42 protein-coding genes (2 of these 42 cut by a window edge) are annotated in these 57,671 nt (G+C 65.7%); 18 read left to right on the plus strand and 24 right to left on the minus strand.

The features are described from left to right. Positions 1–2,227: the 5' portion of a TonB-dependent receptor gene (locus tag IAG41_RS21890; RefSeq protein ID WP_187730820.1), read on the minus strand. The gene continues 536 nt to the left of window position 1, outside the view; the window shows 2,227 of its 2,763 coding nt (coding positions 1–2,227); it begins with the start codon at positions 2,225–2,227; its stop codon lies beyond the left edge, outside the window. Positions 2,228–2,406: 179 nt separating this feature from the next. Between IAG41_RS21890 and IAG41_RS21895 the strand changes: the two genes are divergently transcribed. After that, entirely contained in the window at positions 2,407–3,144 is a 738-nt protein-coding gene (locus IAG41_RS21895) for a FadR/GntR family transcriptional regulator (protein WP_187730821.1), read from the plus strand. A 3-nt stretch (positions 3,145–3,147) separates the two neighbouring features. On the opposite strand, the gene IAG41_RS21900 is transcribed toward IAG41_RS21895, so the two are convergent. After that, positions 3,148–4,290 carry an enolase C-terminal domain-like protein gene (locus IAG41_RS21900; protein WP_187730822.1) on the minus strand — a complete coding sequence of 381 codons (1,143 nt, stop codon included), beginning with the start codon at positions 4,288–4,290 and terminating at the stop codon, positions 3,148–3,150. An 84-nt stretch (positions 4,291–4,374) separates the two neighbouring features. On the opposite strand from IAG41_RS21900, the gene IAG41_RS21905 reads away from it, so the two are divergent. Next, complete coding sequence (locus IAG41_RS21905; RefSeq protein ID WP_262408827.1) at positions 4,375–6,015, plus strand: glycoside hydrolase family 28 protein; 1,641 nt, start codon at positions 4,375–4,377, stop codon at positions 6,013–6,015. Positions 6,016–6,031: 16 nt separating this feature from the next. Here the strand turns inward: IAG41_RS21905 and IAG41_RS21910 are convergent, their stop codons facing one another. After that, positions 6,032–6,769 carry a FadR/GntR family transcriptional regulator gene (locus tag IAG41_RS21910; protein ID WP_187730823.1) on the minus strand — a complete coding sequence of 246 codons (738 nt, stop codon included), beginning with the start codon at positions 6,767–6,769 and terminating at the stop codon, positions 6,032–6,034. A gap of 171 nt (positions 6,770–6,940) precedes the next feature. Between IAG41_RS21910 and IAG41_RS21915 the strand changes: the two genes are divergently transcribed. Genes IAG41_RS21915 through uxaC form a run of 6 tightly spaced genes read left to right on the plus strand, consistent with a single transcriptional unit; the run spans position 6,941 to position 12,663 of the window. Further along, the gene (locus IAG41_RS21915) at positions 6,941–8,281 is read left to right on the plus strand and encodes an MFS transporter (protein WP_187730824.1); all 1,341 of its coding nucleotides are present in this window, start codon (positions 6,941–6,943) and stop codon (positions 8,279–8,281) included. Further along, complete coding sequence (locus IAG41_RS21920; protein ID WP_187730825.1) at positions 8,278–8,931, plus strand: RraA family protein; 654 nt, start codon at positions 8,278–8,280, stop codon at positions 8,929–8,931. Before IAG41_RS21915 ends, IAG41_RS21920 begins: the two co-directional genes overlap by 4 nt. A gap of 9 nt (positions 8,932–8,940) precedes the next feature. Further along, positions 8,941–9,261, plus strand: coding sequence for a UxaA family hydrolase (locus IAG41_RS21925; protein ID WP_187730826.1), 321 nt, complete (start codon positions 8,941–8,943; stop codon positions 9,259–9,261). Beyond that, positions 9,254–10,474, plus strand: a complete 1,221-nt coding sequence (locus tag IAG41_RS21930) for a UxaA family hydrolase (protein WP_187730827.1) — start codon at positions 9,254–9,256, stop codon at positions 10,472–10,474. The genes IAG41_RS21925 and IAG41_RS21930 overlap by 8 nt, the downstream gene beginning before the upstream one ends. Continuing rightward, entirely contained in the window at positions 10,464–11,234 is a 771-nt protein-coding gene (locus IAG41_RS21935) for an SDR family NAD(P)-dependent oxidoreductase (RefSeq protein WP_187730828.1), read from the plus strand. The genes IAG41_RS21930 and IAG41_RS21935 overlap by 11 nt, the downstream gene beginning before the upstream one ends. A 4-nt stretch (positions 11,235–11,238) precedes the next feature. Continuing rightward, positions 11,239–12,663 carry a glucuronate isomerase gene (uxaC, locus tag IAG41_RS21940; protein ID WP_187730829.1) on the plus strand — a complete coding sequence of 475 codons (1,425 nt, stop codon included), beginning with the start codon at positions 11,239–11,241 and terminating at the stop codon, positions 12,661–12,663. Positions 12,664–12,809: 146 nt separating this feature from the next. Here the strand turns inward: uxaC and IAG41_RS21945 are convergent, their stop codons facing one another. Beyond that, on the minus strand, positions 12,810–14,186 hold the full coding sequence (locus IAG41_RS21945) for a glycoside hydrolase family 28 protein (RefSeq protein ID WP_187730830.1): 1,377 nt from the start codon (positions 14,184–14,186) through the stop codon (positions 12,810–12,812). Positions 14,187–14,325: 139 nt separating this feature from the next. Here IAG41_RS21945 and IAG41_RS21950 point away from each other — a divergent pair, with 139 nt between their 5' ends. Continuing rightward, entirely contained in the window at positions 14,326–17,247 is a 2,922-nt protein-coding gene (locus IAG41_RS21950; RefSeq protein ID WP_187730831.1) for a TonB-dependent receptor, read from the plus strand. A gap of 65 nt (positions 17,248–17,312) precedes the next feature. Here the strand turns inward: IAG41_RS21950 and IAG41_RS21955 are convergent, their stop codons facing one another. Genes IAG41_RS21955 through IAG41_RS21965 form a run of 3 tightly spaced genes read right to left on the minus strand, consistent with a single transcriptional unit; the run spans position 17,313 to position 20,025 of the window. After that, a complete protein-coding gene (locus IAG41_RS21955; protein WP_187730832.1) occupies positions 17,313–18,197 on the minus strand; it encodes a ThuA domain-containing protein in 885 nt (294 codons plus the stop codon). Further along, a complete protein-coding gene (locus tag IAG41_RS21960; protein WP_187730833.1) occupies positions 18,194–19,597 on the minus strand; it encodes a hypothetical protein in 1,404 nt (467 codons plus the stop codon). Before IAG41_RS21960 ends, IAG41_RS21955 begins: the two co-directional genes overlap by 4 nt. Beyond that, positions 19,594–20,025: an SDR family oxidoreductase gene (locus tag IAG41_RS21965; RefSeq protein ID WP_187730834.1), complete on the minus strand. Its 432-nt coding sequence runs from the start codon at positions 20,023–20,025 to the stop codon at positions 19,594–19,596. Before IAG41_RS21965 ends, IAG41_RS21960 begins: the two co-directional genes overlap by 4 nt. A 100-nt stretch (positions 20,026–20,125) precedes the next feature. Here IAG41_RS21965 and IAG41_RS21970 point away from each other — a divergent pair, with 100 nt between their 5' ends. Both IAG41_RS21970 and IAG41_RS21975 read left to right on the plus strand, forming a co-directional pair. Continuing rightward, positions 20,126–20,980, plus strand: coding sequence for a fumarylacetoacetate hydrolase family protein (locus tag IAG41_RS21970; protein WP_187730835.1), 855 nt, complete (start codon positions 20,126–20,128; stop codon positions 20,978–20,980). Between the two features lie 83 nt (positions 20,981–21,063). Continuing rightward, positions 21,064–22,467, plus strand: a complete 1,404-nt coding sequence (locus IAG41_RS21975; protein ID WP_222950828.1) for an alpha-L-fucosidase — start codon at positions 21,064–21,066, stop codon at positions 22,465–22,467. 81 nt (positions 22,468–22,548) lie between these two features. Here the strand turns inward: IAG41_RS21975 and IAG41_RS21980 are convergent, their stop codons facing one another. The 6 genes from IAG41_RS21980 to IAG41_RS22005 all read right to left on the minus strand — a co-directional run bounded on the left by IAG41_RS21980 (position 22,549) and on the right by IAG41_RS22005 (position 33,489). Next, positions 22,549–25,224, minus strand: a complete 2,676-nt coding sequence (locus IAG41_RS21980; protein ID WP_187730836.1) for a glycosyl hydrolase family 95 catalytic domain-containing protein — start codon at positions 25,222–25,224, stop codon at positions 22,549–22,551. Between the two features lie 86 nt (positions 25,225–25,310). Further along, entirely contained in the window at positions 25,311–27,653 is a 2,343-nt protein-coding gene (locus IAG41_RS21985) for a glycosyl hydrolase family 95 catalytic domain-containing protein (protein WP_187730837.1), read from the minus strand. 77 nt (positions 27,654–27,730) lie between these two features. Beyond that, positions 27,731–28,531 carry an IclR family transcriptional regulator gene (locus IAG41_RS21990; protein ID WP_187730838.1) on the minus strand — a complete coding sequence of 267 codons (801 nt, stop codon included), beginning with the start codon at positions 28,529–28,531 and terminating at the stop codon, positions 27,731–27,733. A 68-nt stretch (positions 28,532–28,599) separates the two neighbouring features. After that, positions 28,600–29,952 carry an L-fucose:H+ symporter permease gene (fucP, locus tag IAG41_RS21995; protein WP_187730839.1) on the minus strand — a complete coding sequence of 451 codons (1,353 nt, stop codon included), beginning with the start codon at positions 29,950–29,952 and terminating at the stop codon, positions 28,600–28,602. A 69-nt stretch (positions 29,953–30,021) separates the two neighbouring features. Then, a complete protein-coding gene (locus IAG41_RS22000) occupies positions 30,022–30,954 on the minus strand; it encodes a zinc-binding alcohol dehydrogenase family protein (RefSeq protein WP_316251207.1) in 933 nt (310 codons plus the stop codon). Between the two features lie 174 nt (positions 30,955–31,128). Further along, positions 31,129–33,489 carry a glycosyl hydrolase family 95 catalytic domain-containing protein gene (locus IAG41_RS22005; RefSeq protein ID WP_187730841.1) on the minus strand — a complete coding sequence of 787 codons (2,361 nt, stop codon included), beginning with the start codon at positions 33,487–33,489 and terminating at the stop codon, positions 31,129–31,131. 147 nt (positions 33,490–33,636) lie between these two features. Between IAG41_RS22005 and manD the strand changes: the two genes are divergently transcribed. The 5 genes from manD to IAG41_RS22030 all read left to right on the plus strand — a co-directional run bounded on the left by manD (position 33,637) and on the right by IAG41_RS22030 (position 45,325). After that, a complete protein-coding gene (manD, locus tag IAG41_RS22010; protein WP_187730842.1) occupies positions 33,637–34,881 on the plus strand; it encodes a D-mannonate dehydratase ManD in 1,245 nt (414 codons plus the stop codon). Next, positions 34,875–38,405, plus strand: coding sequence for a malectin domain-containing carbohydrate-binding protein (locus tag IAG41_RS22015; protein WP_187730843.1), 3,531 nt, complete (start codon positions 34,875–34,877; stop codon positions 38,403–38,405). Before manD ends, IAG41_RS22015 begins: the two co-directional genes overlap by 7 nt. 183 nt (positions 38,406–38,588) lie before the next feature. Further along, positions 38,589–41,213: a TonB-dependent receptor gene (locus IAG41_RS22020; RefSeq protein WP_187730844.1), complete on the plus strand. Its 2,625-nt coding sequence runs from the start codon at positions 38,589–38,591 to the stop codon at positions 41,211–41,213. Between the two features lie 58 nt (positions 41,214–41,271). Further along, on the plus strand, positions 41,272–42,540 hold the full coding sequence (locus IAG41_RS22025; RefSeq protein WP_187730845.1) for an acetylxylan esterase: 1,269 nt from the start codon (positions 41,272–41,274) through the stop codon (positions 42,538–42,540). 181 nt (positions 42,541–42,721) lie between these two features. After that, the gene (locus IAG41_RS22030) at positions 42,722–45,325 is read left to right on the plus strand and encodes a glycoside hydrolase family 2 TIM barrel-domain containing protein (protein ID WP_262408829.1); all 2,604 of its coding nucleotides are present in this window, start codon (positions 42,722–42,724) and stop codon (positions 45,323–45,325) included. A 99-nt stretch (positions 45,326–45,424) separates the two neighbouring features. Here the strand turns inward: IAG41_RS22030 and lldD are convergent, their stop codons facing one another. From lldD to IAG41_RS22060, 6 genes are read right to left on the minus strand one after another with little or no spacing between them, the layout of a single operon-like run. Beyond that, positions 45,425–46,555, minus strand: coding sequence for an FMN-dependent L-lactate dehydrogenase LldD (gene lldD / locus IAG41_RS22035; RefSeq protein WP_187730847.1), 1,131 nt, complete (start codon positions 46,553–46,555; stop codon positions 45,425–45,427). Continuing rightward, a complete protein-coding gene (locus tag IAG41_RS22040) occupies positions 46,552–46,929 on the minus strand; it encodes an L-rhamnose mutarotase (RefSeq protein WP_187730848.1) in 378 nt (125 codons plus the stop codon). The genes lldD and IAG41_RS22040 overlap by 4 nt, the downstream gene beginning before the upstream one ends. Further along, entirely contained in the window at positions 46,926–47,657 is a 732-nt protein-coding gene (locus IAG41_RS22045) for an SDR family oxidoreductase (protein ID WP_187730849.1), read from the minus strand. The genes IAG41_RS22040 and IAG41_RS22045 overlap by 4 nt, the downstream gene beginning before the upstream one ends. Before the next feature lie 21 nt (positions 47,658–47,678). Continuing rightward, positions 47,679–48,704, minus strand: a complete 1,026-nt coding sequence (locus IAG41_RS22050; protein ID WP_187730850.1) for an aldo/keto reductase — start codon at positions 48,702–48,704, stop codon at positions 47,679–47,681. Between the two features lie 59 nt (positions 48,705–48,763). Then, positions 48,764–49,597 (minus strand): amidohydrolase family protein, encoded by an 834-nt coding sequence (locus IAG41_RS22055; protein WP_187730851.1) that lies wholly within the window; start codon positions 49,595–49,597, stop codon positions 48,764–48,766. Continuing rightward, positions 49,597–50,208, minus strand: coding sequence for a GntR family transcriptional regulator (locus IAG41_RS22060; protein ID WP_316251209.1), 612 nt, complete (start codon positions 50,206–50,208; stop codon positions 49,597–49,599). Before IAG41_RS22060 ends, IAG41_RS22055 begins: the two co-directional genes overlap by 1 nt. A gap of 161 nt (positions 50,209–50,369) precedes the next feature. Between IAG41_RS22060 and IAG41_RS22065 the strand changes: the two genes are divergently transcribed. Both IAG41_RS22065 and IAG41_RS22070 read left to right on the plus strand, forming a co-directional pair. Beyond that, positions 50,370–51,503 carry a mandelate racemase/muconate lactonizing enzyme family protein gene (locus IAG41_RS22065; protein ID WP_187730853.1) on the plus strand — a complete coding sequence of 378 codons (1,134 nt, stop codon included), beginning with the start codon at positions 50,370–50,372 and terminating at the stop codon, positions 51,501–51,503. Between the two features lie 63 nt (positions 51,504–51,566). Then, positions 51,567–52,865 (plus strand): MFS transporter, encoded by a 1,299-nt coding sequence (locus IAG41_RS22070; protein WP_262408830.1) that lies wholly within the window; start codon positions 51,567–51,569, stop codon positions 52,863–52,865. A gap of 2 nt (positions 52,866–52,867) precedes the next feature. Here IAG41_RS22070 and IAG41_RS22075 read toward each other — a convergent pair whose 3' ends face one another. The 5 genes in view from IAG41_RS22075 to IAG41_RS22095 are tightly spaced (at most 14 nt apart) and all read right to left on the minus strand, a layout consistent with a single transcriptional unit that may run on beyond the window. Continuing rightward, the gene (locus IAG41_RS22075) at positions 52,868–53,638 is read right to left on the minus strand and encodes an enoyl-CoA hydratase/isomerase family protein (RefSeq protein ID WP_187730854.1); all 771 of its coding nucleotides are present in this window, start codon (positions 53,636–53,638) and stop codon (positions 52,868–52,870) included. Between the two features lie 9 nt (positions 53,639–53,647). Beyond that, complete coding sequence (locus IAG41_RS22080; protein ID WP_187730855.1) at positions 53,648–54,784, minus strand: extracellular solute-binding protein; 1,137 nt, start codon at positions 54,782–54,784, stop codon at positions 53,648–53,650. Then, positions 54,784–55,971 (minus strand): CaiB/BaiF CoA transferase family protein, encoded by a 1,188-nt coding sequence (locus IAG41_RS22085; protein WP_187730856.1) that lies wholly within the window; start codon positions 55,969–55,971, stop codon positions 54,784–54,786. Before IAG41_RS22085 ends, IAG41_RS22080 begins: the two co-directional genes overlap by 1 nt. Before the next feature lie 14 nt (positions 55,972–55,985). Then, positions 55,986–56,738 (minus strand): SDR family NAD(P)-dependent oxidoreductase, encoded by a 753-nt coding sequence (locus IAG41_RS22090; protein ID WP_187730857.1) that lies wholly within the window; start codon positions 56,736–56,738, stop codon positions 55,986–55,988. Continuing rightward, a protein-coding gene (locus IAG41_RS22095; protein WP_187730858.1) for an aldose 1-epimerase family protein crosses the window boundary here: on the minus strand, positions 56,735–57,671 show its 3' portion. Its footprint extends 254 nt past the window's final position; the window shows 937 of its 1,191 coding nt (coding positions 255–1,191); its start codon lies off the right edge, out of view; it ends in the stop codon at positions 56,735–56,737. Before IAG41_RS22095 ends, IAG41_RS22090 begins: the two co-directional genes overlap by 4 nt.

Raw genomic sequence — 57,671 nt, forward strand, 5'->3', positions numbered from 1 at the left:
GCGTCACGAACGAATCGATCTTCTTGTAGAACACCGCGGCATTGAGCAGCGCGCCGCGTGCGAGATACCATTCGAGGCCGGCCTCGACCTGACTGGCGCGGAACGGCTGCAGATTGGGATTGCCGCGACGGATCGTCTCGTTGCCAGGATTGGTCTGGATTGATTGCCGTGGCGACAGGTCCGACAACGTCGGACGGGTCATTACGCGCGAACCGGCGAGGCGCAGGATCAGGTCGTCGGTGAGCGACAGGCGGATGTTCAGCGACGGCAGCCAGTCGCGATAATGGCCGCGGAAGCCCACCGGGACGACCGGCGATAGCGTGATGATGTTCTGGCCCTGGCCGTTCGGGACCGCGCTCAACACGGTCTGCGACGCGCCGGTCGAGGTATAGACCGTGTCTTCCATGCGCAGGCCGCCGTTCACCGTCAGCGCCATGCCGCCGAGACGGGTGTCCCAGGTGCCCATCAGATAGCCGATCTTCACATGCTCATCGACCACCGACGAGGATGCCGCGTCGACGGGTGCCGGATCGAAGGCCTTGCCGTCCTGCGCCGCATATTGGTCGATCAGCTGGACCAGCGTCAGCGGGTTGTAGCTGATCCAGTCGCGGATGATGTTGTCGCTGCCACCGCCCGAGAAGAAATTGCGGTTGGTGGGGCTGAACAGGGATGTCGGCAGCACCCGGTCCGAGCCGCAATAGGCGCATTGCTGGCCGAACGGCATGTTGTTGCCGGTCAGCGTTTTCTTGCGATTCGCATACATGCCGCCCGCCGCGACGGTGAAATTGTCGGCGAGCTTCCACTGCGCATCGGCGCGATATTCGCCGATCTCGTCGTCGACATCGGTGCCGCCGCCCCAGATGTAATAATGCGCAGTCAGACCCTGAGCATTGGTCGCCGCATTGGCATAGTTCGGGCTGGTGAAGCCGTAATCATAGATCGGGCTGCCCGAGCGTCGGTCGAACCACAGGTCGACATTCTTGCGGCGGATGGTGGTGAACAGGCTGTCGTCCTTGCCGCGGCGGCGCGCGGCGGACTGCGAGGCATCGACGCTGATCTTGAAGCGGTCGGTCGGTTCCCAGGCGACGTTGAGGCCGTACTGGTCCGTCGTCACGTCGCGCACGTCGTACTGGATGATCTCGTCGACGAACCCGCCTTGGTAGCGCTGATACACCGCCTCGCCACCCTGGACGACCTGGTCGACGAGGATTCCGCCGGAGAAGTCATAGGCGAGGCCGGTCTGCTGCTCGGTGAACTTGGCCTTCGAATAGAGGCCGTCGAGCGTGATCGTCAGCGTATCTGTCGGCTTGGCCTGGATCGAACCGGTGAAGCCGTAGCGCTTCAGCGTGCGCTCGAAGAAGAAGGGCGACAGGTTCGAGGGCATGGAGACGTTGCTGAAGGGCGCAACGTTCGGCCCGATGCGCCCGCCGGGAACGCCGTTCAGATTGTAATAAGAGTCAGTGCTCGAGCGATGGACATGCCCGGCACCGATCGTGAACTCGTCGTCGCGCACATTCTGATCGGTATAGACCGCGGAGAGCGAGACGCCGAAAGTCCGGTCCGCGTTGCGCCAGCCGATCACCGCCGAGACCTCGGGATTGTAGCGGTCCGCGACTTCGGCCCATTGGACACTGCCAGAGCCCGCCAGTACGAACTGCTGCTTCTGGTCGAGCGGCCGCATCGTCCGCACGTCGACGGTCGCGCCGATCGACGCGCCGTTGATATTCGCCTGGGGCGATTTGTACACGTCCGCGCCGCTGATCACTTCGGAAGGCAGCACGTCGAACGAAAATTCGCGGCCGTTATTGTCGGTGGCGAGCGTGCGGCCGTTGACCGTCACGGCGTTGAACTTGGGCCCGAAGCCGCGGACGGTGACGTAGCGGCCCTCGCCGCGGTTGCGCTCGATCGTGACACCAGCGATTCGCTGGAGCGACTCGGCGACATTCTGGTCGGGCAGCTTGCCGAGATCCTGGGCGACGATCGAATCGACCACGCCGATCGCATTGCGCTTGATGTCTATCGACGCCTGCTCGCTGGCACGGATGCCGGTGACGATGATTTCCTGCGCCGAATCCGGGGATTGCGCGTCATCGCTGGCAGCTTGCGGCTCCGCCGCCTGGGCCGCTGGCTCGACATTCTGCGCAAGCGCGGCACCGCTCCACAGGAGTGCGCCGAATGCGGTGGCGGAGAGCAGCGCAGCGCGCACCTGCCGATCGGAAAAATTCATGGTGATCCTCTCCCTGCTTTTTCTAATATTGCACGAAGGCCAACTGATATGTCAATTAATCATCATACATCATATGTTATACCGGTGTAGGAGCGCGGCCATTGACTGACTGGCGCCGATCGAGTTCGATCGCGGCGCGCGATCTGCACCTGGCAACGAGAGCTTTGACGAGCCGCACCATGACTTCGTCCTTCCCCGAGCATCTGCGCATGCGCCGCCGGCCGCGGTTGGCGGAGGCCGTGGTCGAGGGTCTCGTCAATGCGATCGTGACCGAGACTTATCCCGCGGGCACCGCGCTGCCGCCCGAGGCCATGCTCGGCGAAAAATACCAGGTCAGCCGCACGGTCATCCGCGAGGCGACGATGGCCCTGACCGAGAAGGGGCTGATCGTCTCACAGCAGGGGCGCGGCACGATCGTTCGAGAATCCAGCGCGTGGGACATGCTCGATCCAATGATCCTCGCGGCGCTGTTCCTGCGCGAGGACGGGCTCAGCTATCTCGACAATTTGTCGGAGATCCGCTCGCTGCTCGAAGGCGCGATGGCGGCCAAGGCGGCCCGCCGCCGTCCTGCCGCACTGCTTGCCGACCTGACCGCGCAGATGGCCAGGCTCGAGGCGCTGATCGACATGCCGGCGGCCTATGTGCTCGAGGATGTGCGCTTCCACGACATCATCATGCGCATGTCGGGCGACCGGTTGAGCAAGGCGGTGATCGACGGCGTCCAGTCGGAGGCGCTGCGCACCCATGGCTATAGCGGCAAGCTCAACATCGGCCATATCGAGGAGACGCACGAAGGCCATAAGCGGATCTTCGACGCGATCGCCGCCGGCGATGCCGAAGCCGCCTCTGAGGCGATGCGCGCGCATATCGAAGGCTCCTGGGCGCGCCGCCGCTCCGCGCGGCACGCGCACCTGTAGGGACTAGGCCCCCGCCGTCTTCGCGGCGTCGAAGACGCGGTGCGACGTGCAATTGCCGTCGACCACGTCCCAGTCGATGTCGATGCCCAGGCCCGGTCCTTCGGGCACGTGGATGTTGCCGTCTGCATCCATCAGGTCGCGCAGGCTCTGCTTCATCGGGAGCTGGAAGGTGTCCTCGGGGACGAACAGCTCGAAATATTCCGAATTGCGCACCGCGCAGGCGACGTGGAGATTGGCGACGTCCATCGGCCCCATCGTGGTGGTGTGCAGCTCGCAATTGATGCCGTGCGCTTCTGCCAGGTGGCAGACCTTGAGCGTGCCGGTGATCCCGCCCTTCCACGAGACATCGGCGCGGACCATGTCGAGCGCATCGGCCTTGATCGCCTGGGCGACGCCCCAGGGGCCGCCGCGCGTCGTCTCCGTGCCGACGATCGGGATGTCGACCGCCGCGGCAAGCTTGGCATATTTGTCGAGCTCATAGTCGCGGAACGGCTCCTCGAACCAGTAATAGCCAAGCTGCTCTAGGTGGCGGGCGACGCGGATCGCCTCGGGCAGCGTGTATTCGGCGACCGGATCGGTCATCAGGATCATGTCTGGCCCCACCGCCTCTCGGACCGCGGCGTGGATCGCCATGTCCATGCTGCTCGGGCCGCAGGGATGCACCTTGTACGCCTTGAAGCCGCGCTCCTTGTAGTGGAGCGCCTCGCGGACATAGTCCTCGATCGCCGGCAACCACAGGCTGCTGGCATAGACGGGCAGGCTGGTGCGGTAGCTGCCGAGATACCGGTGGAGCGGAAGCCCGGCGGTGCGCGCCGCGGCGTCCCACAGCGCGACATCGATCGGGCCGGGCAGGAAGACCGGGAAGAAAGCACCGTGCCGGTCGATGTTCCAGAAATCGTGCCAGATCTTCTCGCGGTCATGGATGCTGCGGCCCAGTATCACCGGGGCGATCACGTCGGCGAGATAGGCGTCGGTCACCGCGCCCGAGCGCGCCGCCCAGAAGGTCGCGATCCCTTCGATCCCGTCCGAGGTGGTGATCCGGCCGACACCGTAGCTCCACGGCATCGGCGCCGCGCCTTCGCGCTCCTCGTCGAACAGACCGTTCGGCCGCTTGCAGATCCAGGTCTCGAACTTCTCGACGCGCATTCGGCATCCTCTCTTTAAACTTGTCTTACAGGATACGGCGGCTACACCTTCCCGACAATATCAATCAAGACGGGGAGCGGGATGATGTCGGGCGCATCGCCATTGCTGTTGGCCAATGCGGAGTTCAGCCGGCGCGCGTTCACGCTGGGCATGGGTGCGGCCTTCGCGCTGGCGGCGATGCCGTTGCGTGCCGCGGGCGGGCTGCGGACCTTCCACGACGTGCGCGACTATGGCGCCAAAGGCGACGGCAGGGCGATCGACAGCAATGCGATCAACAAGGCGATCGAGACCGCGTCCCGCACCGGCGGCGGCACGGTGGTGGTCCCGCCGGGCAAATATCTGTGCTTCTCGATTCGGCTCAAGGACGACATCACCCTGGTGCTCTCGTCGGGCTCGGTGCTGATCGCTGCCGATCCCGACACCCATGGTGCGCATTACGATCTGCCCGAGGGCGCGCAGGAAGAGCAGTTCAACGATTTCGGCGTGGTGCATCAGCGTCCGAGCCTGATCTATGGCGATGGCCTCCGCAACATCGCGATCATCGGCAAGGGGCTGATCCACGGTCTGGGGCTGGACCGCGAAGGGCCGGGGCCGCGCTGGCACGGCGTCGAGGGATGGAAGTCGCCCCGGTCGCAGGGCCTGACGCCCGAAGCGGCACGGTTGCTCGACCCGAAGGAGCAGGCGCAGCAGGGGCGGGGCCACAAGGCGATCGGGCTCAAGGGATGCCGCAACGTGCTGCTGCGCGACTTCGCGATCCTGCAGGGCGGGCATTTCGCGGTCTATGTGCTCGGCTGCAGCAACGTCACCATCGACAATCTGACGGTCGACACCGATCGCGATGGCATCGACATCGACTGCTGCCAGAATGTCCGGGTGAGCAACTGCATCGTCAATGCGCCCAAGGACGATGCGATCGTGCTCAAGAGCAGCTGGGGCATGGACCGCAGGATCATCTGCGAGGACGTGACGGTGATCGGCTGCAAGACCAGCGGCTATCTGCTCGGCACCGTGCTCGACGGCAGCTATCAGAAATCGCCCTATCTCTCGACGGACAAGATCGGTGTGCTCGGGCGGATCAAGCTGGGCACCGATTCGATCGGCGGCTTCCGCAACGCGCTGATCACCGACTGTACCTGCGAGAACAGCCGCGGACTGCAGCTCGGTGCGATCGACGGCGGAACGCTGGAGGACGTGACCTTTTCCAACATCACGATTCGCAACCCGGTCAACCATCCGCTGTTCGTCCGGCTCTCCGCGCGGCAGCGGGCGCCGGAGGGCGCCCCGGTCGGCACGGTGCGGCGGGTACGCTTCTCCGATATCAACGTGTCGGGTGCAGACGGACGCTATCCGTGCGGCATTGTCGGCATTGCGGACAAGGCTATCGACGATGTGTCGCTCCAGGGCGTCCATGTCGCGTGCAATGGTGGCGGGACCGAGGAGGATGCGGCGCGCGTGCCACCCGAGCGCCGCAACTCGAGCCTTGAGCCGAGCTTCATGGGCGCGCTGCCCGCGTTCGGCCTTTATGTCCGCCACGCCCGCAACATCGCGGCGAAGGATGTGACCTTCACTGCGGAGCGGGCTGATGCGCGGCCGGCGATCCTGCTCGACGATGTTGTCGGCGCGCGGATCGACGGGCTGCGCTCGAGCGCAGACAAGGGCAAAGCGGTGGGTTCGACGGCGAGCAGCGACGTGGTGGTGGGAGCGGTGGCGAAGCTCGTAAGCTGAGTCTCGCTCCGGGCCGTTATGCCTTCGCGCCCGCGACGATCGGCGCAAGGATCGCCGCCAGCGCGTCGTCGAAATGCTGCGCCATTGCCGCGGCCGCACCGCCCGGACTGCCGGCGACGACCTCGCGGACGATATCCTCGTGCAAGTCCTGCACCCGCTTGAGCTCGGGGGTGGCCGACCAGCGCTCGATGCCGGCGAGCATCGAGGCTTCGATGAGCTGGCGGAACGCCTCGATCAGCAGCGGGTAGAGCGGATTGGCGGTCGCGCGGGCGAGCGTCATGTGCAGCTTGAGATCCAGGCTCGAATAACGTTCGGCATTGCCGAGATGCTCGGCCATTTCGGCCACGATCACCTGCAGCTCGGCTGCGTCCGCGTCGTTGCGGCGTTCGGCGGCGAGCGCGACCATCGCGATCTCGATGCCGCGGCGCATCTCGAGGATGTCGCGGGCCTCGGCCTGGCCGATCAAGACCGCATTCTTGATCACGCGCGAGATCATCTCGCCATCGACCGACACGATCGTCGCGCGCTTGCCGACCGCCATCTCGACAAGACCCGTGCCGGCGAGCGCCCGCATTGCCTCGCGCACCACGGGCCGGCTGACCCCCAGCATCACGCTGATCGTCGTCTCGCTCGGCAGTTTGGCGCCCGGGCGAAGCTGCTCGCTTGCGACATGATCGCGCAGATAGTCGATGACACGTTCGACCAGACCGGTCTTCGCGCCGCCGGCTTCGGCCTCGTTGCTGGTCGCCTGCACAATATGTTCTCCTGGTGCGTAATCTATCGGCAGATTCCGCCGCAGGGCAAGCGGGCCCTGCCCGGCGTTTCTTAAAAAGCCGCTTGCGTCGCTTCGGTGCAAACTGGTAGCACCTGTCTTACAGGATTGCGAACAAGATCCTGAGAGCGAATCCCGTGAGGAAGCTGAGGCATGACCACGAGTATCGGCGCGGCCGCTGACGCGGCCGGCGCCACGGCGTCTGCCGGCCGGTATCGCTGGGTGATCTGCGCGCTGCTCTTCGCCTCGACGACGCTCTGCTACATGGACCGCCAGATATTCGGGCTGCTCAAGCCGACCCTCGATCTCGAGCTCGGCTGGTCCGAGACGGTCTATGGCGACGTGATCGCCACCTTCTCGTTGATGTATGCCTGCGGCTATTTGTTCGGCGGGCGGCTGATGGACCGGATCGGCGTGCGGCGGGGCCTGTCGCTCGCGGTCGCCGGCTGGAGCATCAGCGCGGCGCTGCACGGGTTGATGACGACGGCCTTGGGCTTCAAGTTCGCGCGCGGCGCGCTGGGCCTGACCGAGGGGGGTAACTTCCCGGCCTCGATCAAGGCGGTGCGCGAATGGTTCCCGCCGCGCGAGCGCGCCTTCGCTACCGGACTTTTCAACGCGGGCAGCAATATCGGCGCGATCGTGACGCCGATCAGTCTGCCGTTCGTGGTGGCGCTGGTCGGCTGGCGCGCGGCGTTCGTGTTGGCGGGTGCGCTCGGCCTGATCTGGGTGGCGCTGTGGCTGCGCTTCTACGAGACACCCGCGCGGCGGCGGAGGCTTTCGGCCGCGGAGCTGGCCTATATCCGGTCGGGCGACGGCGACGCGCCCGAGCCGGCCAAGGTGCCGTGGCTGTCGCTCTTCGCCTATCGCGGCACCTGGGCCTATGCACTCGGCATGCTGCTCACCAGCCCGGTCTGGTGGTTCTATCTCAACTGGGTCCCCGGCTTCCTCCACCAGCGCTTCGGCGTGAACATGATGGCGTCGATAGCGCCGCTGGTGACGATCTACCTGATCGCCGACATCGGCAGCGTCGCGGGCGGCTGGATCTCGTCGCGGCTGATCCGCGGCGGCATGCCGGTGCTGCGCGCACGGATGATCGCGATGCTGTGCATGGCGGTGTGCCCGATCCCGGTGGCGCTGGTCTCGGGCGTGTCGGGCATGTGGCCCGCCGTGCTGCTGATCGCGCTGGCGGCGGCGGGGCACCAGGGGCTCTCGGCCAATCTCTACACGATCGTCTCCGACACGCTGCCGGCAGGCGCGGTGAGCTCGGTGATCGGTATCGGCGGCTTCGCCGCCGGCGTCACCGGCATGTTCGTGGCGATGGCGGTCGGACGGATCCTCGACGCCACTGGCGGAAACTACATGGTCCTGTTCATAGGCGCCGCGGCGGCATATCCGCTCGCGGTGCTCGTCATGGCGCTGATCCTGCGGCGGCCCTCGCCGCCGGCGGGGACGTCCGCGGATGGACTGCGACCGGTCTTGATGGAGCAACAATGAACGACGCTGCGCTATTCGCCCTGTTCCGGGCCGAGCTCTACACGCCGGTGGTGGGCGACATTCTCGATACGCTGGGGCTGTACCACCAGTTCCTGCCCGCGCCGATCCAGCCGATGACGACCGACATGACGCTGGTCGGCCGCGCCATGCCGGTGCTGATGATCGACGTCTATGGCCCTCAGGACCAGCCCTTCGGCAAGCTCACCGAGGCGCTCGACCAGCTTCAGCCGGGCGACATCTATCTCGCCAGCGGCGGTGAGATGCGCTGCGCCTATTGGGGCGAGATCCTGACCGCTACCGCTCGGATGCGCGGCGCGACCGGCGCGGTGATCAACGGCTATCACCGCGACACGCCCAAGGTGCTCGAGCAGGACTGGCCGGTGTTCAGCCGCGGTCGCTTCGCGCAGGATTCCGGAGTGCGCACCAAGGTCATCGACTATCGCTGCCGGATCGAGGTGGGGCCGGTGACGGTGGAGCCGGGCGACCTGGTGTTCGGCGATCTCGACGGCGTGATCGTCATTCCCAGGGCGCACGAGGCCGAGGTGGTCGAGCGCGCGTTGGAGAAGGTGCGCGGCGAGAAACTGGTGCGCAAGGAGATCGAGGCCGGCATGTCGAGCACCGATGCCTTCGCCAAATACGGGATATTGTGAGCGGCAGCCATGACGACAGCATTTAGGATCCACGCGGCGGACAATGTCGCGACCTTGCTCGGCGATGCCGAGGACAGCGTCGAGCTGCGCGGTGAGGGTGGCGGCACGCTGGCGCTTAGGGAGCCGATCGCGCTCGGCCATAAGGTCGCGCTCGTCGATATCGGCAGCGGCGCGCCGGTGGTGAAGTTCGGCATCACCATCGGCACCGCGAGCGGGCCGATCCGCGCAGGCGACTGGGTCCATCTCCACAATATTGAAAGCAGCTTCGACGAGCGCTCGGGCAGCTTCGACGTGGTGACGGGCGTGGCAAAGGACACGAGCTATGATTGAGCCGTTCGATCGCAAATGGACCGGCTATCAGCGCCCCGACGGGCGCAAGGGCATCCGCAACCTCGTACTGGTGATCTACACCGTACAGTGCGCCGCGTTCGTCGCCCATGCGATTGCGGCGGGCGAGGACGATGTCCAGGTCATCGGCTTCCCGGGCTGCTACGACAATCAATATGCGATCCGGCTGGTGCTCAGCCTTGCGCGGCATCCCAATGTCGGCGCGGTGCTCTCGGTCGGGCTCGGTTGCGAATATACCCAGCCGGCGCGGATTGCCGAGGCGGTGGCGAAGAGCGGCCGGCCGGCGGAATCCTTCTTCATCCAGGATGTAGGCGGTACCCGCTCCTCGACGGAGAAAGGCAAGGACATCGTCCGGAGCCTGCGCGACCGAATCCGGCGCGAGACGCCGCGCGTGCCCATGGGCTTCGCCGACCTGACGCTCGGCGCCGAATGCGGCGGATCGGACGGGACAAGCGGACTGGTGGGCAATCCCGCGGTCGGGCGGCTGTTCGACCGGGTGGTCGATGCCGGCGGCTCGGCGATTTGCGAGGAGATCGTCGAGATGATCGGCCTGCGCGACGTGATCCTGGCGCGCGCCGCCGACGATCGCGCGCGCGCCGAGCTGGAGACTGCCTATGCCAAGGCCGAGCGCTATTGCCGCGAGGTGCGGCAATATTCGATCTCGCCGGGCAATTTCGCCGGCGGGCTCACCACGATCGAAGAGAAGAGCATGGGCGCCTTCGCCAAGAGCGGTTCGCGTGCCATCCAGGGCGTGATCAAGGTCGGCGAGGCGCCGCCCTGGCCGGGCATGTGGGTTATGGATTCGGTGCCCGACGAGCATTTCATGCAGTTCGGCTACACCAATCCCAACGACACCGAAGGCATCATGGATCTGATCTCGGGCGGCAGCCAGATCGTGCTGTTCATCACCGGGCGCGGCAGTGTGATCGGATCGCCGGTGTCGCCCCTGATCAAGGTCACCGGCAACAGCCGCACCTACAATCGTATGAACGAGGACATGGATTTCGACGCGGGACGCGTGCTGGCGGGCGAACTGACGCTCGACGAGTGCGCGGCCGAGCTCGGCGCGATGGTCGCCGACGTAGCCGAGGGCATGCCGAGCAAGCCAGAGGCGCTCGGCCACAGGGAGTATTTCGTGATGTACAAGCACCAGGACACGCCGGATCTCGAACGGGGATGCCGCAATGTCGCTTGATGCCGCGCGGGCGTTCAACCTTGAGGGCGAGGTCGCGCTGATCACCGGCGGCGGCTCGGGCCTTGGCCTGGGCATGGCGAAGGCGCTGCATGCCGCCGGCGCCAAGGTGGTGCTGGTCGGGCGCCGCGCCGAGCTTGTGCAGGCCGCCGCCGAGGAACTGGGCGAGGGCGCCTATTGGGAAGCGGCCGACGTTACCGCGTTCGATGGCGTGCCGGCGCTGGTCGAGCGGGTGATCGCGAAGACCGGCAAGATCTCGATCCTGCTCAACAATGCCGGGATCAACTTCAAGAAGCTCGCGATCGACACCGAGGTCGCCGAATTCTCGAACATGCTCGACACGCATGTGCTCGCCGCGCACGCGCTGACCCGTGCGGTGCTGCCCGGGATGCTCGCGGCGGGGCATGGCAGCATATTGTTCACCGCCTCGATGACCTCGATGCTCGGCATGCCCGGCGTGATCGCCTATTCGGCGGCCAAGTCGGCCTATGTCGGCATGGTCCGTGCGCTCTCGGTTGAAGTGGCGGGCAAGGGGGTGCGGGTCAATGCGATCGCGCCCGGCTGGATCGAATCGCCAATGCTGCGCAAGGCGCTCGACAATGATCCGGCGCGCTCGGACCGCATCCTGCAGCGCACGCCGATGGCCCGCTTCGGCGAGGCCGAGGATATCGGCTGGGCCGCGGTCTATCTCTGCTCGCCCGCCGCCAAGTTCGTTACCGGTGTTCTGCTGCCCATCGACGGCGGCGCCTCTCAAGGATTCTGATGCAATGACTAGCGAAGCGCCGCTCGCGCCGCATCCCGATCGCCTGCTTCCCGCCGATCCCGAGACCCGTGCGATCGCGCGCGAGCTCTATTTGTCGGTCAAGGACCTGCCGATCATCAGTCCGCATGGGCATACCGACCCGTCCTGGTTTGCGGAGAACCAGCCTTTCCCAGATCCGGCGACGCTCTTCATCATCCCGGACCATTACATCTTCCGGATGCTCTACAGCCAGGGCGTGCCGCTCGAGGAACTGGGCGTTCCGCGGATCGACGGCGGCTGGACCGAGACCGATACGCGCAAGATCTGGCGGCGCTTCGCCGAGAATTTCCACCTGCTGCGCGGCACGCCGAGCCGGATGTGGCTCGACTATGCGTTCCACGAGATCCTCGGCATCACCGAGCGGCTCTCGTCGACCAATGCCGACCGGATCTACGACCAGATCGACTCGCAGCTGAAGCGACCCGAATTCCTGCCGCGCGCGCTGTTCGAGCGCTTCCGCATCGAAGCGATCGCGACGACCGAGAACCCGCTCGACGACCTGCGTCATCACAAGGCCGTCAGGGCAAGCGGCTGGTCGGGCCGGGTGATGACCGCCTTCCGGCCGGACAATGTCACCGATCCCGAGCATCCGCGCTTTCGTGAGGATTTGCCCGAGCTGGGGCGGATCACCGGGCACGACGTCGGCAGCTGGGAAGGCTATCTCGCCGCGCTGCGCGACCGGCGGCGCTATTTCATCGAGCATGGCGGGGCGACCTCGACCGACCATGGCCACCCGACCGCGCATACCGAAAATCTGTCCCAAGCCGATGCGGCGGCGCTCTTCGCGCGCGTGGCCTCGGGCCAGGGCGATCCCGTCGACGCCGAGCGCTTCCGCGGGCAGATGCTAACCGAGATGGCACGGATGAGCCTTCAGGACGGGCTGGTCATGCAGCTCCATCCCGGCGCGCTGCGCAGCCAGAATCCGTACATCAACCGGACCTTCGGCGAGGCCAAGGGCGACGACTGGCCGTCGCGTACCGACTATGTCCATGCGCTGAAGCCCTTGCTCGACGCTTTCGGCAACGAGCGAGACCTGACGATCATCCTCTTCACGCTCGACGAGAGTACCTATGCCCGCGAGATTGCGCCGCTCGCCGGCCACTACCCGGCGCTGCGCATCGGCCCCGCCTGGTGGTTCCACGACAGCCCCGAGGGGATGAAGCGCTTCCGCGAGCAGGTGACCGAGACCGGCGGCTTCTACAACACGGTCGGCTTCAACGACGACACGCGCGCCTTCTTCTCGATCCCCGCGCGGCATGATCTGAGCCGGCGCGTGGACTGCGGCTTCCTGGCTCAGCTGGTCGCCGAGCACCGGCTTGAGCGCGACGAGGCGTTCGCGGTCGCCAAGGACCTGGCCTATAATCTGGTGAAGGTGGCGTACCGGCTCTAACTTTCTTCTCCCTTGATGGGAGAAGGAGGGGCCCGGCGCCCGGAGGGCGTGAGAGGGTAAGGGTGCGCTATGCTCGCGGCGATATCGATCGCGGACAGGTCACCCCCGCCAAACCCTCCCCCGTCAAAGGGGAAGGACGTAAGACATCACCCCTCCACCGCCGCGGGCGCGCCGTTCACCCGGACATTCTCCAGCTTCACCCCCGGCACGCCGCGTGCGATCAGGTGGGTGCGCTTGGGATCGGTCAGCGTCACGTCGATGTCGCGCAGCGTGAAGTTCGAGATCGCCGTGGTCGCGTTGCCCGAGATGTTGCCGAAGCCGCGCGTGGTGCCGCGGACATCCTCGATCACGATGTCGCGGATGATCCCGCCGGGAGGGGCCGCGGGAACCTTCGTGCCATGGGTCAGCCGGGCGTTGACGATCAGGCCGAGCGCGGGATCGTCGGCGCCGAACCTCTCGGGATGGCCGAGGCCGTAGAAGACCTCGCCATTGTGCCAATGGTTTGCCGGGGTCGACGCCTCTTGCAGGCGAATGCCCTTGACGTGAAGCCGCTCATAGACCTGGCCGGGCGTGTCCGGGCGGATCTTGAAGCGGATTGTCGGCATGTCGCCGACATTGGTAATTCGCTCGACCTTGATGTCGCGCATGATCGTGCCGTTGCTGCCGAAGGTGACGCAGCCCAGCCCCTCGGTGAACACGCAGTCATGGATGTGGATGCGCTCGGTGGGCGGCGCTTCGGCATAGGCGGCGGCGCCGGCGCCTTGGGTGCCCTTCAGCGCGATGCAGTCATCGTCGACCGAGAAATGGCAGCGGCGGATCGTCACGTCCTGGCAGCTGTCGAGATCGATGCCGTCGCTGCTCGGCGCGCGGATATGGTGCGGCACCTGATAGCGGCAATCCTCCACCACCGCCCGGCGACAGCGAAACATATGGAGGTTCCAAAAGGCCGAATCCTTGAAGGTGACTCCGCTCACCAACAGGTCGTCGCAATCCTGTAGGAAGGCGAGCTGGGGGAAGTGATACTGGACCGGGCGGCCCTCGACGCTTTCCTTGGGCGCGTCGAAGAACATGCGCCAGAACGGCTCGCCATTGCCGTCGAGCGTGCCGGGACCGACGATGCGCAGGCCCTTGTTGCCGGTCGCGTTCACCAGCGCCATGCGCAGCGCCTCGGGGTACACCTCGACGAAGCGTCGCAGGACCAGCGGATAGTCTTCGAGGTTGGGCGAGCCCTTGAGCACCGCGCCCTCGCGCAGCTCCAGGCCCACGCCGTCCTTGAGCACGATCGAGCCGCTCAGGAAGGTGCCGTGCGGCACTACGACCATGCCGCCGCCGGCGTGCGCGCAGGCGTCGATGGCCCCCTGGATCGCCCTGGTGTTAATCGTGCTGCCGTCGGCGACGGCGCCGTAGCGGGTGATGACGAAGCGCCGCGCGGGCGCTGTCGCCATGCTCGGAAAGGCAGGCAGCGCGCATAGCAGCCCCGCCGCGGGCAGCCCGGCGAGCATCTCGCGTCGTGTTTGGTGCATTCCCAACCCTTTCCGTCTCCGGCTCAGCCACATTCGCGAAACATTTTGTCCCGCGATGGGCTTTGATCTTGTCTTACAGGTTCATCTGTCTTACAGGTTTGTCCACCTCAAAGGCAAGAACCGACATAGAGGGAGGATAATGATGGCATATGTTACGCGGCGCTTTGCCGCGCGCGGGGGCATGGTTTCGGCACTGGCACTGGCGACGGGCATGACGCCGGCCATGGCGCAGACCACCACTACCACGACCACCCAGGACCAGCAGCAAGCCGAAGCCCAGCAGACGCAAGAGCCTGCGTCCGACGAGATCATCGTTACGGGCTTCCGCGGCTCGCTGGAGCGATCGCTCGCGACCAAGCGCAACGAGACCGGCGTAGTCGATTCGATCTCGGCGGAGGACGTGGGCAAGTTTCCCGATTCAAACCTGGCGGAATCGATGCAGCGCCTGCCGGGCGTCGCGCTCGCCCGCGGCGACGGCGGCGAAGGCAAGACCATCTCGGTTCGCGGCCTTGGCGCGCAGTTCACCCGCGTTCGCCTCAATGGCATGCAGGGCTCGAGCTCGACCAACTCGTCGGACATTCGCTCCGGCTTCAACTCCTCGCGCTCGTTCGATTTCAGTGTGTTCGCGTCGGAGCTGTTCAGCGAGCTGACCGTGCGCAAGACCTATTCGGCGGATGTCGAGGAAGGTTCGCTCGGCGCCACGGTCGATCTCCAGACGCCGCGGCCGCTGTCGTACAAGGACGATTTCACCTTCGCGGCGAGCGCGCAGGGCACCTATGACGACCTGCGCGAACGCGTCAGCCCGCGCGTCACCGGCCTGATCTCCCAGAAGTTTCTCGACGGCACCTTCGGCATCGCCGCGTCGGTCGCCTATACGAAGCGGTACACGCGCGAAGAGGCGTGGTCCGCGGTCGAGGTGTATCGCGGCACCCAGCAGGGCGGCTTCTGCTCGCCGGTCGGCTATCCGACGCAGAACCCTGGAAACAACGCGGCGGTGGGCACGGATGGGCTGAACTGCGCGACGGGCATGCCGCGTTTGCCCAATACCACTCAGAACGTCGCCAATTACGAAACTGCGCGCAACGCGTTCATCTATCGCAGCCCGCGCTGGCTGCGTTCGGACCAGGATTATTCGCGGCTCGGCGCGACGGTCACGCTGGAGGCGGAACCCGCCGAAGGGACCAAGGTCGCGATCGACGGCCTCTATTCGCGGTATGACGTGACCCGGCGCGACTATTCCTTCGCTGCGAACTCATTCGCGCGCGGCACCGCCAATCACGGCCAGCCCATGACATCGGTCGCCGATATCGCGGTCGATTCCCTCGGCAGTATCCAATACGGCAAGTTCAACGGCGTCGATATCTCGAACGATATCGCGCTGCGGAAATACACGACCACCTTCCGCCAGATCAACATGTCCGTATCGCAGGAACTGGGCAAGCTGACGATCGACGGCTATGTCGGCCTTTCGCTCTCCACGCTTGCCAACCCGGTCTCGACGCAGATCAGCTTCTTCGCCAACGACGTCAACAATTTCTCCTATGACTTCCGCGGCGGCGGCAGCGTGCCGGTGGTCGACTGGGGCTTCGATACCACCAACGCGGCCAACTATCTGTTCGCGCCCAATGTCGCGGCAGGGGGCGTCACCATCTTCCGGAACCTGCTCAACAAGGGCGACAACCGCGAGGATACCGAGAACATCACCGCCGAGTTCAACGCCAGCTACGCGCTCTTCGACGGCTTCAAGGTCCGCGCCGGCGCTCAATATCGCGAAGGCAATTACAAGCGCTATTCGCGGACTCGCGCGGGCAATGTGACCACCGGGTCGCTTCCTCCCGGAACCGCGATGAGCTCGGTGATGACGCTGATCGACGGCTTCGGACAGTCGATGCCGGGCAATGTGGGAGGATCCTGGCTGGCGCCCGACTATGACGCGATCGACAAGCTGATCGACTTCACCAACGATACGTCGGGCCCCTATGCGCTCGCGCCGATCCCGGTACGGGACCGCCTCAACGAAGCGGTCACCGGCGCCTATGGCATGGTCGAGTTCGACACCGACGCGCTGCCGGTGCGCCTGCGCGGCAATATCGGCGTGCGTTATGTCCACACGGACCAGAGCGGACAGGGCACGGTGGCGGGCGTAACGCGCGCGCTGTCGCGCTCCTATGACGATTGGCTGCCCTCGGCGACCATCACCGCGGACCTCACCGACAAGCTGATCCTGCGCCTTGCCGCGGCGAAGGTGATGGCGCGACCGGAGCTCAACCATATCCTGCCGGCCGGCGTGAGCATCGCGCTCAACACGCGCACCATCTCGGGTCCGAATTTCTATCTCGAGCCGATCCGCGCCAAGACGGTGGACGCCTCGCTCGAATATTATTTCGGAAGGCGCGGGCTAATCGCGGTGGGCGGCTTCTACAAGGACATCGACAGCTATATCCAGTCGCTGTCGGAGACCATGACGTTCGGCCAGACCGGGCTGCCGCTTTCGCTGATCGCGGGTTCGCCCTGGGACGCGAACACCGAATTCACGGTGAGCGGCCGGCAGAACACGCCGGGCGGCCCGCTCAAGGGCATCGAGGTCAACGTCCAGACCGGCTTCGACTTCCTGCCGGGCTTTCTCAAGAACTTCGGCATGCTGGCGAACTATACCTTCGTCGACTCCAAGATCACCTACTGCCTGACGTCGAACGCGCCCTGCACGGGCACCAACACGGTCGTCCGGGACCTGGTGAACCTGTCCAAGAATACGCTGAGCGGCACGCTCTATTATGAAGACAGCAAGTTCAGCATCCGCGGCACGGCGACCTATCGCGATAAGTATCTGCTGGTGGTGCCGACCTCGCGCCTGCCTAGCGACGTCCAGGGTGCGAGCTCGACGATCTTCGTCGACATGGCTGCCTCCTATCAGGTGACGCCGCAGATCCAGATTCGCCTGGAGGCGCAGAACCTCACCAACGAGGCACTCGAATTCTATTACGATTCGGTCCGCCAGGATCCCTATTACACGTCGTTCACCGGACGGAAGTTCTCCGCCGGCGTCGCGTTCAAGTTCTAAGGAAGCGCCGAGGCGCCAAAAGGGGGAAGCCCGGCCCAACCCTCCCCGGGTCGGGCTTTCCCTGTTTAGCGCTGGACCTTGATCGTCACCTTGCCGGTCGCGGCCCATTCGGTCCCGCGCAGCAGCAGCGTGCGGAACCAGGGGTTGGCGAGATCGGGCGACGGCTCGTTGCGCCAGGTATGGCCGAGCATCGTGACATAGACACGGCCCTTGCCCCAGCGGCGTATCCAATCGATCGGCTCGCGCTCCTGAACCGCCTCGCACCAGGCATAGGTCAGGTAGGTGAGCGCGCCGCTGCGCACGACCGCTTCCGGTCCGTGCTGGCCATAGGTGAGCTGCTCGGACTGGACCGTGAAGTCGGCAGGCAAGCCGCGCGTGATTGGATGGGTGCGGTCGCGCACCGTGACGTCGAAGTCCAGGCGGCGCGGATGATTGGGATTGTTGCTAGTGCCGGCGGGAATGATCACCGGCTTGCCGCGCGCATCGAAGGTCACGCCGGGTCCGAAGCTATTGGGCCGCCACAACAACCCGACCATATCCTCATAGGCATGCCAGCCCGGGAAGGCATTGTTGGCGGCGTGGTAGCTCACAAAGCCGCCGCCATGCCGCACATAGGCCTCGAAATTGGCCCGTACCGCGCTGGGCCACTGGATGACGTCGGCGCCATGGTCGCCGCCATTGAAGTTGCTGATGACGACGGCATAGCGCGCGAATTTGGGGCGCCATGCATCCCATTCGGCGGGCGCGGCGCCGCGCGGCGGGCTGGTCGAGACGTCGACGTCGAAGCGACCGCTCTGCTCCAGGATCCGCTTGAGTACCGGCGTGGTGGCGGGCCAGTCGTGATTGTTGATTCCGTCGACGATCAGCACGCTCAGCCGTGTGGGGGCGCCGTCCGCTGGAAAAGCGAAGCCGGTGAGGGCCACGAGGGACAGTGACAGGCGGACGATCATCGCGCGGGCTCCTGGAGCGTATAGAGGATGGCGGAATGCGGCGGCACGGTCACCGTCCGTCCGGGCTTGACCACGGTTTCGCGCAGGGCCGTGCCGTCCTTCGCGTCGCGCGCGGGCCCGGTCAGCAGCATCGCATCGCGCCTGGCGGGCGCGGGCAGGGTGATGGTCGCGGGCACCAGATCCTTGTTGACGATCGCGATCCGGCGGGTTCCCCGGTGCTCGAACGCATAAGCGTTGACGAAGCGGCTGGCGCCGCTGAGCGTCGCCGGAATGAAGGTCGCGCCGGTGACCAGCTGCGCGAACCGGATGCCGTAATATTCCGGGCGGCGCGTGAAGCCGGTCGAGGGGGCTCCCACGATCGGCGAATAATGGCCATTGCCGCCGCCGTGCCAGTTGACGCCGATCCAGCCGAGCTGGGCGAAGCGCAGCATGATGTCCGCGCACCATAGCGCCGAGGCTAAGGTGTCGGAGACACCCGCCTGGCCGCCGTTCCAGCAGCTATTCCCCTCGGACAGGCGATAGGGCAGGCCCGCGGTCTTCACCGCCGCTTGCACCACCGCGAAGCGATCGGCGTGCATCGTCGTGGTGCTGGGATCAGGTTCCATCAACTGGGCGATTGTCGCTTCCGGATTCCCGGCTGGGCCCATCGCGTAATAATGGCCGGTCAGCATGACAACGTCGCGATGCTTCGGCGCTTCCGCGGCGAAGGCGGTGAGGTAATCGAGCTTGTTCGAGATGTCCGGCCCGGCGAACTTTGCGCCCGGCGCCGCGGCGGCGACCGCATCGTGAAAGTCGTTCCATTCGCGGATGAAGTCGGTGGGCGTCCACGTCGCCGGGCGATAGCGGGTGCGGAAGCTGTCGGGCTCGTTGCCGATTTGGAGCAGTATCAGGCGCGGTCCCAGGATGCGCTGGACAGCCGCGGCCTCGGCGGCGGCATTCTCCTTGCTGCCCTGGCCGAAATTGAGGCCCCAGATGCAGTTCCACCCGGTCGCGTCGAGAAAACCGCGCAGGTTGCGCAGCGCCAGCGCGGTGGTGACCGTGCCGTGCTTCACGGTCTTGGACGTATCCGGTCCGAACACCTCGAAGGGCGGGGGACCGACCGGATCCTGGTCCGAATAGCGGGTATATTCGCTCGAACCGCCGCCAATGCGGAGCACGCCCGAGGGCGAGAGCTCGCGGAAGAGCGCGATCAGAGCCTTGTTCGAGGGTGCGAAAAAGTCCGGGTTGGCGAACTGGGCGGCTTCATAGGAAAGGCCGACATAGTCCGCGGGGATGGCGGGGCCGGTCGCGCTGGCGCCAAGCGACAGCGTGGCGTCCGATGTCCGGGCAAAGGCGAAGCGCGGTAGGCCTGCCGTGGCGGTGGCGACGGCGATGCGATTGAGCAGCTGGCGACGATTCATGGGGTCTCCGAAGGGTCGGGGAATGCGGCTATTGCAGGTTGACGAAAGGCGTGACCGTCGACGAGCAGCGCCGCCCCGGTAACGTACTCGGCCATGTCGGACGCGAGGAACACAATCGGCCCGATCATGTCCTCGGGCTGGCCAAGCCGGCCGAACGGCACGCGGCCTTCCAAGTACCTGCGCTCGGCCGTGGCGAGATCCTCCTTGTTGATCTCGGTCAGGACCGTGCCGGGGAGCACCGGGTTGGAGCGGATGCCGAGCCGGCCGAGCTTCTCGGTCTTCGTGACGCAGCTCCCAGCGCCCGCATCGTCGCGGCGATAGGTGATCGCGATGTTCGCGTGTTGCGCTGCGCCGTTCGCGGCGGCGCGGTCGATACCTGTCGATGCGCTTGTCACGAGCACCGTCTTGTCTTCGGGCAGCCTCGCCATTTCCACCCTCGACTCAAGGAGCGTTTGACGCTGGCTGAGCTGCCAGTCTAATATCTCAGACTAGGCATTATAACATTTCAGATACGAAGGAAACGGGATCATGAAGCTTTGTCGTTACGGTCCGAAAGGTGCTGAGAAGCCGGGCATTATCGCCGCGGACGGATCGCTTCGCGACCTGTCGGGGGTGATCGACGACATCACCCCGGGCACGCTTTCTGGGGCGAAGCTGGCGGAGCTGCAGTTGCTCGACACTGCGCTGCTGTCCCGCGTCGAGGGCAACCCGCGCTATGGCGTGCCCTTTGCAGGCACGCGCCAGTTCATCGCGGTGGGCCTCAACTATGCCGATCACGCTGCTGAATCGAACCTGCCGATCCCCGAAGAGCCGGTGGTGTTCAACAAATGGGTGAGCTGCCTCCAGGGGCCCAACGACCCCGTCGTCATCCCGCGCGGATCGGTGAAGACCGACTGGGAGGTCGAGTTGGGCGTCGTGATCGGCACGCGCGCCAATTATGTCGAGGAAGCCGATGCGCTGCGCCATGTCGCCGGCTATTGCGTGATCAACGACGTTTCCGAGCGCGAATGGCAGGTCGAGCGCGGCGCCACCTGGGACAAGGGCAAGGGCTTTCCAACCTTCGGTCCCGTCGGGCCATGGCTGGTGACCGCGGACGAGGTCGGCGATCCGCAGAATCTCGACATGTGGCTCGAGGTCAACGGCAAGCGCATGCAGGACGGCAACTCGAGCACGATGATCTTTGGCGTCGCCAGGCTCGTCTCCTACATCAGCAGCTTCATGACGCTGGAGCCCGGCGACATCATCACCACCGGCACGCCGCCGGGCGTCGGCCTGGGGCAGAAGCCAGCGCCCTGGTATTTGAAGGCGGGCGACGTGGTGCGGCTCGGCATCGAGAAGCTGGGCGAGCAGCAACAGGAATTCATCGCCTGGTCGGGAGAATAAGCTTCGCAGATCCTCCTCCTCAAGGGGAGGATCTGCCCGGGTCAGCCCGACGCTGCCCGATCAAACACCAGGAGAGGTTGCGCATGGAAACACGGTTCGGGCGGCGATCTTTCCTCAGTGGAGCCGCGATGGGCGCGGGAGCTCTGGCGATAGGTCCCGCCGGCGCGCAGGAGCATGGGGCGCCGCAGGCCGACGCCGGACCCGCGCTGCTCGAATATCAGGAGCAGAGCCGCGCGCGACGTATGCGCTGGTGGCACGACGCCAAGTTCGGGATGTTCATCCATTGGGGCCTGTACAGCGTGATCGGGCACCAGGAATGGGTGCTCGAATCCGAGGGCATCCCGATCCCAGAATATGAGAAGCTGGCGAAGCACTTCACGCCAAGGCCCGGCGCGGCGCGCGAATGGGCTCGGCTCGCGAAGCGTGCGGGGCAGAAATACATGGTGCTCACCACCAAGCACCATGAAGGCTTCTGCCTGTGGGATACCAATCTCACCGACTATAACGCGGCGCGGCAGGGCCTGAAGCGTGACCTGGTGCGGGAGTTCGTCGAGGCGGCCCGGGCCGAGGGGCTCAAGGTCGGCCTCTATTACTCGCTGATGGACTGGCATCATCCGGACGGCGCGATCTGTGCGAGCGATCCCGCAGCGCGCGAGCGGTTCGTCGCCTATACCCACGGCCTAATCCGCGAACTGCTGACCAACTACGGCAAGATCGACATCCTCTGGTACGACGTCACCTGGCCGCTGACGCCCGAGCAATGGCGCGCGGAGGAGATGAACAAGATGGTGTTCGATCTCCAGCCCGAGATCATCGTCAACAACCGCAACGGGCTGGCGGGCGACTTCTCGACTCCCGAGCACAAGGTCGCCGCCGACCAGCGCGCCTGGGAGACGTGCGAGACGATGAATCTCGGCTGGGGCTATCAGCGCAGCGACGACGAGTGGAAGAGCGCAAAGCGTATCGTCAACGACCTGACGCTCTGCGTACAGCAGGGGGGCAACTACCTGCTCAATATCGGGCCGGATGCGGAGGGGAATGTTCCGCGCGAATCGGTCGAGGTGCTCGAGCAGGTAGGCGCGTGGCTGCGCACCAACGGCGCGTCGATCTACGGCGCCGAAGGGAAGGCGGCCGACGCGTTCGGCAACTATACCAACTTCACCCGGGCCGGTAACAAGCTCTACGTCCATGTCTATTTCTGGCCGTCCAGGACCCCGGCCGCGCAGTGGCTCGACTTCTACCAATCCGAGACGGTGGTCGCGGTGGGCGGAGTGCGATCGAAGGTGCTTACGGCGCGGGTGCTCAAGACCGGGCAGCCGGTCAAGTTCACCCAGGACGGCGTCGCGCTGCGGCTGACCGGCCTGCCCGATGCGGCGCCCGATTCCCCGACCACGGTGATCGAGATCGAATGCGACGGCCCGGCATTCGTCGACCATCACCTGATCCGGCCCGAATGGAAGCGCTACGGGGTCGGCACCGTCACCTGAGGTGACTGCAGGGAACTTGGTTGCTCCGGGTCCGAAAAGATGGGCGGGCGCGACTGTCGAAGCGCCCGCCCCAGGGGGAGCTCAGTTTTCCCTTGGCTGGGTCCAGCGCCGCGGGCTCGCGGAGGCAAGGCGCAAGGCGACGGTAACCGGGCGGCCGGCTTCGCAAGCGATCTCGCAGCTGTCTTCCCCGGCGCGGGGCGCACGCTTCAGGGTGCCGCCCGAGACGTTCGCGGATTCGATGCCGTGCCATGCCGCCAGCGTGATCGTTTGGGGGCGGAGCGAGGTGATCTGGACCTCGGCAGTGCGCGCGTCCAAGTCCCAGCGCAGCCGGTCGATGCGCGCGAAGCTGCGCGCCAGCATACCGCTGATGCTGCCGCGCCGGAGGTCCGCGGGCAGCGCGGGCAGGATCTCGATCAGGCCGGGCCGCGAATAGCAGAGCATTTCCATCAGGACGGTGGGCAGGCCGCCCTGCGCGTCCGGCTGCGGGCCGCCATAGGGATTGTGCGAGCTGCGCATCGTCTGGTTGAAATAGCCCTGATTGAGCAGCTGTTTGATCTCCCAGTCGACCAGATACGGGTCCTTGAGCCGTGCCGCGGCCAGTGCGCGGTGGCACAGGCCGTGCGCCGAACTATTGGCGGGGCCGCGCTTCCGGTCGGCGAGCAGCGCAGCACGGGCGAGATCGGGCGACCGGGTCGGTTGGATCTCGTCCGAAGGCCAGGCGCCATAGAGATGCGAGACGTGGCGCTGGTCGTAATTCTCGTCCAGCCCTGGCCAGCCCCATTCCTTGAGCGTGCCGTCATCGGTGGTGCGATAGGGCGGCATCTTGGACAGGATCGCCTTCCATTTGGGGATCTGGTCGCTATCGCTCCCCAGTATCTCGCACGCCTCGATCAGATGGGTCAGCACCTCGCGGCAGACCATCACGTCCATCGCCGAATTGATCACAAACGGTACCGGCGGCGCCATGTGGAAAGCGTCGTACGGGGTCAGCGGCCAGGCGTCGGTCGGCAGGGGCTGTGCGTTGAGCGGCCAGTTCTCCGGCGAGAAGCTCGGCACGAATACATAGTTGCCGCGTTCGTCCTCGACCGAGAGGAAGTCCTCGTAGAACAACGCCAGCTCCTTGAGCCCGGGTACGACGCGGTCGCGCAGGAACCGGGTGTCGCCGGTGGTGAGATAATAGTCCCAAAACGGGCTGTAGAGCCAGCCGCCCGCCGAGATCCAATAGGGGTGCGGCCAGATGCCGGCGCCCTCGGTCGTCGCATAATGATAGCTGACGCCGAACTCCTTGTTGGGCATCAGCGGATAGACCGCACCGCGCGCGCCGAAGATATTCTTCGCGTTGTTGCGGCAGTCAGGGAGGATACCCTCGATCCAGTTGAAATAGGGCTGCATCACCTCCGGCAGGTCGCCCATAGCGCCGGGCGCCATCTGGAGGTTGATGTTGATGTTGACCTCGCCGCCTATCGGCTGGACCGGGAATTCGCCCGACGAGAGCAGCATCCAGTAGCGTCCCATGTCGAATAGCCGCTCGAGCATGGCGGGCGCGTAATCGGGGCGGGTGCGCTGGTCGTCGAGCAGTTCCTCGCCCGAAAGCGCGCGCTGGCTGGTGCCGCCGAGATCGAGCGTGACGCGGTTCATGATCTCGGACTGGATCGGGCGGTGGCGCGCGAGCAGCGTGTCATAGTCACCGTCGAGTCCGGCCATGCCTGCGACGAGCCCGTCGACCAAGTCCCTGGCGAAATCCTTGAACCACTGGATGCGCGTCAGCAGCACGATCGAGCTGGCATTATCGATGACGAGCCTGTTGCCGTCGCGCCGCGCGGTGCCGCCCTTGCGGATCACGCGGACCACGCCGGCATAGCCGTTGCCATTGATCGAAGGATCGAAGCGGCCGGTGAGGATCAGATGCTCGGCATCGCCTTCCTGCTGGAAGGTGACCGGGCCATCGTGCCGGCCGACCGGGGGCTTTTCGAGGCTGATCGTCGCACTCACCGGCTTGCCGCCGGGGCCGCGGATTTCCTGCACCGCGACATTATCCGGTCGCGACACGAAGCTGCGGCGCACCCAATCGCCGCGATTGTCGTGCCACATCACGCGGATCTCGCCGCTCTCGAAATCGACCGTCCGCAGATAGTCGTTGACGGCGGGCGCCTCCGGTATCTCGATCTTCATGCTGAAGGCCGGGATCGTCGGGTGCGCCTTGGTGTTGACCGGAAGGCCTGCCGCGGTGAGCGCCTCGAAGGCGTGGTTCACGCCCTCGCGATATTTGCCGGCCAGCAGCAGCTTGCGGATACCGGGCAGTTCGGCTGCGACATCCGGCGCCTCGAACGGACGCCGCCATGGCAGCATCAGTCGCTCGTGGCGGAACTGGAGTTGCTCGGCATAGGGCGCGCCGGTCAGTTCAAGATACATCGGGCCGTTGCCGGAGAGCAGGGTATCGCGGAAGCCGGCGGCGGGGGCGATGCTGCACACGCCCCGGCGCGGCACGGCATTGCGGCGCAGGCGCTCGCGGCGCGACATGGCGGTGACCTTGGGACCGGTTCCCTTGGAGGGCAGCGGCAGCGGCGGCTTGGGCAGCAGCTCGCGCTCGAGCCCGGCGGGAAGCGGGCGGGCCGTGATGTTCGGCTGTGGTGGCGTCGGAGGAATCGGCGGCGCGCTGGCGGACCCGGTCTGGGCCTCGGCACTGTTCGCTAGCGGGGTGACACCGGCGAACGCTGCGATGGCAGCACCGTTCTTTAGCAGGTCACGCCGCTTCATGCTCCATCCCCTCTCTATTTTACTAGACGGTACTTATCAGATAGGGGGATGGTCAATATCAATTATTGTATCAGATATATCAATGGTCACGCGTTATGAATGCCATAGCTGTTGCTCGCGCCCGACTGGGCCGGGAGTGGGGCGACGAGACGGGTGGTGAGCGAGGGCAGCTGCAGCACCGCTTCCTCGCCGGCGCGGAGCGAAAGCGCGATCCGGCGATCGCCCAGCCGCCGCATCGTGCCGGCGCCCCTGTGGGCCGGCGTCTCGCCGGCCCAGTCGCATTCGATCACGCAGGGTTCGCCGGCGAGGCTCTTCACCCGCACCCAGGCCGTGCGTCCATCGACGCGGCGCGCACTTACCAGAAAGGCCCCTTCAGCGCGGAAGTCGTCGAACACCAGCTCCGGCCAGGCGGCGGGTATCGCGGGGAAGACGCGGATCGCGCCGCCCCAGCTCTGCAGCACCATGTCGTGGATCGATTGCGCGGCGGAGAGCGGCGTCTCGATATTCTGGCCGCTCTCGGCATACATGGTGTTGGCGAAGCTCTTGCCGATGCCGCTCTTTCCCGCGACCAGTGCCTTGAGGCTATCGAGCGCCGCGTCGCCCTTGCCGAAGGCAGCGTAGAAGGACGCGGCTGCGGAAAGCGACCAGCCCGATCCTTGACCCGCGGCCACGGCGGTATCCAGCCAGTACGCCATCGACTTTTCGAGCAGCGGCAGCTTGGTCGGCGTGTCGCGGTTCTCGAGATAGAGCGGATAGATCATCATCAAGTGCGAGTAATGGCGGTGCGGTTTCATCGCCATGTCGGCGCCGACGCGGTAGCCATGCTCGTCGATCGGATAGGGCGTGAGGCGCGCGGCGATGTCGCGCCATCTGGCCAGCATCGGATGCGTCGTGCCGAGCCTGTGGTGCCCCTCGATCAGCGCGCCGACACCCCAGCGGAGCAGCGCGAGATCATAGTTGCAGTCGCTGGTGCTGCCGATCTCGGGCGAATAGGTCACGCCCAAATGCATCCGACCGTCGGGCTTCTCGGTCAGGATCGGATCATAGAGCGCGACCGCCTCGGCGAGCAGCGGCAGCAGCCGTTCGCGCAGCATCCGCCGGTCCATCGTGTAGCGATATTGCAGCCAGTAGAGCTGGCAGATCCAGAGCAGGTTGCCCCATTCCTTCTCGTAGCGCCGGTCGACCTCGATCGGCGATTCCAGGTCCTGCTGGGTGACATGGCCGATCGCGGCGGCGCCGGGCGCGACAGTGGCGGCGGTGCGGCGCAGCGCGTCGCGATGCGTATCGAGCGCATGGAACAGCCCCTGGGCCAGCGCCAGCCGGTTGCTCGGCTGGAGTGCGTAATAGCTGATCTGGACGTTGAGGTTCCAGGTCAGATAGGGCCAGTTGCTCGGCTGGAGCCAGGGGCCGTGCGTGTCGATCACGCCGCCATCGGGCCGCGCGACGCAGCCATATTTGTAGATCTGGATCCAGTAGAAGCTCTCCAGCCGCGTGTCGGGGAGCGACAGGAAGCTGGCGCGGTAGTGCACATCCCACCAGCGGCGATGCGCGCGACCGGCCTGTTCCCGATCACCGGCAAGCGCGGCGCGAACCTGGCGCGTCGCGGTCTCCAGCGAACCGGTATCCGGGAACGACATGGCGTTGCTGAGGATCAGCGTGCGCCGGTTCGGTGCCTCCATCTGCTCCACCCAGGCGGTGGTGTAGCCGCCGCCCACCAGCAGCGGCTGGAACCAGCGGTTGACGCTGTCGGCATCGCGCCGCTCACCAGGCGGATTGTCGATCCAGATGCGCGCGGGTTGACCATAGTCGCGCTCATATTTGGCGGCATCTGCCGCGGTGCGGATCGGCGGACGGGTCGAGACCGCGGGTGTGGGGTGCCAGGTCCAGCCGCAGCCAGCCTCGTCACCCGAGGTCTCGACCTCGATCGCCATGTGCGGCTGCTCGGCATGGACGAAGGCGCGCAAGCGGATCGTGCCGCGATCGGTGGTCACTTCGCCGGTGAGCTCGGCACAGTGGAGGTTGAGCCGCAGCTTCGCGCCGGTGATGCGGCCGACGGGCCGGAGCAGGAAATCGCCGACATGGTAGCGCGCGCGCGAATAGGCGTGCCAGCCCCAGCTGAAATCGCGCCGGTCATAGACGTCGACATTGTCGACCGCGAAGCGGAGCGCAGCGCCTTCCTTGGCTTCGGTCATCGAAAGGGCCAGCCGTCCATTGCCCAGAAAGGGGGCCTCGCCCCATGTCCGCGGCAGCCGGTCCCAGATCAGGTCGTGGCGGGCAAGGAAGACGGCCCAGTCGACACGATCTTCGATCAGCGTCGTTTCCGCGGCGGCGGGCACCCCAAACAGGGGGATCGAAGCGCCGGCTGCCAGCATGGTGCGGCGATCCAACGGCCCGCCAAGCCCAGGTGTGCGGGTTTCGTCACGGTCCATGCCCAGTTCCTAGTTTGGAAGGATATCTGACAAATTTCGGACGCGCGTACCGAACCAGGATGCAAAGGATCGAGTGTTCAGTCGGCGTCGTTGCTGTCGTACCAGCCCAGTTTCGCCGAGATGGTTTTCGCGGCCTCGGCGAGCATCGTGCGTGTCGCGTCCATCGCGACGGGCTGGGAACCATCGATGCGTTCGAGAAACGGAATGGTGAGGGTCGCGGCCAGCCGTCCGTCGAAGCCGAAGATCGGGTAGCTGATATCGATGACGCCGTGCGTCATCGGGCTGGTGCGTTGCTCGAAGCCCCGCACGCGGATCGCGGCGAGGACCGTCCCGGCCGCCTCGACCATCTCTTGCGTCTCTTCGCTTCGCGAGCTCAGCAACGCATGAAGGCGCTCCGAATCGGTGAAGGCGAGGAGGACGTTTCCCGAGCAGCTTCGGAACAGATCTATCTGGGCGCCCAGACGGACGCTGAAACCGGTGGGGCCGGGATTTTCCTGCCGGAGCACCACCAGCCCGCGGCCCTCCGCCGGTACGACGAGATGGCAGGATTGCAGCACCGCATGCGCTAGGTCGTACATCACCGGGGCGGCGATATGGGTGAGGTCCTGCACCGGCGTCGCACGATAGGCGAGGTCGAGCACGCGATAGGTGACGCGGTACCGATCGGATTCGGCCATCTTACGCAGATAGCCGCGCCGCTCCATCACGACGACGAGCCGGAACAGCTCGTTCATCGAGCGGTCGAGGCCTGAGGCGATCTCGGTCAGCGTCAGGCCGTCGGGATGGTCGGCGAGCAGTTCGAGGACGTCGAAGCCCTTCTCGAGCGCCGGCGCCGAATAGGTGTTCTTGAGCGGCTTCGGCTCGCGTTCGCCCTTCATCGCTTTCCCGTCATGTGGAACACTAGATACATCAGCTATCTCGCGAGGGCGTCGCTGCCAAGGCGCGCTCAATGCAGCGGCGAGGCGGCAATGCCGAGCGCTGCTTCCATCCGCGCGGTGCGAATGCATCGCATGGCATAGACGGCGACGGCGACGAAGCAGGCGAACGGCAGGATGATCGCGACCTGGATCGTGCCCGCCATCTGCGAGACCAGCCCCATCAGCGGCGGGAAGACCGCGCCGCCGATGATCGCCATGATGATCAGCGGCGCGCCCAGCATCGCCTTGTCTCCCAGGTCCTTGACGCCCAGCGAGAAGATCGTCGGAAACATGATCGACATGAAGAAGCTGGTGAGCGCGAGCGCGCCGACCGCGACCCAGCCATGGGTCAGCGCCGCGGTGGCGGTGAGCCCGATATTGGCGAGCGCGAAGACGAACAACAGCCGCGTAGCCGGGATCTTGTGCATCAGCAGCGTGCCGATGAACCGACCGGACATGAACAGGATCAAGCTGACCGAGAGCAGATAGGCGGCCGTCTTCTCGGGTGTGGCCGGAACCAGCTCCTTCACGAAATCGACGAAGAAGCTCCAGATGCCCACCTGCGCGCCGACATAGAAGAATTGGGCGATCACCGCGCCGGCCAGGCATGGAGTGCGCAGTACCTGCCACAGCGACGTGCGTTGCCGCGGTCCTTCCGTGGCGCTTTCGCCTGCGCGCACATCGGGCAGCCGCACCACCGCCACGGCTATGGCGACGAGGATGACCACGCCTGCGAGCACCAGATAAGGGAGCTGCACCATCCGCGCTTCGGCGAGGCGATAGGCTTCGAGCTGGGTGGGCGCCATCGCGCCCAGTTGGGCCTTGCTGTGCTCGATGCCGGAAAAGATGAAGTGGCCGCCGATGATCGGCGCCATGAAGCCGCCGAAGCCGTTGAAGGCCTGGGCGAAATTCAGTCGCTGCGAGGCGCGGCTGGGGTCGCCGAACGCGACGATATAGGGGTTGGCGGCGGTCTCGAGGAACGCCGCCCCGGAGGCGATGACAAACAGCGCCGAGAGGAAGACCGCATAGTGGCGGAGCTCGGCGGCGGGATAGAAGAGCAGGGCGCCCATCGCATAGAGGCCCAGTCCCGCAAGGATGCCCGCGCGGTAGCCGAAGCGGCGCATCAGCAGGCCCGCCGGTAGCGCCATGGTGAAGTAGCCGAGATAGAAGACGAACTGGATGAAGCCCGCCTGGGCGCGATCGAGGTCCAGCGCCTTCTGGAACTGGCGGATCAGGATGTCGTTGAAATTGTTGGCGATCGCCCAGAGGAAGAACAGGCTTGTCACCAGCACGAAGCCGGCGACATAGCCGCGCGTGATAAACGCTCCGCCCGCGGGCGTGTCGGCGACGCCGATATCGGCGATCGGACTGGTGACTGCCATCGTTTTCCTCTCCTCGCCCCGTCCGTCTTCGGATCTGCGGGCATGTCGCGCGGGGTCTCCGCGCCGATCCTATAGCGTCACGATCGCTTTCAGCACCGATCCCTGGTCGTTGATCAGATTGGGAATCTGGTCCGGCGCCTCGGCGAGCGGGAAGGCATGCGTCATGATCGCCCCGGTGGGAATCCGGCCCTGCTCGATCGCGGCGATCACGGCGCGGAAATCCGCGTTGGTGGCATTGCGGCTGCCGATCAGCCGCATCTCGCGCTTGTGGAACTCGGGGTCTGCGAAGGTGATGTCCTGCTTGACCACGCTCACCAGCACGTAACTGCCGCCATGCGCGACATAGGCAAAGCCCTTTTCCATCGCGCGGCTGTTGCCGGTGGCGTCGAACACCAGATCGAAGAACTCGCCATCGGTGCGCGCAGCGAGCGCCGCCTCGAATTCCTGGTCGACGGGCACGATATCGGCGATGCCCATCGCGTCGCGGGCATAGTCCAGGCGTTGGCGGCTGGTATCGGCAAGCGTCACCGTCGCGCCGTCCAGCGCGGCGAACAGCGCGACGGCGACCCCGATTGGGCCGGCGCCGACGACGAGAACGCGGTCGCCCGCCTGCACTTCGCCGCGGCGCACGGCATGCGCCCCCACCGAGAGAAACTCGACCATCGCCGCCTGGTCTGCCGTGAGCGCGCCCGCCGCGATCACCGCCCGCTCGGGAACGGCGAGATATTCGCACATGCCGCCGTCGGTGTGGACGCCGAGCACCTGGATCGAGACGCAGCAATTCGGCTTGCCCTTGCGACAGGCGATGCAGGTGCCGCAGGCGAGATAGGGGTTGACCGTGACGAGGTCGCCCGGCGCGAAGGCGCTGCCTAGATCGACCTCCGCTACCTCGCCCGCGAGCTCGTGACCCATCACACGTGGATAACTGAGAAAGGGCTGGTCGCCGGCGAAGATATGATAATCGGTGCCGCACAGGCCGATCCGCCGGATGCGGATCAGCACCTCACCTGGATTCCTGACGGGAAGTGGCCGCTCGGCCAAGCCTAATTGATGCGGTCGTTCGCAGACGACTGCCTTCATAATCCCACTCTCCCCGGCGCAACTGCATTCTTTTACATATAAAAGTTGCTTTCAAGGTACAACGCGTATCGGGAAGTGCAACAAAAACCTGTATGATCAGTTCAAATCGGACGCGATAAGGGTCATCGGGCGCCCCGGCTGAAGCGCGATTTCCTTGCTCCGGCCCGCTACCCGGACGATGCGTTTTCCGGCGATTTGGGGGTGCAGCGTGACCGAATCGAGCGCGCCGTCCTTCCAGGCAAGATCGATGGTGCAGCCGCGGCGCGCGCGCACGCCGCGCAGAGAGCCGGTCGGCCAGGCCTTGGGCAGGGCAGGCAGCAGGTCGATCAAATCGCCGCGGCTCTGCACCAGCATCTCAACCAACGCTGCGGTGCCGCCGAAGATGCAGTCAATCTGGAAGGGGGCGTGATGGCCGAGCATGCCGGGGCCGCCCGGATCGGCCTGGATCAGGCGCAGCAGCATGCGATGTGCCTGTTCGGCATCGCGGAAATGGGCCCAGAGCGCGGTGCGCCAGGCAAGCGCCCAGCCGGTCGCCTCGGTCCCGCGCAACTCGAGCGAGCGCCGCGCCGCGCGCAGCAGGTCCGGCGTGCCCTCAGCGTTGATCTGCTGGCTGGGATAGACAGCGTAGAGGTGCGAAGTGTGCCGGTGGGTCGGCTCGACCGCGTCGGCGTCCCAATCGGCAAGCCATTCCTGGAGCTGGCCGCTCTTGCCGACCTGATGCGGCGCAAGCTTGGCGCGCATCGCGGCGAGCTGGGGCCGCAGGTCAGCATCGAGGCCCAGCAGCTTGGCGCTCGTGGCGGTGCGGTCGAACAGGTCGCGCAGGATCTGCATGTCGAGCGCTGGCCCCGCGCACAAGGTGCTGCCATGGCCATGGTCGTTCTCGGGCGAGCAGGAGGGGTTGGTGACCATCCAGCCGCTCGCTGGGTTCTTCACCAACGTATCTAGGAAGAACAGCGAAGCGCCGCGCAGCAGCGGATAGATGCGGCGCAGAAAGGCCTTGTCGCGATGGAAGTCGTAATGGTCCCATAGCTGCACGCTGAGCCAGGCTGCGCCGGTCGGCCACAGCCCGGTGCGAGCATGGTCGATCGGGCCCGAGGCGCGCCACAGATCGGTATTGTGATGGGCGACCCAGCCGCGCGCGCCGTACATGTGCTTCGCGGTATAGGCACCGGAGACCGCCAGCTCCTCGACCATCGCCACCAGCGGATCGATGCATTCGGGCAGATTGGCGGTGTCGACTGGCCAGTAGTTCATCTCCGTGTTGATGTTGATCGTGTATTTGGAGCCCCAGGGCGGCAGGTTGCTCTCGTTCCAGATTCCCTGGAGGTTCGCGGGCTCGGAACCGGCGCGCGATGAGCAGATCAGCATGTAGCGGCCGAACTGGAAGAACAGAGCGGCGAGCTCGGGATCGGCGCGGTCGAGCGCATGGCCGGCGCGCGAGTCGGTGGCTAGCGCCGCGGCACGGCTGGTGCCGAGATCGATCGACACGCGGCGAAACAGGTGGCGATGCTCGGCCATGTGGTCGTCGCGAAGCTGCGTCCAGGACTTGCGCGCGGCGACGGCAAGCTGTGCGCGAACGATCGCCTGCGGATCGCCCGAGACGTCGACCGGCGACTTGAAGCTGCTCGCCGCGGCCAGCAGGATCACGACCGCTTGCGCGCCGCGGACCCGCACGATCGGGCCGTCATGGCTGACGGTGCCGCCGTCGGCGGCGACCTGCGCACGCGTTTCGAAGCTGAGCTTGCCGGGGATGCCGCGGTCGGAATTGTTGATGCCGCTCAGCACCAGGGTGGAATCGCCCTCGACCGTAGCGGTGGCGCGCTGGCCAGTGCCGAACGAGCAGTTGAGCGCCACCGGCCCGCCTTCGGCGCTGACCCGGATGGCGATCACCTGATCGACCGCGGAGCTCAGGACCTCTCGCGTGTAGGTGACCTTGCCGGAGACGAAGCGCGTGCGGCTGATCGCCCCGTCGAGATCGAGCTCGCGACGATATTCCTCGACCGGTGTCTCCTCGACATCGACGAGATCCAGCCACAAATCACCGAGCGACTGATAGGACATCTCGCGCATCGGGATCGACTGGATGTATTTCTCCGCATAGGCCTCGGCCTCGGCATATTTGCCGGCGAAGATCATCTCGCGCACCTTGGGCAATGCGTCATGCGCGGCGGGGTTGAGATGCTGATAGGGACCGCCGGACCAGAACCTGCCGTCGTTGAGCTGGAGCCGCTCGAGCTTGATGTTGCCGAACACCATCGCGCCAAGGCGGCCGTTGCCGACCGGGTGCGCCTCGGGCCAGCTACCCGCCGGCTTGTTGTGCCACAGTCTCCAGCGTTCTGGCTTCAAGTCCCCCGGAGCCCGGTCGCCCGTCGAGGTCTCCGCTGCGCCGCGGGTCGCTGTTGCAGTCAGCGTCGCGGCAAGACCCGCCTCCAGCACTTCTCGCCGTGAGATATCCATGCCGACCTCCAATATACTGCGCGTAGTACAGCGCTTGTCGGCTGTGTGATATCTCTGTCTTGCCACGTGATATTTGATGGTGCAAGGCCCGTCACCAGTTTTGAAAGGCGGTCAGGTCTTTGCCGATTCGACCGCGCAGGAGGTGCGATGTCGTTCGAATCCGCTGTCGTCGCCGGCGGCACGCTCAAGATCCGTGATGCCCGCGTCATCGTTTGCTCGCCCGGGCGCAACTTCGTGACGCTGAAGATCGAGACCGACGAGGGCGTGTACGGCATCGGCGACGCCACGCTGAACGGGCGCGAACTCTCGGTCGTCTCCTATCTGCAGGATCATGTCGTCCCCAATCTGATCGGCCGCGACGCGCACCGGATCGAAGATATCTGGCAGTTCCTCTATCGCGGCGCCTATTGGCGACGCGGGCCGGTGACGATGACGGCGATCGCCGCGGTCGATACGGCGCTATGGGACATCAAGGCCAAGGCGGCGGGCATGGCGCTCTACCAACTTCTGGGCGGCCGCTCGCGCGACGGCGTGCTCGTCTATGGCCACGCCAATGGCGCCGATATCGAGGAAACGGTCGACCAGGTCGGGCGCTATATCGGCATGGGCTATCGCGCGGTGCGTGCCCAAAGCGGCGTTCCCGGCGTGAAGGGCGCCTATGGCGTCGGCCGCGGCGACCTCTATTACGAGCCGGCCGACGGCACGCTCCCCACCGAGACCTTGTGGTCGACCAGCGCCTATCTCAACCACGCGCCCAAGCTGTTCGAGCGGCTGCGCGAGGCGCACGGTCCCGAGATCGAACTGCTCCACGACGTCCACCATCGTCTGACCCCGATCGAGGCGGCGCGGCTGGGTAAGGCGCTCGAGCCATTCCGCCTGTTCTGGATGGAGGATTCGACGCCGGCCGAGAACCAGGAAGCGTTCCGGCTAATCCGTCAGCATACCGTGACGCCGCTCGCGGTGGGCGAGATCTTCAATTCGATCCATGATTGCCGCGAGCTGATCCAGAACCAGCTTATCGACTATATCCGCACCACCGTGGTCCATGCCGGCGGCATCACCCATCTACGCCGCATCGCCGATCTCGCTTCGCTCTATCAGGTACGCACTGGCAGCCATGGCGCGACCGATCTCTCGCCGGCGTGCATGGGCGCGGCGCTGCATTTCGACACCTGGGTGCCCAATTTCGGCATCCAGGAATATATGCGTCACACACCGGAGACCGACGAGGTCTTCCCGCACGACTACAGCTTCGACGACGGCTATCTGCGGGTCGGCGAGACCCCGGGGCACGGTGTCGACATCGACGAGGAACTGGCGGCGCGTTACCCGTACAAGCCGATGCAGCTGCCCGTTGCGCGGCTGACCGACGGCACGCTCTGGAATTGGTAAGCCCGGCGCGACTGCTTCGCGCGGCGGCGCTGCTGCTGGCGCTGCTCGTGCTGCCGCTGGCGGCGGAGGCGCGCGATGTCCGTGAGGATCGGCTGGTCGAAGGCGGCTGGCGCTCGGCGGTGTTCGACGCCGATGCCGAGGGACGCTTGCCCGTAGCGGACGGGTTCGAGCGCGCGGAATTCGACGATCGCGGCTGGACGGCGATCTCGGTGCCGCACAATTGGCAGGGTTATTCGTACAATCGCCAGGTTGTGAAAGGCGCGCGGCACGGCACCGCCTGGTATCGCACGCATGTGCAGATAGCCGCGCCGAAGGGCGACGAGCGCGTCTTCCTGATGTTCGAAGGTGCGGCGAGCTACGCTAGCGTCTGGCTCAACGGCAGGCTGGTCGGCCGCCATGGCGGCGGGCTGGTGAGCTTCACGCTCGACGTGACCGACGCGGTGAAGCCCGGCGACAATCTGATCGCGGTGCGCACCGATAATCCCGCCCGTATCCAGGACCTGCCCTGGACCTCGGGCGATGACAGTGTCGATGGCGGGTGCTGCGAAGGGTCGCAGCCTTTCGGTATCTTCCGGCCGGTCCATGTGATCCGCACCGCCTCGCTAAGGGTGCGGCCGTTCGGCATCTACGCCTGGGGCGATCTGCGGAGCATCGATGCGACGCGCGCCGATCTCACTGCCCGCAGCGAAATCGAGAATCTCTCATCGCGGCCTCGAGATTTCGCGCTGGTCAACCAGATGGTCGATCCCGAGGGGCGCGTGGTCGCCGAGCGGCGCGCCGAGCACCGGCTGGCGCCGGGCGAGCGCGGCCAGTTCGATCATGCATTGCCGCGGATCCTGCGCCCGCGGCTGTGGTCGCCGGTGTCACCGACACTCTATACCTTGCGTACCCGGCTGGTGGAGAATGGCCGCGTCGTCGACGAAGCGAGCACGCCCTACGGCATCCGCACCTTTGAGATACGTCCCCAGCCCGACGGCAGCCGCCGCCTCTATCTGAACGGCGCCCCTTTTGTCGTGCGCGGCATCGCCGAATATGAGCATTTGCTCGGCGGCTCGCACGCCTTTTCGCCGGAGCAGATCGCGGCGCGCGTCGGGCAGGTCGAAGCTGCCGGGTTCAATGCCTTTCGCGACGGCCACTACCCGCACAATTTCCGCTATGGCGACAAGCTCGCCCGCGACGGCGTGCTGTGGTGGACGCAGTTCAGCGCGCATCTCTGGTTCGACAACGCGGCATTCCGCGACAATTTCAAGAGCCTGATGGCCGACTGGGTTCGCGAACGGCGCAACAATCCGGCGGTATTCCTCTGGGGCCTGCAAAATGAGAGCCGGCTGCCCAGGGAATTTACTCAGGAAGCGGTCGCGATCATCCGCGAACTCGATCCCACCGCGTCGACGCAGCGGCTGATCACCACCTGCAATGGCGGGCAAGGCGCGGACTGGGACGTGCCGCAGAACTGGTCGGGCACCTATGGCGGCGATCCCGACAAATATGGCGACGAGCTCGTCAAGCAGGCGCTGGTCGGCGAATATGGCGCATGGCGCTCACTCGAGCTGCACGGCGAACCGCCTTATGCCGATGGCGTGCTGTCGGAGACGCGCATGGCTGCACTGATGCAGAAAAAGGCGCGGCTCGCCGAGAGCGTCGCCGATCGCAGTGTCGGCGAATTCCATTGGCTGCTCGTCACCCACGAGAATCCGGGCCGCCCGATGCGTTCCGACGGCACCCAGATCTGGGACGGGGTGCGCGAGCTCGATCATATCGGTCCGGCCAACAACAAGGGGCTGATGACGCTGTGGGGCGAGCCGCTCGACGTCTATTACATGTTTCGCGCGCGGCAGGTGCCGGCCGCCAGGTCGCCGATGGTCTATATCGTCTCGCATACCTGGCCGGACCGCTGGAGCGGGCCAGGGGTGAAATCGGGCGTCGAAGTCTATTCGAACTGCGACGAGGTCGAGCTGTTCAACGATTCCGCCGGGCGGATCAGCCTGGGCCGCAAGCGGCGCGACGGCGAAGAGCGGTTTCGCTGGGACGGCGTCGAGATACGCTATGACATGCTCGCGGCGACCTGCCTGGTCGGCGGCGCGGTGAAGGCACGCGACGCGATCATACTCAACAACCTGCCGCAGGCGCCGGACACATTTGCCCCGCCGGCTCCCGCGATCACCGCGGGCGAGCCGGGCAGGCACTATATGTATCGTGTCAATGTCGGCGGGCCGGAAACGGTGGATGCCGCCGGCAATGTCTGGCTGGGGGATCGGCATCTCGTTGCCGGCGCGAGCTGGGGCTGGCAGAGCTGGGCTGACACCTATCCGGATCTCGATCCGCAGCTCGGCAGCCGCCGCAAGACCTTCGACCGGATCGAAGGCGCCGACGCCCAGGCGCTGTTCCAGAGCTTCCGCTATGGCCGGGACCAGCTGCGCTACAGCTTCGCGGTGCCCAACGGCAGCTATCGCGTCGAGCTCTATTTTGTTGAGCCCTGGTACGGTCGCGCGGGAATTGACGCGCGCGGATGGCGCCAGTTCGATGTCGCCGTGAACGGCCGCACGCTGATCCGCGATCTCGATATCTTCAAGGAGGTGGGCTCCGACCGTGCACTCAAGAAGGTCGTCACGGCCCGAGCGGAGGGCGGTCGGCTGGTAATTGACTTCCCCCGCGTCGCGGCGGGACAGGCAATCCTGTCGGCCGTTGCGATCTCGTCGGACATGGCATTGCCCGCCGCGCGGCCGGACGGCACCGATCTCATCGCCCCACCCGCGCCATCGGCCGGCGAGGCGCGCAGCTATCTCGACAATGGCGACATCGCTTTTGTTAAAGGTGGCGAACGTTGGAGTGGCCTGTCGCACGAACTGCTCGATAGCGACTGGCTGCGCCCTGCCGCCGGACAGGACGGTACTGCCACGGTGACCGTTCGGCTCGATGCCAATCTCTACCTTCCGATCGCGGCCGGCGCTGTGACCCCATCGGGCTGGCAGGATTCGTCCCTTGTTGGCTCGATCGGCGGCAAGCCGCACCGTTTCGCGACACGCCGCGCGCGCGCCGGCGATGCGGTGCAGGTGCCGGCCGGCACGCCGGTGCTCGTGCGCCGCAACCTCCTGTCGCCCTATGCGCCGGGCGCATTCAGCTTCGCGCGCGACAAGGGTCTGACCGAAGCCGAGGTAGCCGCGGTCACCGCGACGAACGGGACCGTCCGCACCGCGATCAAGGGCTATGGCGGGCAGGGCTATGTCCTGCTTGGCACGGGCTCGGCTCGGCTCGGCTGGAAGATCCAGACCGGGCTCGCAAGTCGTCATCGCTTCGCGATCCGCTATGGGCTGCCGCAAGGCCGTTCGGTCGAGGCCAGGCTCGTGCTGCGCGACGCAAGCGGCATCGTGACCGCCTCGGCACCGGTCCGGTTCGAAGGCGGCGAGGGCTGGCGGCTCGTCACGGCCGAGACGGCGGCGATGATCAATGCGGGCGACTATTCCGCCGCCCTGGAGATTCCCGACGGGGCCGATCTGGCCATCGATTCGCTGCGCCTGGATTGATTTCGATCGCCCGGTCGCACGCGCACGCACTGCGCAGCGATGTAATCAGGCAACACGCCTTGGAAAGTAACTTTTGTGTATGAAAGTGCTTGACTGAGATACCAGTTGGTCGGATTGATATCGATAACGGAATCACAAGAAGGACGCGAAAAGCGCCTCAAAGGGTCTTTGGGAGAGGGTTAGATGTCAGATAAATTTTCGCTTCTGAGCACGGCTGCGTTCCTCGCGGTGGCGATCGGGTCACCGGCCCTCGCGCAGGAAGCGGCCCCTGCCGCAGCTCCCGCCGGGCAGGACGCGCAGTCGGTCGACGATCAGACCGCCGACGAGATCGTCGTCACCGGGCTTCGCGGTTCGCTGAGCAATGCGGCCAACCTCAAGCGCAGCTCGAACCAGATCCAGGATTCGATCGTCGCCGAAGATATCGGCAAGCTTCCCGACACCAACATCGCCGAGCTGCTGCAGCGGATTCCGGGCGTCCAGATCGCCCGCAACACGCGCGGCGAGGGCAATGGCTATGTCGTTCACGGCCTGAAGCAGGTGATGACCACTGTGAACGGGCGCCAGCTCTTCACCGTGACGAACCGCACCGCGACGTTGCTCGATTTCTCGGCCGACATCCTGTCGGGCCTCGACGTCTACAAGACCGCGACCGCCGACCAGATCGAAGGCGGCCTTGGCGGGCTGATCAACGTTCACATGGCGCGGCCGTTCGACTTTGACGGCTTCCACATCGCCGCGACCGGCGCCGCGGCCTATAGCGATTTTCAGAACAAGATCTCGCCGCGGCTTTCAGGAGTTGTCAGCGACCGATTCGAGACCGGCGCGGGCGAAATCGGCGTGCTGATCGGTGGCCAGTTCGAGCGCGTCTATTCGGGCGGCTATCAGGTCTCGACCAACGCCTATACCAACACCACCAGCCTCTACGACCGCGACGGTGACGGCACATTCAACGTCACTCCCGCGGACTCCGGCGACACCGTCCAGATCCCGAGCCAGGTCCGCCCGCGCTACGAGACCGGCAACCGTGTCCGCTCGACGATCTACGGCGCGGTGCAATGGGCGCCCTCCTCGGATCTCACGATCCATGCCGACGTGACCCAGAGCCATTCGGGCGGCCACAGCTTCACCCAGCAGCTCTCGGTGCAGACCGATGGCGCGACGCGCGGCACGCCTTCCTCGTTCGTCTACAAGGACGCCCCGAACGGCAACGTTCCTGACAGCTACACGCTCACCAATGCGGTGGTGCGCTCGGTCACCGGTGCCTCCGACAATCCCTATGACACGCTGTCTGTGGGCGTCGGCTTTGATTGGCATTCCGGTCCCTTCAAGCTGTCGGGCGAAGCCGCCTATATCGACAGCTCCGGCCCGTTCTATTCGCGCAGCATCGCGATCCAGACCCGCGCGCCGACCGCCACGATCGATCTTTCCGGACGCACGCCGACGGTCGCGGTGAGCGGCGTCGATCTGACCGCGGCGAGCAGCTATACCGGCTCGGTCACCTATTCGGACCTCGGCCAGCAGAGCATCGGCCGCGAGCCCTCGTTCCGACTCGACGGCACGTACGAGCTGAACGGGCCGATCACGTCTCTGCAGGTCGGCATGCGCTACGCGCGCCACCGCGCGATCAACGACGTCTACAGCATCGGGCCGACGGTGACGCTGACCCAGCCGATCGGGTCGGTGACGCAGCTGACGCCGAACGACCTGTTCACCAACCAGGATGTGCCGATCAACCAGTGGCTGGCGATCCAGAGCCGCTACATCATGAATCAGGATCAGACCCGCGCGCTCGCCGGTGTCTCGGCAGTCGATCAGCCCTATCCGCTGACCAACCACTACGACTATCTCGAGAATGTCTGGGCGGTCTATGGCCAGGCCAATTTCGCGTTCAACCTGGGTCTGCCGATCGACGGTAATCTCGGCCTGCGTTACGTTAGCACCAAGAACCACCAGAGCGTGTACGACGCCACGCTGCGCCCTGTCTCGGGCGAGGCGAGCTACAACAACTGGCTGCCAAGCGTGAACATCCGCGCGAAGTTCACCGACAATCTGTTCCTGCGCCTGGCCTATTCGAAGGCGATCACGCGACCGGACTTCGGCAACCTCTCGCCGGCTTTGGTGCTGAACCAGCTCCAGCTCACCGGCAGCGGTGGCAATCCGGACCTGCAGCCGACCAAGGCGAACCAGTATGACGCCTCGCTTGAATATTATTTCGGGAAATCGAACTACATCGCCGGGTCGCTGTTCCAGAAGGACGTGACCGGTTTCGTCCAGAAATTCTCGGTCAACGAGACGATCAACGGACAGGTCTATTCGATCAGCCGGCCGCGCAACACCGGCTCGGGCACGATCAAGGGCTTCGAGGTCACCTATCAGCAGTTTTTCGATTTCCTGCCCAGCTTTCTGAGCGGCCTCGGCTTCCAGGGCAACTACACCTATGTCGACAGCGCGCTGCCGGTAGTGGGGCAGTCGATAACGGTGCCTGCGGATCTGCTCTCCAAATATTCGTACAACCTGACCGCGATCTACGAAAAGGGGCCGATCTCGCTGCACGCCTCGTACAACTGGCGGTCGAAGAGCGTGCAAACCAACTTCGCCGACAATTTCAGCCGCACCCTGTGGAACGCCCCGCAGCAATCGCTCGACTTTTCGTTGACGTACAACCTCAACAAGCATGTCTCGCTGAAGTTCGACGCTACGAACCTGACCTCGGCGTATCAGTATCAATATTACGGCACGCCGGACATTCCGACCGTGGCGAACCAGCTCGACCGAGCCTATCAACTGGGCGTGCACGTCAACTTCTGAACGGAACAACAGCGAAAAGGGAAGGGCCGGGAGTGGAGACGCTTCCGGCCCTTTTGTCATGATGCGCAAGACGGCTCTCTTCCTCGCGGCGCTTGCTGCGCTCCATGTCGCGCCAGCCCGGGCCCAGCTCGACGGCAATTTCGTCGAGGCGCAGGTCGCGCCCTATCGCCTGCCCGATCCGCTGGTGATGGGCGATGGGACGGCGGTGCGCACGGCGCAGCAATGGTGGAAGCTCCGCCGGCCCGAGCTGGTGGGGCTGTTCGAACGCAATATCTACGGTATCAGTCCGGCCCGCCCGACGCATATGCGTTTCGTCGTCACGGAAACGAGCGCGAACGCGCTGGGCGGCATCGCCGTGCGCAAGCAGGTCACCATCTATCTCGACGGCACGTCCGGCGGGCCGCAAATGTCGGTGCTGATCTACCTGCCCGCGGGCGCGCGCGCGCCCATGCCGATGTTCGTGGGGCCGAACTTCCATGGCAACCAGTCGGTCTCCGCCGATCCCGAGATCGCGATCACCCCTAATTGGGTCACGCCGGCCGAAGGTATCAACAAGAACCGCGCGACGCTGCATGCGCGGGGGACCGACGCCTCGGAATGGCCGATCGAACGGATTCTGAAAGCGGGCTATGGCGTCGCGACCTATTTCACCGGCGATCTCTATCCCGATGGCGACACCCAATATGCCCAGAGCATCCAGCCCTGGTACCGCACCAGCCCTTCGGCGCCCGACCATTGGGGGGCGGTGGCGACCTGGGCCTGGGGGCTGAGCCGCGTCTACGACTATCTGGCGACCGACCGGGCCGTCGACGCGAAGCGCGTCATCGTCATGGGTCATTCGCGCTACGGTAAGGCTGCGCTGTGGGCAGGCGCACGCGACACGCGCTTCGCCGCGGTGATCTCGAACGATTCCGGCGAGGGCGGGGCGTCGCTGTACCGCCGCAACTTCGGCGAGACGATCCGGGTGATGAACAATTACTGGTTCGCGCCGAACTACAAGACCTTTTCCGAGCGCGAGGCGGAGCTGCCGGTCGACGCCCACGAACTGATCGCGCTGGTGGCGCCGCGCCCGGTCTATATCGGAGCGGCGAGCGAGGATCTGTGGGCCGATCCGCTCGGTATGTTCCTCGCGGCCAAGGCGGCCGAACCCGTCTATCGCCTGCTCGGCGTCGAGGGGATGGCGGGGGACGCGATGCCGGCGCCGGGTCAGGCGATCCTGTCGCGAATATCCTATCATCTGCGCATGGGCCCCCACGGCATCACCGCTTGGGACTGGGACAATTACATCCGCTTCGCCAATCGCTTCCTGCCCCAACGGCCGCGTTGACACTAACCTGTAAGACAGCCAAGTTGGCGCTTGCTGAACCAGCCGGGCGACATCGCAGGTGCGGGCCGACATCATCATGCGGCGCCAAAGGCCGCGTCCGATTTGTAGAAAAATGGAGAGAGAAATGGGGTTCGCGCGGTCTTGGCTGGTTCCGGCGCTGCTAGCTTGCGCGATATTGGTGTTGGCTACCACGCATGCGTTTGCCGCTCCCGGCCGGAGCGAGATCGCGTTGGCCGAGGGCTGGCGCTTCCATCTCGGTGCCGTGCAGGGCGATGCCACCTCGGCATCGTTCGACGATAGCGCCTGGGAGCGCGTGCGGGTGCCGCACACCTGGAACAAGGTGGGCAATTATGGCGAGAGCCGCCGCGCCGATGCCAACGTTACCCGCGGCGTTGGATGGTATCGGCTCAAGTTTCAGGCACCTCAGGCCGATGCCGGAAAGCGCTTCTATCTCCAGTTCGACGCAGCGAGCATCGTCGCCGAGGTGTGGCTCAATGGCCGCAAGCTCGGCGGGCATGCGGGCGCGTTCAGCCGCTTCCGGCTCGATGCCACCACCGCGGTCCACCGGGGCAGCGAAAATGTGCTGACCGTCAAGGTCGACAATTCCAAGCCCGAGCCCGGTAGCATCACTGAGTTCGTTGTGCCGATCTCGGGTGATTTCTTCATGTATGGCGGGCTCTATCGCCCGGCCGCTTTGATCGTGACCGGGGCCGCGCATGTCGACTTGCTCGATTCCGGCGGGCCCGGCATCTACAACCATGTCACCAGCCTGACCGACGCCCGCGCCGGCGTCGCCGTGCTCACCCGCCTGCGCAATGAAGCAGCGTCCGCGGCGAATCTCACCGTGCGCACGACGGTGGCCGATGCCTCGGGCAAGCAAGTCGCGCGGCAGGAGCAGCGCGTGCGTCTCGCCGCCGGAACTTCGGGCGAGAGCCGCGCCGATCTCGCCATCACTTCGCCACACCGCTGGAACGGCACCACTGATCCCTATCTCTACCGCACCACCGTCGAGGTGATCGACGCGAGGGGGGCGGTGCTCGATCGCGTGGTGCAGCCGCTCGGGCTGCGGACCGTCGCGATCGATCCGAACCGCGGCTTCATCCTCAACGGCAAGCCGCTGCGCCTCAACGGCGTCACCCGCCACCAGGATCGGCAGGACAAAGGCTGGGCGCTCTCGAACGCCGATCATGCCGAGGACATGGCGCTGATCCGCGAGATGGGCGCGAACAGCGTGCGGCTGTCGCACTACAACCACGCCGAGCCCTTCTACGACCTGGCCGACAAGGGCGGCGTGATCCTCTGGGCCGAGCTGGGCCTGGTCAACCTCGCCTCGATCCCGGGCAAGGCCGATACGCCCCCGGAGATGAAGGCGAGCGCGGAGCAGCAGCTCGTCGAGCTGATCCGCCAGAACTACAACCACCCCTCGGTCGGCGTCTGGTCGATCGGCAACGAGATCACCAACTGGGCGTCCAAGGGCATCACGCCCTCCAACGCGCAGCCGCTGATGAACGCGCTCGACGCGCTCGCGCATGCCGAGGACCGCACGCGCCCGACCTCGATCGCAGTATGCTGCGAGACGCTGCCGGGGCAAAAGGACGACGGCCGCGACACCACCTCGGGCACCGCTGACACGGTGGGATACAACCATTATTTCGGCTGGTACGGTGCCGGGCGGGTCGACGATGCCGCGCGGTTTGCCGAGGTGATGCTGGGGCTGCACCAGATGCGTCCCAATCAGCCGGTGGGCGTGGGCGAATATGGCGCGGGCGGCGCGGTGACCCAGCACACAGACAATATCCGCGGCGGCAAGGTCGAGAGCATCGCCCGGCCCCAGCCGGAGGAATATGAGGCCGGGGTCCATGAGCTGGCCTGGAAGGGCATGGCGCCGCAGAATTTCCTCTGGGGCACCTATGTCTGGCAGATGTTCGACGCGACCAGCGACCTGCGCTTCGAAGGCGACAGCACCGACATCAACACCAAGGGGCTGGTGACCTTCGACCGCAAGATCCGGAAGGACGCCTTCTATTTCTACAAGGCGGCGTGGACGACCGCGCCGATGATCTACCTGACCAGCCGCCGCTATGTCGATCGCGCCTATCCGGTGGTCGATGTCCGGGCCTATAGCAACGCGGCGAAGGCCAGCCTGACGCTGAACGGCCGCGCGATCGGCAGCGTGGCCTGTGCCGACCATGTCTGCGCCTGGCCCGGCGTGCGGCTCGATCGCGGCGACAATGTCCTGGCGGCGAGCGTGGATGGTGCGAAGGATCAGATCACGTGGCGCTACAACGGCCCCGACCGTGCGCTGCATATCCGCGCGGGCACGCTGACGGGCGCGACGCTCGCCGACGGCACCCGCTACGGTTCGGACGACTTCTTCGATGGCGGCATCGGCGCCACACTCAACCCCTACAAATACGCGCTCTACGTGATGCCGAAGCCCGAAAAGGGCAGCCGGCAGGTGCTGGGCACCCAGCAGCCCGATCTCTACGCGGGCTGGCGTTCCGGCACGCGCTTCAGCTACGCGCTGCCGCTGCCCAACGGCCGCTACAAGGTGACGCTGCATCTGTTCGAGCCGACCGAGACCGAGAAGGGCAAAAGGGTCTTCACCGTGGCGGCCGGTGGCGGCAAGCCGGTGACGGTCGACATCGTAGCGAAGGCCGGGGCGGGGATGACCGCGACCACGCTCGAGCTGCCTGCGACCGTCACCGACGGCACGCTGCGGCTCGATTTCGCGGGCAAGGCGGGCGAGGCTCTCGTCTCCGCGATCGACGTGGTGGGGCTCTGATTCCTTGCGATACCGGGTACCTTGCGAAAGCAGGGGGCCAGGGTACCGGACGATCCGATCGTGACTCCAGTGCTCCTGCTTTCGCAGGAACACTGGTGATCAATCCAGCAGCGAGCGGTTGATCTCGGCGATGCTGCGCGCGCCGGTGAGCGTCATCGCCACCTTCATCTCCTTGGCGATCAGGTCGAGCAGCAGCGTCACGCCGGCCTCGCCGCGGGCGGCCATCGCGTAGAGCCAGGCACGGCCGAGCAGCACGCCCTCAGCGCCGAGCGCGAGCATGCGCACCACGTCGAGCCCCGAGCGCACGCCCGAATCCGCCAGCACGGTGAGCCGATCGCCCACCGCCTCGACGATGCCGGGGAGCGCGCGTGCCGAGGAGCGCACCCCGTCGAGCTGGCGGCCGCCATGGTTCGAGACAACGATGCCGTCGGCGCCGATCGCGGCGGCCTCGCGCGCGTCGGCGGGATCGAGGATGCCCTTGATGATCAGGGGACCCTTCCATTCGGAGCGGATCCAGTCGAGGTCGGACCAGGTGATCGACGGATCAAAATTGGAACCGAGCCAGCCCATGTAATCGTTCATGCCGCTCGCCTTGCCAAGCATTGGCTCTAGATTGCCGAGGCGGTGCGGGCGACCGTTGAGGCCAACGTCCCAGGCCCATCCGGGCTTGCCGATCGCCTGGAGCATGCGGCGGAGCGCGGCATTGGGACCGGACATGCCCGAATGAGCGTCGCGATAGCGCGCGCCCGGCACCGGCATGTCGACGGTGAACACCAGGGCCTCGGCGCCCTGGTCGCGCGCGGTTGCGAGCAGGTCGCGCATGAAGGCGCGGTCGCGGATCACATAGAGCTGGAACCAGATCGGGCTTGGCACTGCGCGGGTGACTTCGCCGAGCGAGCAGATCGATACGGTCGAGAGGCAGAAGGGGATGCCCCCCGCCGATGCCGCGCGCGCCGCCTGCACCTCGCCGCGGCGACGGAACATGCCGCTGATCCCGACCGGCCCGAGCGCGACCGGGAGCGCCTGGCGCCGGCCGAATAAGGTGGTGGAAAGGTCGATCTCGGCCGCGCCGCTCAGCACGCGCTGGCGCAAGGCGATATCGGCAAGGTCGTCGACGTTGCGGCGGAGCGTTCGCTCGGCATAGGCGCCGCCATCGGCATAATCGAACAGGAAGCGGGGCAGGCGCCGCCTGGCCGCTTCACGGAAATCGAGTGTCGAGGAGATGATCATTCGGGCGTGAGGCCCTTATGCTCGGTCAGGCGGAAGATCAGGTCCATCGGATACCAGCTGCCGTCGGGGCCGGCCGCGGGGATCGGCTGCTGGAACCGTTTCATGCGCTCGCTCCACAAGATCACCGCGGGATTGGCGGCGTCCATCTTTGCCTTTTCTTCCTCCGAGAAGGAATCGTTCGCGTCGATGATCATGAACATGCGGTTCCCCGCACGATAGATCTCCATATTCTCGATGCCGGCGTCGCGGATCGACTGGGTTACTGCGGGGAAGGTGTTGCCCACCTGGTGCCAGCGCTCATATTCCGCGATCAGCTCGGCATCGTCGATCAGGTCGAGCGCGAGGCAGATGCGCCGGGTCTCCTTGGGGGTCATGCGTTGGTCCAGCCGCCGTCGATGATGTTGATCGTGCCGGTGGTGTAGGAGGAAAGGTCGCTGCCGAGATAGAGCGCGAGCTCGGCGATCTCGTTGCCCTTGCCGACCCGGCCCATGGGCTGGCGCGCGACGAAATCGGCACGCGCCTTGTCCGCGTCTCCGGTGGCGGCGAGGCGCTCGTCGAGCGAGGGCGACTGGACGGTGCCCGGGCAGATCGCGTTGCAGCGGATGCCCTGCGTCACATAATCGAGGGCGACAGACTTGGTGAGGCCGATCACCGCTGCCTTGGACGCGCCATAGACAAAGCGGTTGGCGACGCCGATCACCGATCCCGCGACCGACGACATGTTGACGATCGACCCGCCGCGGCGCGCGATCATGCCGGGCAGGAAGGCCCGGATCATCCGGTAGGCGGACTTGACGTTAAGATCGAACGAGAAGTCATAGTCCTTCTCGTCGGTCGTCAGGATCGTGCCGGCATGGACGAAGCCCGCGCAGTTGAACAGGATGTCGACCTCGCCGACCGTCTCGCCGAACGCGCGGATCGCGTCGCCGTCGAGCAGGTTCACGACATGGGTCTCGCAGCCCGCGAGCGTCGCCAGCGTCGCTTCGTTGATGTCGGCGGCGATGACCCGCGCGCCTTCACGCGCGAACAGTTCTGCGCTGGCGCGACCGATACCCTGGCCGGCGGCGGTGACCACGGCGATCTTGCCTTCGAGACGTCCCATTGGATGTACTTTCTTGTTCGTTCAGAGAGTGGCGGGTGCGGGCTGCGACACCGGGGCTTCGGCCCGGATCAGACCGCGATCCTTGAGGTCGCTCCATAGCGCCGGGGGAATCGTTAGGCCCATGAGCCGAACCGCCTGGGCCACCTGGCGCGGGCTGTTCATGCCGGGGATCACCGAGACGACCTGGGGGTGCGCGAGTGGGAATTGCAGCGCGGCGGCCGCCATTGGCACGCCGTGTTGCTCGCAGACATTCTCGATCGCGCCGACGCGGTCGATGATCGCCTGGGGCGCCGGCTCGTAATTATAGTGAAGCTCGCCGCCGTGGCGCACGCCCTTGGCGAGGATGCCCGAATTATAGGGGCCGCCGAGCACGATCTTGACGTCGCGCCGCTCGCAGAGCGGCAGGAAGGTCGCGAGCGATTCCTGCTCGAGCAGGGTGTAGCGTCCGGCAAGCAGGACGACGTCGAGATCTCCCTCCGCCAGTACTTGCTCGCACACTTGATATTCGTTGACGCCGAGGCCGATCGCGCCGACCGCCCCGCCGTCGCGGAGCTCGCGCATCGCCCGATAGCCGCCGTCCATGAACTCGCGGAAGCGGCGCGGATGATCGTCGCCATGGGTGAAGCGGCCGATATCGTGCGCGTAGAGGATATCGATCCGGTGTCGGTGGAGCCGTTGACGGCTGGCCTCGTAGGACCGCATGATCGAGTCATAGGTGTAGTCGAACGCGCTCTCGACCGGCTCGGGCGTGACGAACCCCTGGCGGAGCGCGCCGAGATCGGTGCCCGCGGGCACCGGATCGAGCCGTCGGCCGACCTTGGTTGATAGGATCGAGGTTTCGCCGGAATCGATCTCCGGAAGCGTAACGCCAAGCCGCTTTTCGCTCAGGCCGAAGCCGTAATGGGGCGCGGTGTCGAAATAGCGCATGCCGGCGTCCCAGGCGCTGCGGATCGTTTCCGCGGCATTCTCTTCAGGCATCGCGCGGTAGAGGTTGCCGATTGCCCCGGCTCCGAAGCCGAGCGTTCCGAGCGCATTGAGATTCACCATTGGGGCAATCCTGACTAAGCTATCTGATATATCAGATAAAGCAATTCATACGTCAGACGTCAATCGTCGATGCCGTAGAATCCAGTCGCCACACGCTCGAAAAGATCGGCTTTCGCGTCCTCGGTTGAGGGTGCAGCAAGGTCGAGCGCTGTCCGTATCCAATCGGCATAGCTGTCCCCGGTATGGAGCAGCACCGGCCAGTCGCTGCCCCACATCAACCGGGTCGGGAAGAGCTCGACGAGGTGCGCGACATAGGGCGCCAGGTCGCTCGCAGGCCGCCCCGCCGACTGTTCGGTCCTGAGGCCCGAGAGCTTGCAATAGAGGTTTGGCAGCGTGGCGAGCGCGGCGATGTCGTCGCGCCACGGATCCAGTTCGCCCCGCGCCGCGAAGGGCTTGGCACCGTGATCGATCACGATCGGCAGGTCGGGCCAGCGCGTGGCGAACTGGTGGAGCGGCCCCAGATGGCGCGGCTCGATCAGCGCGTCGAAGCGTAGGCCATGCGCAAGCATCGCCTCGATCGAGGGAGCGATCTCGGCGCGCAGGATCCACGCGCTGTCTTCGATCGACTGGAGCATGGGCCGGAGGCCGCGCAGCCTGGGCCGGGCGGCTAGGGCGGCAATGCGCTCGGGGGCACCGGCGCGCTCGAAATCAACCCAACCGACGATGGCTTTGACGGTCGGATCGGCGCCGGCCGTTTCGAACATCCAATCGGTGTCGATATCGGCGGGTTGCGACTGCACGAGGACGCTGCCGACCAGTTCGAAGTCCTCGGCTGCGGCGCGCAGGTCATCAGGAAGGAAATCGCGATAGATCGCCGGCCACTCGGCATCCGGCCAGCTCTGTCCGGGCCCGCCGATCTTCCAGAAATGCTGATGCGCGTCGAAAACACGCATCAGAACATGCCGAGGATTCGCTGAAGCGCCGCCTGGAAATGGTTCGAGACCGCAGCTTCGGCGGCCGACGCGTCGCGCGCCTTCGCCGCTTCGAGGATCTCGAGATGCTCGCGCAATGTGCGCAGCGCGAGCGGCTGCGTGACGAGCCGCTCAAGGCGGATCAGCGTCACATAGTTCTTGAGGCGGCGCGCGGTGGTCTCGATCAGCGGATTGCGCAGACTGGCGATCATGCCGCCGTGAAGCCGCTCCTCAAGCTGGCCCAGCCGTTCGATCATGCTGGCGTCGAATCCGTCCCGTTCGATATCGTCGATCAGCGCCTTGTGGTCGGCGATCAGCGCCACCACAGTTTCGACGCCCGCCGTCTCGGCATAGGTGCGCGCGGCCGAGCGTTCGATGATCGTGCGGAACTGATAGGTGCTGCGCGCCAGTTCGAGGTCCGGCTTGAGGAACTGGATGCCCGAGCGTGGATGGATGGTGAGCACGCCTTCCGCCTCCAACACGCGTAGCGCGTCGCGCAACGGCTGGACCGGGATATCGAGCAGATTTACCAGGTCATTCTGCGAGACGAAGGCCCCCGCGGGCACCTTCCGGTCGAAAAGACCTTCAAGCACTCTGTCATAGGCGATGTCGCTGAGGCGTCGGGAATCAGGAGTTTCTCGAGGGCTAGCTGAACTAGCCAAAGAAGCCGCTTGCGTCATTGTGCCCTCTGTCATATCTCAGCAGGTAACTGATATTTCAATACCTGTCCAATGCCTAGAGTGTAGTGGGGAAAATGCGCACAGTCGACTTCCGGATCACGCGGTTCCAGTTCAGGCGCGATCGAGTCATCGGTGACAGCCAGGTGCGCGCGGACGATGTTCACGTCGCGGCGCTCGAGCTGATCGGCGAGCAAGGCGAGGTCGGACTCGGTTTCGTGCAGAGCCTGTTCCATCCGCTTGCCTCAGAAGCGGAGCTCACCCGCGTGTTTCGCGAGGAGGTCTGGCCGGGTCTCGACGGCCAGCCGGCCGGCGCGCTAGCGCACCGCGTCACGCGCCCGCGCGGCGGCAACATTCGCCGTCTCTCCGTCCCGTTCGAGGAAGCGCTCCAACAGGCGGTCTGGGATCTCTTCGCTAAGTCGGTGGGAATGCCGCTCTGGCAATTGCTGGGCGGCAAGCGCGATCACGTCCGCGGTTATGCCAGTGGGCTCGATTTCCACCTGGACGACGATGCTTTTTCGGGTCTGTTCGAGACAGCGCTGTCGCAAGGCTTCGAGGCCTTCAAGATCAAGGTCGGGCATCCTGATCTCGATCGGGACATCCATCGCCTCGATCTGCTCCGCAAGGCCGTGGGGCCGGATGCGATCGTGATGATCGATGCCAACGAGGCCTGGTCGCCCAAGCAGGCGATCGCCAACCTGGAAGCCATGCGCCGCGCGGGGCACGAGATCTTCTGGGTCGAGGATCCGGTACTGCGCCACGATTTCGAAGGGCTGAAGCTATTGCGCCAGTGCGCGGGCGCCACGCTGATCAATTCGGGCGAATATCTCGACGCTTCGGGCAAGCGCCAGCTGCTCCAGGCGGGCGGTGCCGATCTGCTCAACGTGCACGGTCATGTCACCGATGTGATGCGGATCGGCTGGCTGGCGGCTGAATTGGGGGTGCCGGTCACGATGGGCAACAGCTTTCTCGAGATCGGCGTCAATATGGCGGCGGCGCTGCCCGAGGTCGACTGGGTCGAGTACAGCTACCAGAATTTCGACCATCTTGTGGAGGCGCCCTTCGCAATACGCGACGGGAACATCCATGTGTCGCAGGCACCCGGCCACGGGCTGGTGTTGAGCGAGGATGCGCGGCGCGACTGGCACTGTCCCGAAATCCTCGACAAGGGCGAGCTCGGCGAGGCACCGCGCCAGATTTACCTGGGCTGATCCCGGGGACGTACCGCCGGCCAGGCGCCCATCAAGAGGCGCTGGCGGCATCGGAGAGAATGTATGGAAGAGATCGCCATCCCGCCGTCGGGAGAGAGCTTCGCCAATCTGATGCACAGCCCCGCGCACGCGGTGGGCGCGCGTAAATGGCTGTTGATGGGCTCGTTGACGGCAGTCTTCTTCCTGCTGCTAGCGCTGTATGCGGGCGTGCTGGGTGTGCTGCTGCCTAACCAGATCCAGCTGCTCGATCCGGCGAACAAGGAGGGCAATCTCGCGATCATGTTCGCGATCACCTCGGTGTTCAGCACGCTGACCACGCCGATCGCCGGCGCATTGTCGGACCGGACGCGGAGCCGCTTCGGGCGGCGGACGCCCTGGATCGTGATCGGCGCGCTGATCGGAGCGGCGAGTCTGTTCGCGGTGTCGCAGATGCACGGCTTCTGGGCGATCACCGGTTTTTGGGTGGCGGCGGCGATCGCGCTCAATTCGATGCAGGCCGCGATCACCACAATCGTCGCGGATCGCTTTCCAGAGCATGAGCGCGGCACCGTCTCGGGCTTTGTCGGCGCGGGCATGACGGCGGGGCTCACCGCGGGCACGGTCGTGGCCGGCCTGATGGCCTCGAATCTGGTGGCGGCCTATGGCCTGTTCGCGGCAGCGATCGCCGTGGTGTGCCTCCTATTCGTGCTGCTCAATCCCGAGCCCCAAGCCGCGGTCGCGGAACCGGCGCCCTTCCGCCTCGACTCTTTCCTCAAGAGCTTCTGGGTTTCCCCCCGCAAATATCCCGATTTCGGCTGGGCGTTCCTCGGGCGCTTCACGATCTACATGGGCTATCAGGGCATCGTTACCTATCTGCTCTACATCCTCCAGGATCACATCCATCTGTCGATCGAGCAGGCGAACCGGACGATCGCCGCGCTTTCCTCGGTGACGTTCGTCGCGCTGGTGATCTCGGGTTTCGCTTCAGGCTTCCTGTCGGACCGGATCGGGCGTCGTAAGCCTTTGGTGTTCGCATCGAGCATCATCATGGGGCTTGCGCTGGTCGCACCGCTGATAATGCCGACGATCGAGGGAATGTATGTCTATGCCGTGCTGATCGGGCTCGGCTACGGCGCCTTCATGTCCGTGGACATGGCGCTGATGACGCAGGTGCTGCCCAAGCGCGAAGACGGCGACGAGTCGACCGGCAAGGACCTGGGCCTGCTCACAACCGCGATCAACATCCCGCAGATCATCGCGCCCGTGCTGGCGGTCATGCTGCTCAAGGCGACGGGCAACGACTATGGCGCGCTGTTCATCGCGGCGATCGTGTTCGTGTTCGCCGGCTCCTTCTTCGTCTGGCCGATCCGCTCGGTGAAGTAAGATTAGCGCCGCCGGAACGCCGGCGCGCGCTTCTCCTTGAACGCAGCGCGGCCTTCGCGCGCATCCTCCGTGGCGAAGCAGATCGTCTGCAGGTCGCGCTCATATTGCATCGCCTTGTCGAGCGGCATTGAGAAGGCGGCGCGCAGGTTGAGCTTGGCGGTCTCGGCGGCGATCGGCGCGCGCGAGGCAATCGTCTCGGCGAGCGCGCGAGCACGGTCCATCAGCGCCTCGGGCTCGACCACCTCGCTCACCAGCCCCCAGGCGAGCGCCTGCTGCGCGTCGACCGCTTCGCCGGTCATGATCATCATCGCCGCGTTCGACATGCCGATCGAATGGGCAAGGAACGCGGCCATGCCGCCGCCGCCGATCCAGCCCAGCTTGATCTCCGGCGCCGCGAACTTGGCGTTTGAGGCGGCGATGCGGATGTCGCATGACAGCGCCGTCTCCAGCCCGCCGCCCAATGCGTAGCCGTTCACCGCGGCGATGCTGGGCTTCAGCAGATGGTGGATCGCATCGCAATAATCGGCGCGGTTGCGGAAGTCCCAGGGGGTCGCATAGCTGTCGAGCTCGGCGATATCGGAGCCGGCGCAGAACGCCTTGGGGCCGGCGCCCGTGACGATGACGCAGCGCACCTGGTCGTTGCGATTGCATTCCTCCGTTGCCTCGACGATCGCCTTGGACATGGCGGGCGTGGCGGCGTTGAGCTTTTCCGGCCGGTTGAGCGTGATGGTCGCGACATGGCCCTCGATCGCGAAGAGCAGATTGTCGGTCATGGCTTTTCCTTAGCGTTCGGTGCCGGGCGTGCGGCTCATGGAATAGGCGGATTGGAGGGCGTCGAGAATGACGCGGTGGGGCCGACCTTCTTCCAGCCCATCGCGGATCAGCGCCGATGCTGCGGTCTGGAAGGCGATCGCGCCATCGTGACGCGGTCGGACAAACGCGCGCTCGATCGTCTCGGCGGTATCGCGGTAGAAACCGCCCCAGCGGGCGTTGACCAGGTCGCTGTGCCAGGCAGATCGGCGACTGGGCTGTCCATCACACGCGGGAATGAACTCCTCCTGTGCCTGGGGGCTCATCAGCCAGCGGAGATGATCCAGCAGCTTTGGCGTGACCTCGGCGCGGGTCGAGATGCCGATGCCGGTTCCGCCGAGCGTAGAGCCCGGCCGGCCACCGGCTTCGGCGCGCGGCGCGTCGGCGAAGGTGATCGCCCGGCCCGCTCCGGGCGCGGCATAGTTCACATAGCCGTAGACGAGCGGGCAGAGCGCGACATCGTCATCCGCCGCCATATGGCTCAGCAGCCCGATCGGGTTGAGATGCTTGACCGATGCGGGGGTGCGAGCAGCGAGATCGGCCATGAGGTCGAGCACGCGCGGGCCCACGGCCTCGCTCACGAAGCGTTCGGGATTAGCCTCTGCCGGTGGATCGGCGAACGCCGTAGCGATCGATTGGAAGCTGAGCGCGGCGTGCGGACCCGCGAGCGAAAGCGCCACTGGCTGGCGCAGCGCCCGGACTTCGCCCCATGTAGCCGGAGGCGATCCGTCGAGCAGGTCCGCGCGAAGGGCCATCACCTGGGTGGCGGCGTCGAGCGGCAATGCCCAGTGCTGGCCTTGATAGTGATAGCTGGCCAGGCTCGGTCCGATGGTGTCGCGCGCCAGCTGGGTCAGCTCGTCGGTCCTGAACAGGCTCTCCAATGGCTGAAGGGATCCCGCCGCGACTGCCTCGCCGACATGTGGATGATCCAGCACCACCAGATCGTAGCGGGCGCAGAGATCCGCGATAGGATGCGCCTCGAACCCCTCGAGCGGTTGCTTGTCCCATTCGATCGCAAGGCCGTCGCGCGCCTCGTCGAGCTGCGCCGCCGCTGCCGCGAGAGCATTATAGCCGCGCGGGTGGTCCCAGGTCAGTGCACGGTATCGCATCAGTCCTGCCGGACCGCCCCGTTCGCGAGCAGCCGTTCGATCGCAGCGTCGTCGAAGCCCGCCTGCGCCAGCACTTCGCGGCTATGTTCGCCGATCTGGGGGGCGCCGCGCTCGACCGTGGAAGGCGTCTTGGAGAAGCGAATCGGGAAGCCTGGCGTCTTTACCCGGCCTTCGCTCGGATGATCATATTCGACGAAGGTGCCGTTGTGCGCGATCTGCGGGTCCTGGACCAAGTCTTCGTAGCTATAGACCGGTCCCGCCCAGATATCGTTGGCGCGGAACAGTTCAAGCCATTCGGCACTGGTCTTGGCGGTCAGCCGCTCGCGGACCGCCGCGAAGATCGCGTCGCGATGCGTCCAGCTGTCGCTCTCGTCGTCCATCCCGGCGAAGCCCGGCTCGCCGATCAGCTCGCCCAGCTTCTGGAGGTTGGCGAAGGCCAAGGCGATGAAGCCGTCGCCGGTGGCGAACACGCCGTAGGGCGCGCGAATATAGCAATGGGCGTGCGGCTCGGCCGAGCGGGTCTGCGGCTTGTGGCCGACGGTGAACACCGACAGCTCCTGCATCTGGATGGTGACTACCGCATCGAGCATATTGACTTCGACCAGCTGGCCCTCGCCGGTTCGTTCGCGGTGGAGCAACGCCGCGAGCACGCCCTCGAACGCCGAATAAGCGGTGATGGCATCCGCGAGATACTGGCCTGCCGGCGCGGGCGGATCGCTCTCGCGGCCCGAAGAGAGCATCGCACCCGACATCGCCTGGAGCAGCAGATCCTGGCCCGGCAGGCTCACATAGGGGCCGCTCTCGCCATAGCCCGAGATCGAGACATAGATCAGCTTGGGGTTGATCGCGGACAGCGTCTCATAGTCCACGCCCAGCCGCTTGGCGACGCCGGGGCGATAGTTCTGGACAAACACGTCGGCTGTCTTGACCAGCTCCAGCAGCACGGCCCTGCCGTCCTCGGACTTCAGGTCGATCGCCAGGCTGCGCTTGTTGCGGTTGAGCGAGAGGAACGAGACGTTGACGCGATTGCCGGTCGCGCCGCCCGCCGCGCGGAAGCGCTGCCATTCGCCGCCGGTCGGCTCGACCTTCACCACGTCCGCGCCCAGATCGCCCAACCGCTGCGCCGCGAACGGCCCCGCCATAGCGATGGAGCAATCGAGTACGCGATAGCCGCTCAAGATACCCATGATATTCTACGTCCTCAGTGCATGACCCAGCCGCCGTCGACATTGAGTGTCTGGCCGGTGATGAAGCCCGCGTCGTCGGACGCGAGGAAGGCGAGTGCCTTGGCGATATCGGCGGGCGTGCCGCGTCGCTTGACCGCCTGATGATCGAGCACGAAACGCGTATACCCCTCCGGATCGGGGTGGATCTTCTCGGCATCGGTGGGGAAGGCCCCGGGCGAGATGGCGTTGACGGTGATGCCGTCGCCGCCGAACTCGCGCGCCCAGGCGCGGGTGAGCCCGACCAGCGCGCCCTTGGAGGCGACATAGGGCGAGAGCAGGGCCCAGCCGCCATAGAATGTGACGCTCGCGATGTTGATGATCCGGCCCCATTGCCGGGCGCGCATGCCGGGAAGCGCCACCTGGACGGCGACGATGCCGGCGTCGACATTCACCTTCTGCACCGCCTGATGCTCTTCGATTGTATAGTCCTCGAAGGGCTTGGACGGGTAGATCGCGGCATTGTTGATGACGACGTCATAGCCGCCGGTCCGCTCCGCGACCTGGACGATGTCGGCGCGGAAGCGGTCAAGATCCGAGAGGTCGGTCGCGAGCACAACGAGCCGCTCGCGCGCCTCGGGCGGCGCGGCGGCCTCGAGCGCCGCGATCTTGGTGGGATCGTTGTCCACCGCCACCACTCGCGCGCCGGCTTCGAGAAAGGCCAGCGTCGTCGGCAGGCCGAGCCCGCCCGCGGCGCCTGTATAGAGGATCGTGCGGCCGGTGATGCTCACGCCCTGGCCTCCCGTCCAGTAATACGGGGATAATTGCCGCTGGGCGCGGGGAAATCCTCGTCCGGCTGGCCGCCGATCGCGCGGATGCGAGCCTCGGCGGCGGCGATCGTGTCGGCGCCGTCCAGCACTTGGAAGACCGTGTCGTAGCGGCGCTCCTCGCCGTGCTCGAGCCAGATCAGCTCGGCGCGCTGGCGGGCGAACTGCTTGCCGAGAACGTGGTTGGTCGAGGGCTCGATGCCCAGCGCGTACTGGCCGGCCTGCAGGTTCTGCCATTCATAGTGGCAGGGAAACTGGTTCTTGCGTGTCTCGACCAGCACCCCGAAGCCGAGCGCATCGTTGACCAGCGCCACGGGCACGCGGCCATCGGCATCGGCGGCCATTTCGTGCTGCCAGACCTGCTCGTGAAAGCCGTGCTGCGGGCGCGGCAGGGTCCGGTAGCCGACGCCGCTCTTCGCGTAGTCCGGCCCGGCATGCGCGGCCCAGACGACGTCGCTGAGCGGCGCAAGGTAGCGCGAACCCTCGGCCAGTACCGGGTGGCCGATATTGATGTGGTAGAGGAACATGTGCGGCGTGCGGTAGAAGCCGCGGTTGACGACCCGGTCGTGTAGGTGGATCTCGTCGGTGCCGATCTCGGCCTCGATCCGGCGGACCAGGTGCAGGTCCTCGCCGAACACCGTCGATTGCTGGATTACGCCTTCGCACCACAGGAAGCAGCGGTCGCCCTCCCAGCGCTCGCCATAGCCGGTCAGGCGAGCCGGGATGGTGCCGATACGACCGTGCAGCGACGACGAAACCGTCTCGCGGGGCCCGTAGACATAATGGCTGGCATCGTCCTCATCCATGAACAGGATATGGTCGAGCCCGCAGGTGACCATCAGGCCAGAGAAGGAGCGCAGCCAGGAGAGCCCGCCCTCGCCCTCATATTCGTGCAGG

Origin of the sequence: Sphingomonas sp. JC676, from assembly GCF_014489075.1 — a bacterium.
Lineage (GTDB): Bacteria > Pseudomonadota > Alphaproteobacteria > Sphingomonadales > Sphingomonadaceae > Sphingomonas.

What these genes read in the sequence shown, in the direction of transcription:
- IAG41_RS21895 (WP_187730821.1), top strand. Translation starts at nt 2,407, where the DNA reads ATGACTTCGTCCTTCCCCGAGCATCTGCGCATGCGCCGCCGGCCGCGG.
- IAG41_RS21900 (WP_187730822.1), bottom strand. Translation starts at nt 4,290, where the DNA reads ATGCGCGTCGAGAAGTTCGAGACCTGGATCTGCAAGCGGCCGAACGGT.
- IAG41_RS21905 (WP_262408827.1), top strand. Translation starts at nt 4,375, where the DNA reads ATGTCGGGCGCATCGCCATTGCTGTTGGCCAATGCGGAGTTCAGCCGG.
- IAG41_RS21915 (WP_187730824.1), top strand. Translation starts at nt 6,941, where the DNA reads ATGACCACGAGTATCGGCGCGGCCGCTGACGCGGCCGGCGCCACGGCG.
- IAG41_RS21920 (WP_187730825.1), top strand. Translation starts at nt 8,278, where the DNA reads ATGAACGACGCTGCGCTATTCGCCCTGTTCCGGGCCGAGCTCTACACG.
- IAG41_RS21925 (WP_187730826.1), top strand. Translation starts at nt 8,941, where the DNA reads ATGACGACAGCATTTAGGATCCACGCGGCGGACAATGTCGCGACCTTG.
- IAG41_RS21930 (WP_187730827.1), top strand. Translation starts at nt 9,254, where the DNA reads ATGATTGAGCCGTTCGATCGCAAATGGACCGGCTATCAGCGCCCCGAC.
- IAG41_RS21935 (WP_187730828.1), top strand. Translation starts at nt 10,464, where the DNA reads ATGTCGCTTGATGCCGCGCGGGCGTTCAACCTTGAGGGCGAGGTCGCG.
- uxaC (WP_187730829.1), top strand. Translation starts at nt 11,239, where the DNA reads ATGACTAGCGAAGCGCCGCTCGCGCCGCATCCCGATCGCCTGCTTCCC.
- IAG41_RS21945 (WP_187730830.1), bottom strand. Translation starts at nt 14,186, where the DNA reads ATGCACCAAACACGACGCGAGATGCTCGCCGGGCTGCCCGCGGCGGGG.
- IAG41_RS21950 (WP_187730831.1), top strand. Translation starts at nt 14,326, where the DNA reads ATGATGGCATATGTTACGCGGCGCTTTGCCGCGCGCGGGGGCATGGTT.
- IAG41_RS21955 (WP_187730832.1), bottom strand. Translation starts at nt 18,197, where the DNA reads ATGATCGTCCGCCTGTCACTGTCCCTCGTGGCCCTCACCGGCTTCGCT.
- IAG41_RS21960 (WP_187730833.1), bottom strand. Translation starts at nt 19,597, where the DNA reads ATGAATCGTCGCCAGCTGCTCAATCGCATCGCCGTCGCCACCGCCACG.
- IAG41_RS21965 (WP_187730834.1), bottom strand. Translation starts at nt 20,025, where the DNA reads ATGGCGAGGCTGCCCGAAGACAAGACGGTGCTCGTGACAAGCGCATCG.
- IAG41_RS21970 (WP_187730835.1), top strand. Translation starts at nt 20,126, where the DNA reads ATGAAGCTTTGTCGTTACGGTCCGAAAGGTGCTGAGAAGCCGGGCATT.
- IAG41_RS21975 (WP_222950828.1), top strand. Translation starts at nt 21,064, where the DNA reads ATGGAAACACGGTTCGGGCGGCGATCTTTCCTCAGTGGAGCCGCGATG.
- IAG41_RS21980 (WP_187730836.1), bottom strand. Translation starts at nt 25,224, where the DNA reads ATGAAGCGGCGTGACCTGCTAAAGAACGGTGCTGCCATCGCAGCGTTC.
- IAG41_RS21985 (WP_187730837.1), bottom strand. Translation starts at nt 27,653, where the DNA reads ATGGACCGTGACGAAACCCGCACACCTGGGCTTGGCGGGCCGTTGGAT.
- IAG41_RS21990 (WP_187730838.1), bottom strand. Translation starts at nt 28,531, where the DNA reads ATGAAGGGCGAACGCGAGCCGAAGCCGCTCAAGAACACCTATTCGGCG.
- fucP (WP_187730839.1), bottom strand. Translation starts at nt 29,952, where the DNA reads ATGGCAGTCACCAGTCCGATCGCCGATATCGGCGTCGCCGACACGCCC.
- IAG41_RS22005 (WP_187730841.1), bottom strand. Translation starts at nt 33,489, where the DNA reads ATGGATATCTCACGGCGAGAAGTGCTGGAGGCGGGTCTTGCCGCGACG.
- manD (WP_187730842.1), top strand. Translation starts at nt 33,637, where the DNA reads ATGTCGTTCGAATCCGCTGTCGTCGCCGGCGGCACGCTCAAGATCCGT.
- IAG41_RS22020 (WP_187730844.1), top strand. Translation starts at nt 38,589, where the DNA reads ATGTCAGATAAATTTTCGCTTCTGAGCACGGCTGCGTTCCTCGCGGTG.
- IAG41_RS22025 (WP_187730845.1), top strand. Translation starts at nt 41,272, where the DNA reads ATGATGCGCAAGACGGCTCTCTTCCTCGCGGCGCTTGCTGCGCTCCAT.
- lldD (WP_187730847.1), bottom strand. Translation starts at nt 46,555, where the DNA reads ATGATCATCTCCTCGACACTCGATTTCCGTGAAGCGGCCAGGCGGCGC.
- IAG41_RS22040 (WP_187730848.1), bottom strand. Translation starts at nt 46,929, where the DNA reads ATGACCCCCAAGGAGACCCGGCGCATCTGCCTCGCGCTCGACCTGATC.
- IAG41_RS22045 (WP_187730849.1), bottom strand. Translation starts at nt 47,657, where the DNA reads ATGGGACGTCTCGAAGGCAAGATCGCCGTGGTCACCGCCGCCGGCCAG.
- IAG41_RS22050 (WP_187730850.1), bottom strand. Translation starts at nt 48,704, where the DNA reads ATGGTGAATCTCAATGCGCTCGGAACGCTCGGCTTCGGAGCCGGGGCA.
- IAG41_RS22055 (WP_187730851.1), bottom strand. Translation starts at nt 49,597, where the DNA reads ATGCGTGTTTTCGACGCGCATCAGCATTTCTGGAAGATCGGCGGGCCC.
- IAG41_RS22065 (WP_187730853.1), top strand. Translation starts at nt 50,370, where the DNA reads ATGCGCACAGTCGACTTCCGGATCACGCGGTTCCAGTTCAGGCGCGAT.
- IAG41_RS22070 (WP_262408830.1), top strand. Translation starts at nt 51,567, where the DNA reads ATGGAAGAGATCGCCATCCCGCCGTCGGGAGAGAGCTTCGCCAATCTG.
- IAG41_RS22075 (WP_187730854.1), bottom strand. Translation starts at nt 53,638, where the DNA reads ATGACCGACAATCTGCTCTTCGCGATCGAGGGCCATGTCGCGACCATC.
- IAG41_RS22080 (WP_187730855.1), bottom strand. Translation starts at nt 54,784, where the DNA reads ATGCGATACCGTGCACTGACCTGGGACCACCCGCGCGGCTATAATGCT.
- IAG41_RS22085 (WP_187730856.1), bottom strand. Translation starts at nt 55,971, where the DNA reads ATGGGTATCTTGAGCGGCTATCGCGTACTCGATTGCTCCATCGCTATG.